Annotated in this window: 46 protein-coding genes and 1 pseudogene (2 of these 47 only partly in view); 34 read left to right on the forward strand and 13 right to left on the reverse strand. The window is 67.5% G+C overall.

Going from position 1 to position 57,671, the window contains the following annotated elements:
- Window positions 1–680 carry the 3' portion of a cardiolipin synthase B gene (locus H6717_07520; GenBank protein ID MCB9576859.1) on the forward strand. Its footprint begins 475 nt before the window's first position, so only the last 680 of its 1,155 coding nucleotides appear in the window; the start codon falls outside the window, past its left edge; it ends in the stop codon at window positions 678–680.
- 107 nt (window positions 681–787) lie between these two features.
- Window positions 788–1,933: an N-acetyltransferase gene (locus H6717_07525; protein MCB9576860.1), complete on the forward strand. Its 1,146-nt coding sequence runs from the start codon at window positions 788–790 to the stop codon at window positions 1,931–1,933.
- Here the strand turns inward: H6717_07525 and H6717_07530 are convergent.
- Together H6717_07530 and H6717_07535 are read right to left on the reverse strand one after the other, a co-directional pair.
- Complete coding sequence (locus H6717_07530) at window positions 1,914–2,582, reverse strand: hypothetical protein (GenBank protein ID MCB9576861.1); 669 nt, start codon at window positions 2,580–2,582, stop codon at window positions 1,914–1,916. The two genes, H6717_07525 and H6717_07530, sit on opposite strands and share 20 nt — an antisense overlap.
- Window positions 2,579–3,871 carry an HD domain-containing protein gene (locus H6717_07535; GenBank protein MCB9576862.1) on the reverse strand — a complete coding sequence of 431 codons (1,293 nt, stop codon included), beginning with the start codon at window positions 3,869–3,871 and terminating at the stop codon, window positions 2,579–2,581. Before H6717_07535 ends, H6717_07530 begins: the two co-directional genes overlap by 4 nt.
- Before the next feature lie 184 nt (window positions 3,872–4,055).
- Between H6717_07535 and H6717_07540 the strand changes: the two genes are divergently transcribed.
- Together H6717_07540 and H6717_07545 are read left to right on the forward strand one after the other, a co-directional pair.
- Complete coding sequence (locus H6717_07540; protein MCB9576863.1) at window positions 4,056–6,224, forward strand: hypothetical protein; 2,169 nt, start codon at window positions 4,056–4,058, stop codon at window positions 6,222–6,224.
- Window positions 6,225–7,310: 1,086 nt separating this feature from the next.
- Window positions 7,311–8,051, forward strand: a complete 741-nt coding sequence (locus tag H6717_07545; protein ID MCB9576864.1) for a hypothetical protein — start codon at window positions 7,311–7,313, stop codon at window positions 8,049–8,051.
- A gap of 40 nt (window positions 8,052–8,091) precedes the next feature.
- Here the strand turns inward: H6717_07545 and lysA are convergent, their stop codons facing one another.
- Window positions 8,092–9,342, reverse strand: coding sequence for a diaminopimelate decarboxylase (gene lysA / locus H6717_07550; protein MCB9576865.1), 1,251 nt, complete (start codon window positions 9,340–9,342; stop codon window positions 8,092–8,094).
- Between the two features lie 99 nt (window positions 9,343–9,441).
- Between lysA and pyk the strand changes: the two genes are divergently transcribed.
- The 3 genes from pyk to H6717_07565 are packed head-to-tail and all read left to right on the forward strand — an operon-like array spanning window position 9,442 to window position 13,693.
- Window positions 9,442–10,842, forward strand: coding sequence for a pyruvate kinase (pyk, locus tag H6717_07555; GenBank protein ID MCB9576866.1), 1,401 nt, complete (start codon window positions 9,442–9,444; stop codon window positions 10,840–10,842).
- Entirely contained in the window at window positions 10,839–12,680 is a 1,842-nt protein-coding gene (locus H6717_07560; protein ID MCB9576867.1) for a serine/threonine protein kinase, read from the forward strand. Before pyk ends, H6717_07560 begins: the two co-directional genes overlap by 4 nt.
- Window positions 12,681–12,718: 38 nt before the next feature.
- Window positions 12,719–13,693: a hypothetical protein gene (locus tag H6717_07565; GenBank protein MCB9576868.1), complete on the forward strand. Its 975-nt coding sequence runs from the start codon at window positions 12,719–12,721 to the stop codon at window positions 13,691–13,693.
- 35 nt (window positions 13,694–13,728) lie between these two features.
- Here H6717_07565 and H6717_07570 read toward each other — a convergent pair whose 3' ends face one another.
- Both H6717_07570 and H6717_07575 read right to left on the reverse strand, forming a co-directional pair.
- Window positions 13,729–14,601 carry a ferritin-like domain-containing protein gene (locus tag H6717_07570; GenBank protein ID MCB9576869.1) on the reverse strand — a complete coding sequence of 291 codons (873 nt, stop codon included), beginning with the start codon at window positions 14,599–14,601 and terminating at the stop codon, window positions 13,729–13,731.
- A gap of 7 nt (window positions 14,602–14,608) precedes the next feature.
- Entirely contained in the window at window positions 14,609–15,346 is a 738-nt protein-coding gene (locus H6717_07575) for a methyltransferase domain-containing protein (GenBank protein ID MCB9576870.1), read from the reverse strand.
- A gap of 160 nt (window positions 15,347–15,506) precedes the next feature.
- Between H6717_07575 and H6717_07580 the strand changes: the two genes are divergently transcribed.
- The 6 genes and pseudogenes from H6717_07580 (at window position 15,507) to H6717_07605 (ending at window position 26,587) form a co-directional block, all read left to right on the forward strand.
- The gene (locus H6717_07580; protein MCB9576871.1) at window positions 15,507–21,776 is read left to right on the forward strand and encodes a hypothetical protein; all 6,270 of its coding nucleotides are present in this window, start codon (window positions 15,507–15,509) and stop codon (window positions 21,774–21,776) included.
- 15 nt (window positions 21,777–21,791) lie between these two features.
- Window positions 21,792–22,088: a hypothetical protein gene (locus H6717_07585; GenBank protein MCB9576872.1), complete on the forward strand. Its 297-nt coding sequence runs from the start codon at window positions 21,792–21,794 to the stop codon at window positions 22,086–22,088.
- Between the two features lie 917 nt (window positions 22,089–23,005).
- Window positions 23,006–24,251, forward strand: a pseudogene (gene ltrA / locus H6717_07590) (group II intron reverse transcriptase/maturase).
- A gap of 40 nt (window positions 24,252–24,291) precedes the next feature.
- The gene (locus H6717_07595) at window positions 24,292–24,969 is read left to right on the forward strand and encodes an RHS repeat-associated core domain-containing protein (protein MCB9576873.1); all 678 of its coding nucleotides are present in this window, start codon (window positions 24,292–24,294) and stop codon (window positions 24,967–24,969) included.
- Between the two features lie 184 nt (window positions 24,970–25,153).
- Window positions 25,154–25,693, forward strand: coding sequence for a hypothetical protein (locus H6717_07600; GenBank protein MCB9576874.1), 540 nt, complete (start codon window positions 25,154–25,156; stop codon window positions 25,691–25,693).
- Between the two features lie 138 nt (window positions 25,694–25,831).
- Entirely contained in the window at window positions 25,832–26,587 is a 756-nt protein-coding gene (locus H6717_07605; GenBank protein ID MCB9576875.1) for a hypothetical protein, read from the forward strand.
- A gap of 13 nt (window positions 26,588–26,600) precedes the next feature.
- On the opposite strand, the gene H6717_07610 is transcribed toward H6717_07605, so the two are convergent.
- Window positions 26,601–27,038 carry a CoA-binding protein gene (locus H6717_07610; protein ID MCB9576876.1) on the reverse strand — a complete coding sequence of 146 codons (438 nt, stop codon included), beginning with the start codon at window positions 27,036–27,038 and terminating at the stop codon, window positions 26,601–26,603.
- Here H6717_07610 and H6717_07615 point away from each other — a divergent pair.
- The 3 genes from H6717_07615 (at window position 27,037) to H6717_07625 (ending at window position 30,346) form a co-directional block, all read left to right on the forward strand.
- A complete protein-coding gene (locus H6717_07615; protein MCB9576877.1) occupies window positions 27,037–28,209 on the forward strand; it encodes a histidine kinase in 1,173 nt (390 codons plus the stop codon). The genes H6717_07610 and H6717_07615 overlap by 2 nt on opposite strands.
- Window positions 28,210–28,241: 32 nt before the next feature.
- Window positions 28,242–28,922 carry a response regulator transcription factor gene (locus tag H6717_07620; GenBank protein ID MCB9576878.1) on the forward strand — a complete coding sequence of 227 codons (681 nt, stop codon included), beginning with the start codon at window positions 28,242–28,244 and terminating at the stop codon, window positions 28,920–28,922.
- 101 nt (window positions 28,923–29,023) lie between these two features.
- Window positions 29,024–30,346, forward strand: coding sequence for a hypothetical protein (locus tag H6717_07625; GenBank protein MCB9576879.1), 1,323 nt, complete (start codon window positions 29,024–29,026; stop codon window positions 30,344–30,346).
- A 119-nt stretch (window positions 30,347–30,465) separates the two neighbouring features.
- Here the strand turns inward: H6717_07625 and H6717_07630 are convergent, their stop codons facing one another.
- Window positions 30,466–32,364 carry an RCC1 repeat-containing protein gene (locus H6717_07630; GenBank protein MCB9576880.1) on the reverse strand — a complete coding sequence of 633 codons (1,899 nt, stop codon included), beginning with the start codon at window positions 32,362–32,364 and terminating at the stop codon, window positions 30,466–30,468.
- 989 nt (window positions 32,365–33,353) lie between these two features.
- Between H6717_07630 and H6717_07635 the strand changes: the two genes are divergently transcribed.
- The 7 genes from H6717_07635 to H6717_07665 all read left to right on the forward strand — a co-directional run bounded on the left by H6717_07635 (window position 33,354) and on the right by H6717_07665 (window position 35,762).
- Window positions 33,354–33,539: a hypothetical protein gene (locus tag H6717_07635; protein ID MCB9576881.1), complete on the forward strand. Its 186-nt coding sequence runs from the start codon at window positions 33,354–33,356 to the stop codon at window positions 33,537–33,539.
- Window positions 33,540–33,599: 60 nt separating this feature from the next.
- Complete coding sequence (locus tag H6717_07640) at window positions 33,600–33,752, forward strand: hypothetical protein (protein MCB9576882.1); 153 nt, start codon at window positions 33,600–33,602, stop codon at window positions 33,750–33,752.
- Between the two features lie 3 nt (window positions 33,753–33,755).
- Entirely contained in the window at window positions 33,756–34,070 is a 315-nt protein-coding gene (locus tag H6717_07645; GenBank protein MCB9576883.1) for a hypothetical protein, read from the forward strand.
- A 302-nt stretch (window positions 34,071–34,372) separates the two neighbouring features.
- Window positions 34,373–34,573: a hypothetical protein gene (locus tag H6717_07650; GenBank protein MCB9576884.1), complete on the forward strand. Its 201-nt coding sequence runs from the start codon at window positions 34,373–34,375 to the stop codon at window positions 34,571–34,573.
- Between the two features lie 6 nt (window positions 34,574–34,579).
- Window positions 34,580–35,248 carry a hypothetical protein gene (locus H6717_07655; GenBank protein ID MCB9576885.1) on the forward strand — a complete coding sequence of 223 codons (669 nt, stop codon included), beginning with the start codon at window positions 34,580–34,582 and terminating at the stop codon, window positions 35,246–35,248.
- Between the two features lie 40 nt (window positions 35,249–35,288).
- Complete coding sequence (locus H6717_07660; GenBank protein MCB9576886.1) at window positions 35,289–35,543, forward strand: type II toxin-antitoxin system Phd/YefM family antitoxin; 255 nt, start codon at window positions 35,289–35,291, stop codon at window positions 35,541–35,543.
- Window positions 35,544–35,612: 69 nt separating this feature from the next.
- Window positions 35,613–35,762, forward strand: coding sequence for a hypothetical protein (locus H6717_07665; GenBank protein ID MCB9576887.1), 150 nt, complete (start codon window positions 35,613–35,615; stop codon window positions 35,760–35,762).
- 201 nt (window positions 35,763–35,963) lie between these two features.
- On the opposite strand, the gene H6717_07670 is transcribed toward H6717_07665, so the two are convergent.
- Entirely contained in the window at window positions 35,964–37,295 is a 1,332-nt protein-coding gene (locus H6717_07670; GenBank protein ID MCB9576888.1) for a hypothetical protein, read from the reverse strand.
- Window positions 37,296–37,415: 120 nt separating this feature from the next.
- Between H6717_07670 and H6717_07675 the strand changes: the two genes are divergently transcribed.
- The 6 genes from H6717_07675 (at window position 37,416) to H6717_07700 (ending at window position 48,242) form a co-directional block, all read left to right on the forward strand.
- Window positions 37,416–37,883, forward strand: a complete 468-nt coding sequence (locus H6717_07675) for a hypothetical protein (protein ID MCB9576889.1) — start codon at window positions 37,416–37,418, stop codon at window positions 37,881–37,883.
- 223 nt (window positions 37,884–38,106) lie between these two features.
- Window positions 38,107–39,219 (forward strand): serine/threonine protein kinase, encoded by a 1,113-nt coding sequence (locus H6717_07680; GenBank protein MCB9576890.1) that lies wholly within the window; start codon window positions 38,107–38,109, stop codon window positions 39,217–39,219.
- Window positions 39,216–42,158, forward strand: a complete 2,943-nt coding sequence (locus H6717_07685) for a hypothetical protein (protein ID MCB9576891.1) — start codon at window positions 39,216–39,218, stop codon at window positions 42,156–42,158. Before H6717_07680 ends, H6717_07685 begins: the two co-directional genes overlap by 4 nt.
- Window positions 42,155–44,356 (forward strand): cyclic nucleotide-binding domain-containing protein, encoded by a 2,202-nt coding sequence (locus tag H6717_07690; GenBank protein ID MCB9576892.1) that lies wholly within the window; start codon window positions 42,155–42,157, stop codon window positions 44,354–44,356. The genes H6717_07685 and H6717_07690 overlap by 4 nt, the downstream gene beginning before the upstream one ends.
- On the forward strand, window positions 44,353–46,383 hold the full coding sequence (locus tag H6717_07695) for an NAD(P)-binding domain-containing protein (GenBank protein MCB9576893.1): 2,031 nt from the start codon (window positions 44,353–44,355) through the stop codon (window positions 46,381–46,383). The genes H6717_07690 and H6717_07695 overlap by 4 nt, the downstream gene beginning before the upstream one ends.
- Before the next feature lie 83 nt (window positions 46,384–46,466).
- Window positions 46,467–48,242, forward strand: a complete 1,776-nt coding sequence (locus H6717_07700; GenBank protein MCB9576894.1) for a hypothetical protein — start codon at window positions 46,467–46,469, stop codon at window positions 48,240–48,242.
- Window positions 48,243–48,291: 49 nt separating this feature from the next.
- Here H6717_07700 and H6717_07705 read toward each other — a convergent pair whose 3' ends face one another.
- Window positions 48,292–48,708, reverse strand: a complete 417-nt coding sequence (locus H6717_07705; protein ID MCB9576895.1) for a hypothetical protein — start codon at window positions 48,706–48,708, stop codon at window positions 48,292–48,294.
- A 125-nt stretch (window positions 48,709–48,833) separates the two neighbouring features.
- On the opposite strand from H6717_07705, the gene H6717_07710 reads away from it, so the two are divergent.
- Window positions 48,834–50,297, forward strand: coding sequence for a protein kinase (locus H6717_07710; protein ID MCB9576896.1), 1,464 nt, complete (start codon window positions 48,834–48,836; stop codon window positions 50,295–50,297).
- Window positions 50,298–50,299: 2 nt separating this feature from the next.
- On the opposite strand, the gene H6717_07715 is transcribed toward H6717_07710, so the two are convergent.
- A complete protein-coding gene (locus tag H6717_07715; protein MCB9576897.1) occupies window positions 50,300–50,905 on the reverse strand; it encodes a sigma-70 family RNA polymerase sigma factor in 606 nt (201 codons plus the stop codon).
- 39 nt (window positions 50,906–50,944) lie between these two features.
- Window positions 50,945–51,634, reverse strand: coding sequence for a hypothetical protein (locus H6717_07720; protein ID MCB9576898.1), 690 nt, complete (start codon window positions 51,632–51,634; stop codon window positions 50,945–50,947).
- 125 nt (window positions 51,635–51,759) lie between these two features.
- Here H6717_07720 and H6717_07725 point away from each other — a divergent pair, with 125 nt between their 5' ends.
- The gene (locus H6717_07725; GenBank protein MCB9576899.1) at window positions 51,760–53,469 is read left to right on the forward strand and encodes a hypothetical protein; all 1,710 of its coding nucleotides are present in this window, start codon (window positions 51,760–51,762) and stop codon (window positions 53,467–53,469) included.
- A 224-nt stretch (window positions 53,470–53,693) separates the two neighbouring features.
- Here H6717_07725 and H6717_07730 read toward each other — a convergent pair whose 3' ends face one another.
- Both H6717_07730 and H6717_07735 read right to left on the reverse strand, forming a co-directional pair.
- Entirely contained in the window at window positions 53,694–54,653 is a 960-nt protein-coding gene (locus H6717_07730; GenBank protein MCB9576900.1) for an FAD-dependent oxidoreductase, read from the reverse strand.
- A gap of 7 nt (window positions 54,654–54,660) precedes the next feature.
- Window positions 54,661–55,026: a thioredoxin family protein gene (locus H6717_07735; GenBank protein ID MCB9576901.1), complete on the reverse strand. Its 366-nt coding sequence runs from the start codon at window positions 55,024–55,026 to the stop codon at window positions 54,661–54,663.
- A gap of 115 nt (window positions 55,027–55,141) precedes the next feature.
- Between H6717_07735 and H6717_07740 the strand changes: the two genes are divergently transcribed.
- The 3 genes from H6717_07740 to H6717_07750 all read left to right on the forward strand — a co-directional run.
- A complete protein-coding gene (locus tag H6717_07740) occupies window positions 55,142–55,627 on the forward strand; it encodes an ATP-dependent zinc protease (GenBank protein MCB9576902.1) in 486 nt (161 codons plus the stop codon).
- Window positions 55,624–56,814 (forward strand): 30S ribosomal protein S6--L-glutamate ligase, encoded by a 1,191-nt coding sequence (gene rimK, locus H6717_07745; protein MCB9576903.1) that lies wholly within the window; start codon window positions 55,624–55,626, stop codon window positions 56,812–56,814. The genes H6717_07740 and rimK overlap by 4 nt, the downstream gene beginning before the upstream one ends.
- A 74-nt stretch (window positions 56,815–56,888) precedes the next feature.
- Window positions 56,889–57,671 carry the 5' portion of a succinylglutamate desuccinylase/aspartoacylase family protein gene (locus tag H6717_07750; GenBank protein MCB9576904.1) on the forward strand. It continues 216 nt past the right edge of the window, so only the first 783 of its 999 coding nucleotides appear in the window; the start codon lies at window positions 56,889–56,891; the stop codon falls past the right edge of the window.

Below are 57,671 nucleotides of genomic sequence, written 5' to 3' on the forward strand. Positions count from 1 at the left end.
ACGACATGGTGCGGGTGGAGGGCCCCGCCGTGGGCGGCTTCGTCGAGATCTTCCGTCGCACCTGGCGCCGCGAGGGTGGCCATCGCCTGAAGCAGCTCGCTCCCGCGCCGAAGGACGTGCCCATGGCGGGCGCCCAGAGCGTGCGGGTGCTGGGCGAAGCCTTTGCGCGTCACCGCCGGGAGATCGTCCGGGCGTACCTGTTTCACATCTACAAGGCGACGGAGCGGGTGTGGATCGCCAACAGCTACTTCGTTCCCGATGGCGTCGTGCTGCGCGCCCTGGTCCGCGCCGCGCGCCGTGGTGTGGACGTGCGCGTGCTGGTGCCTGGTCGCTCCGACGTGCTGGTGGTGCAGCTCGCCAGCCGTGCCATCTACGACAAGCTCTTGGCGGCGGGAGTGCGCCTCTTCGAGTGGCAGGGCAACGTGCTCCACTCCAAGACGGCGGTCATCGACGGCAACTGGAGCACCATCGGCACCTTCAATCTGGACTACCGCTCCTTGCGCTCGAATCTGGAGGTGAACGTCACCATCCTGGACGCCCGCTTTGGGGCGGTCATGGAGCAGTCCTACCTGAGCGATCTCGAAAACAGCATCGAGGTCGCGCCGCGTGCCAAAACCCTGGTCACGTTGCCGGGCCGGATGCTGGAGAACACCCTCTACAGATTTCGCAAGCTCCTTTAGATTGTCGGTCCGCCGCGGAAACGTCGCGTCGTGCCCGCGCCGGACCAACAAAAGAACGAGCTGGGCCTTGCAGCGGGGGAGGCAAGGCCGAAGGATCTGCCGCGACGGTGGAGCTTCGCACCCACGCATCCATTTCCGAAGTCGGCGAGGCCGAGTGGGACGCCCTGCTCCGACCGGAGGACCCGCCGTTCCTGAGCTACGCCTGGCTCCAGACCTTGGAGCAGACGGGGTGCGTGCGACCGGAGCGCGGCTGGGCGCCGCTGCTCTTGACGCTGCACCGGGAAGCGGAGCTCGTGGCGGCGGCGCCGGCCTACGTGAAGGGCAACAGCGAAGGGGAGTTCGTCTTCGATCACGGTTGGGCGCGCTTTGCGGAGGGACGGCTGCACGTCGACTATTACCCGAAGCTCATCGTGGCCGTGCCCTTCACGCCGGCCACCGGCAAGCGCCTGCTCATCCGCGAAGGCGAGGACGAAGACGAGATTGCGGCGGCGTTTGCCCAGGGGCTCCGGCAGTTGGTGGATCACTTCGAGCTGTCGGGAGCGCACGTGCTGTTTCCGCCCGAGTGGCAGGCGGAGCTACTAGAAGAGCACGGCCTCTTTTTGCGGCTCGGTGTGCAGTATCACTGGCGGAATGCGGGCTACGGATGCTTCGACGACTTCCTCGGGCGCTTCAACTCCAAGCGAAGAAACGCCATTCGACGTGAATGCAAGGAGATGGAGAAGCAGGGCACGCGGCTCGAGGTGCTGACGGGGCGGGAGCTCACGTCGGAGCTCGTGGACCACGTGTTCGAGTTCTATCGCAACACCGTGGAGCGCTTCTACTGGGGTCGGCAGTACCTGAACCGCGCGTTCTTTCACGAAATCGTGGCGCGCATGCCGGACGGCATCCACGTGGTGCTGGCGCGGGACGCGGGGTCCGGGCGGCCCATCGGCGGCGCGTTCAACCTGCTGTCCGAGACGGCACTCTACGGTCGCTACTGGGGGGCGACGGAAGAGCGGCCGTTCTTGCACTTCAACGTCTGCTACTACCGCGGCATCGAGGACGCGATCGCGCGGGGGCTGGCGCTGTTCGAGCCGGGAGCGGGGGGCGAGCACAAGCTCAGCCGCGGCTTCGATCCGGCGGCGACCTACAGCGTGCACCACCTCGCGGATTCTCGCCTGGCACTTGCCGTGAAGGACTTCACCGTGCGCGAGGCGCAGGAGATCCGACACTTCCTGGAGCAGGAAGCGAAGGTCAGTCGGCGCCTCGGGTGAGGGGCGTGGACACGAAGCCGTGCCACGTCAGCAGCAAGAGCGTCGCGGTGCGGGGGCCATCGTGGCGTGGGGACGGCTCGGTCCAGCGTGCGATGGCGCGCCCTTCCAACCACAGGCCGTTGGCGCGACCGAAGAGCGGCACGCCGAGGCCGCCGGAGAGCTCGAAGCCGCGTTCGTCTCCCAGCGCACCCACCGGCGGCGCGGCCCAGTACGCACCCAGGCCCAGGGAGATGGAGTCGATGGCGAGATCCACGAAGCCCGGGCCGTCTTCCAAGCCCTGACTCCAGCGTGGAATGAAGGCGGGACGCAGATCCACGCCGAGGGACAGCGCGCGCCTCATTCGCGGATGCTCGCCGCCCACGTCCTCGGCGTAACCGAGGGTGACGCCGGCCATGGAGAAGTAGTGCAGCGACAGGCGACCCGCGGCGCGGGTGCTGTCCCCGTCGATCTCGGCTCCGACGCCGAAGCCCACGTCGAGATCTCCCGAGAAGCGACCGTACACGCCGTCGCCGGACTCGTGCGGTGTATCGCCCACCTCTCCGGGCAAGCGCGACGTCGTGCGATGGCCGGGGTGCCAGCCCTGGGCGTGCGCCGGCGCGGCGGAGAGCGCCAGCGTCAGAGACACGAGAACCCCCAGCTGGCGGATCATTGGCCGAGCGCGCTCTCGATCGCTTCGCGCAGCTCCGGCGCGAAGATGAGGCGCACGCGTTCGAGGCGCTGACCGCGGAGACGCCCGAGCAGGTAGGACACGTCCCCCGGGGGGCGGGGCGTGCCGGTGGGGAAGATGACGGTGAGGGAGCCGTCGTGGTCGTCGAAGGGCAGGTCCGACGCGCAGTCGAGGCCGACGTACACCTCGGGATCGAGCCCCGCGTTCTTGGCGATCTCGCGGGCGCGGGACAGCGCTTCTTCCCGTGCGTCGGGATGGGTGGCGTCGCCGTACAGCTCGTAGGTCTTGAACAGCTTGCGCGTGTACAGGCGCTCGCTCAGATCCGCGAGCACCGGATCCGAGGCCGAGCGCCACGCGTCGATTGCGCTCATCAAGCCGTGATCGTCGAGGGCGAGGTAGTCCCCGAGGGGCGCGTCGTCGTCGTTGGCGAGCTCGGCTACGGCGCGTGGCACTCCCGTGACTCGCGTGCCGTCGATGATGAGCTCGCGCACGCGACCCAGCACGCGCGACAAGAGCCACTCGCTCGCCCGGCTGGCCTTGTGGAAGTACACCTGCTGGAACATGAACAGGCGCGCCAAGATGAACGATTCGATGGCCGGCAGCCCTTTGGGTCCGTCGATGGCGAGGGGCGGCGCCGCTTCCGCGCTGGCGGGGACGCCGAAGCGCAGGCTGCGCAGCAACCAGTCCAGGTCGAAGGAGCCGTAGCCCACGCCAGTGAAGTAGGCGTCCCGCAACAGGTAGTCGCAGCGGTCCACGTCGAAGGTACCGCTCACCGCGCGCGCCAAGAAACCGAGCTCGTGGCGACCGTGCACCAGATCCGCCACCCGGCTGGGCAAAGTCGCATCGAAGCGGCTGAGGACCTGATGCACTTCCGTCGAGGGATCCTCGATGATCCGCGAGGTCCAGGTCTCGTGCCGGGGCCCGTCCGGCATGGCCTCTTCGAACAGGTGCGAGAAGGGCCCGTGACCCACGTCGTGCAAGAGCGCGGCGGCCAGGGCGTCCCGCGCCCGCTCGGTGGTCACGCGCTGCCAGAACGGCAGCTCGTGGTGGATGGCGCGCATGCGTCCGATGAACCGGGTCATCACGAAGGCCGCACCAATGGCGTGGGAGAAGCGCGTGTGGTCCGCGCCCGGGTAGGCCAGGGACGTGAGGCCCAGCTGCCGGATGCGGCGCAAGCGTTGCACTTCACGTGTTTCGAGCAGCGCCGGGACGATGCTCTCTTCCTCCGACTCGAAGGAAACCAAGCCATGAACGGGATCGCGGAGGATCACGCTGCTCGTCTACCGCGCTCTCGGATTGGATGTTGCAATTTCGACCCGGGGTGGGAGGATTTCACACATTGTCCCTGCGCGCCAAATGTGACGGATCCGGGGCGAAGCCCTGGACAGACGACACAATAAGAGTTCTGCTTGGCATTCTAGCGAAGAGTACCGAAAGCACGGGGGACCGTTGACCATGGCAAGCGACACAGCAGACCAGCGCGCGCGAGGAGGACAGAAGGCGCTTCGGCTCGTGGACGTGCTGCGCGCTCTTCCGGCTCGGGAGCTCCGCTCCCTGGTCAGCCGCCTCCGGCTACGTATCGACGAGGCGAAGCGCATCGACGCGCCGTCCCAGGTCGCCCGCGCCCTGGTGGCGTTGCCCGAGGCGCGGGACCCCGGTCAACTCCCGGGCCCCACGCGAGAGCTGCTCTTTCGCATCGCCGAGGCCAAGGGCGTTCTGGTGGTGGAGGGCCTGCCTCCAGCGGTGGAGCCCCTCGTGGCCCGCGGCATCGTGTACGCACGTTCGGCCGGTGGAAACCAGATCGAGCTGCTGCTGCCCATCGCCTTCATAGTGCAGCTCCGTACCTGGGAAGGGGACGACCCTCGGGGTGCCCGGGCGCTCATCTCCGGCAGCACCGCGGAGGTGGCCACGGCCATTGCGTCCCACTACCTGGGCCGCCCGGCGACGCCGCCGCTGTCTCTCTCCTTGGAGCCGGCTTGGGAAGCGCTCCACGACCCCATTCGCCTCGACGAAGAAGTCGACTCCCTCGCGCCCATGGAGCGCAAGCTCCTTCGCGCCATCGAGAAGGTAGGCGGCGAGGTGGACACGGAAGAGCTCCTCGATCTCGAACGCGAGCCGTTGCGGCTGCGCGGCGCCACCGGGGCGACACCGTCGCGTCGCGGCGTCGGCTTCGCGCTCGAGCGCCGTGGCTTCTTGATCCCGGTGCACCCGAACCGGCACGTGATCCCGTCGGAGGTCGCCAGCATCGTTGGCGCCCAACGTCGCGCCGAGCGCGAAGCCCAGCGTCGCGAGATCCGCAGCTACGTGCTGGGAGAAGATCACGCGCCGCGCCGCGCACGCTTCAGCGACGATCCCGTGCCCCTGGTGCTGGCGATGTCGCTGGCCGTGCGCGATCCCGCCATCGAGGTGCGCGCCGGCGTGGGAACGCCGCGTTCCCTCATCAGCAAGCTGGCCACGCGATTCGGCGCGGATGCAGACGCCGTCGCTCTGCTCGCAGCGCTTTCCCGCGCCGTGGGCCTGTGGGACCCGTCGTCCGTGGGTGTGGCGTCGCCCCCCGGCTCCTACCGCGTGGGCGACCTGGGCCGCGTGCTGTTCGAGGCCTGGCGCCGCGGCGGCGCTTGGGACGAAGCGCGGCCGGACGGCGAAGTGCTGCGCATCGCGACCGAGGCGCGCGAGGCGAGCGCCGTCGGCGTGCTCCGCGAAATGGTGATCGACGCCCTCCGCGAGCTGTCCGACGGCCGTTGGGCCCCCTGGGAAGCCGTGGCCGCCTACGTCCGCGCCGACAGCCGCACTCCCGGCCTCGCGCGCTTGCTCGAGCGTTGGGCGTCCCGCGCCGGTGTGGATCCGATGAAGCCCGCCGCCGTCGCGCGTCGCGTCGCCCTGGAGACGCTGCACGTGCTCGGCGTCGTCGATCTCGGAGAGCCGGAAGAGGGCACCGACCCCACGCTGCGCATCACGCCGCGGGGGCGCGCGTTCATCGAAGGCAAGAGCGCCAGCGTGCAGCCGGACAACACCGGCTTCTTGGATACCCAGGTGCTGCGCGTCGGACCGAGCGCCCGCGTGGGCAACGTCCTTGGTGTCGCGCCTTTCGTGGAGATCGGCGCCGTTGCTGGCAGCTTGGACCTCGCCGTCACCGCTCAAGCGACGAGCTTGGCGTTGGCCGCCGGCTACGAGAGCGACGTGATCCGCGCGCGGCTCGAAGCCGTCGCATCACTCCCGGATCCCATCGAGCGCATGCTCACGCAGGCTGCGGCGGTCCTCGGTCGCGCGGAGCTGGTGCAGACGCAGGGCTTCTTGTGGGTGGAGGATCCCGAGCTCCGGGAGCTGCTCCGCACCCGCCGCCAGACCGCAGATCTGTTCATCGATCCGTCGCCGCCCTCGGGCTTGCTGGTGAACCCCGGCGTGGACGTGGAACGCCTCGCTCGCCGCTGCCGCGCCCTCGGCGTGGAGGTCGTGGTCGACGGCGAGGTGTACCGCACTCGCACCATGTCGCCCCCGCCCCGCGGGAGCGGCACTCGCAAGATCGAGTCGAGCAGCTCGCTCAGCGCCGTGCGCAGCAACAAGACCACCGGCACTCGCCGCCGTCGCTCCAGCGCCAGCATGAAAGCCGTCAAGCCTAGGTGATTCGCCGTAGGCGAATCACCTCGGGGATTTTCTACAGACTCCTCCTCTCGACAAACAAGCCGGCGCCCGGCCTCGCCGGGTTCTCCCTCGCCTCTCAATTCCAGGACGTGATCTGATCGTGCCAAGACTGCACCTCGGAGATTCGCCTGGCGGCGAATCCCTCGGGGATTTTCTACACGGCTCCAGGCCGCAACGCCCCGCGACTCCTCCTGTCGACAAACAAGCCGGCGCCCGGCCTCGCCGGGTTCTCCCTCGCCTCTCAATTCCAGGACGTGATCTGATCGTGCCAAGACTGCACCTCGGAGATTCGCCTGGCGGCGAATCCCCTCGGGGATTTTCTACACGGCTCCAGGCCGCAACGCCCCGCGACTCCTCCTGTCGGCAAACAAGCCGGCGCCCGGCCTCGCCGGGTTCTCCCTCGCCTCTCAATTCCAGGACGTGATCTGATCGTGCCAAGACTGCACCTCGGTGATTCGCCTGGCGGCGAATCCCCTCGGGGATTTTCTACACGGCTCCAGGCCGCAACGCCCCGCGACTCCTCCTCTCGACAAACAAGCCGGCGCCCGGCCTCGCCGGGTTCTCCCTCGCCTCTCAATTCCAGGACGTGATCTGATCGCCTGGCGGCAAGACGGCTCCAGGCCGCAACGCCCCGCGGTTCGACAAACAAGCCGGCGCCCGGCCTCGCCGGGTTCTCCCTCGCCTCTCCGATCCCTCGGGATTCTTCTACACGCTCCAGGCCACAAGCGACTCGTCCTGTCGACAAACAAGCCGGCGCCCGGCCTCGCCGGGTTCTCCCTCGCCTCTCAATTCCAGGACGTGATCTGATCGTGCCAAGACCGTCCATGTGGTTCCAGCGAACGGGTCCCTACCCGTTCGCGATCTGACCTGAAGCGTGGTTGGGGATCTGAGCGTGGTTCGGGAGCTGACCTGAAACGTGGTTTGGGAGCTGAGCTGAAGCGTGGTTCGCGATGTGACTTGGAGCGTGGTTGGGCGCTGAACTGAAGCGTGGTTCGCGATTGGAGGGCCGTCCCTTGCTCGGTTCCGGAGTAGGCTTGCGATCACGGGTCGATGAGAGCTCAACGCTGTATGCTGCTGCTGGGCGCGCTCTTGGGGGCGTGTGGCGCGCCGACCGCTGCACCTCGAACGGCGCCATCACCTCCGCCGCACGCGCCCCCCGTGACGCCGCCGCCTCCGGTCAGTGCGGAGCCGGAAGCGAGCGCGCCGCCCGTCGTCAGTGAGCCGGTGGCGGAGCCCGCCGCGCCGCCGGACGAGGAGTACGTCGACCTCTCCGAGTGGCTCACCGCGCGGGGCGTGTCCGAGAAGGAACGGAAGAAGCTGCCGCATGTGTACATGTCGTGTCAGCCGCAAGCCGTGGGGCCCGAGCGCGAGGAGGCGCTCTTGTGCCACGCTTGGGAGTCCGTGGAGCGAGGCAAGGGCACGTCCGTCGTGTTCCGCACACGCTTGCGGGACTCGATCTTCGGCGTGCAGAAGGGTCGCATCGTGGTGATGCTCGACGCCATCGTGGGCGTGACCATCACCGACAAGGAGGACATGGCGCAGCCGAACATCGTCGACCTCGCGCTGGAGGTCGCGCCGGACGGGCTATCCGCGGAGCTCACCGACGGCGCGCCGCCCTTGCGGAGCTGCGACGAAGCCCTCGCCGATCTGGGTGCCCGGGTGAAGACGGCGCAAGTGACGGCGTGGGACCGGTTCGATCTCGATCTGACGAAGCGCGCGTGCGCCCAGCGTGGGCACTATGTCTTCCGCGGCGGACGTTTCGTGCGCGCCGTGGCGACGCCGCCGCGCGGCGGCACCAGCGGACCGTGACGGGGCTCGCGCCGAACCAACATCCAATCGAAAACAGCGGTCAGGCGTCGAGGCGGCGCTGGACCCAGCTGCTCTGAGCGGGGCTCACGTGCAGGACTTTGCCGCCACGCACGAAGACCTCCGCGGGAAGGCCGCGGCCGTTGTACTCGCTGGCCATGGTGAAGCCGTAGGCGCCGGCGTCGCGCACTACCACGTGGCTCGGGAGCGTGGGGCCGAGGGCGTACAGGCCGAAGTCGTCCGCGCTCTCGCACACGGGACCGACGACCTGCCACTCTTCTCCGCCGGGAGCGCGCTCGAGCGGCTCGATGCGATGGCGCGCCTGGTACAGGGCGGGGCGGATGAGATCGTTCATGCCGGCGTCCACCATGCAGAAGCGCCGCGTGCCGCTGTGTTTGCCTTGCACCACGGAAGCGACGAGCACGCCAAAGGGGCCGACCAAAGCGCGACCCGGCTCCACCACCAGGGTGAGATCCGACAGACCGCGCTCGCCGAGGAGCTTCACCGCGGCGCGGGCGAAGGCAGCCGGCGGATCCACCGGCGCACCGCCGTAGTCGATGCCGTAGCCACCGCCGAAGTCCACGAAGCGGAGCGGTGCGCCCGCCGCGCGGCGCTCTTTGGCCACGCGGCACACGACCTCCGCCGACTCGAGGTACGACGCCGGCGTGCGCAGCATGCTGCCCACGTGGGTGGAGATGCCGACGAGGGAAAGATGGTCGGTGTGCTGAGCGATGGCAGAAAAGGCCGCCGGGAGGTCGTTCTGCACGATGCCGAACTTGGCTTCGTCGTGTCCGGTGGCGATGTGCGCGTGGGAATCGATCTCGACGTCCGGGTTCACCCGCACGCTCACGTTGGCCTTCGCCCCCACGGCGCGCGCCCGGGCAGCCACCCGCGCGATCTCCTCCACGCTCTCGAGCTGGATGCCGAGGATGCCGCGGGTGATGGCCAGGTCGAGCTCGTGGTCCTGCTTGGCCACGCCGCTCATCACCACGCGCTCCGGACTGATGCCCGAGGCCAGCGCGACCTGCAGCTCGGCGCCGCTCACGACATCCGCACCGCCACCGGCGGCGGCCACCGTGCGCACCACCGAGCCGGCGGTGTTCGCCTTCACGGCGTACGCCACCACGTGAGCTGCGCTTCCGAAGCCCGCTATCAGCCCGCGCGTGGCCTCGGCGATGCCATCGAGATCGTACAGGTACGCGGGCGTGCTCACCGCCGCTTGGTCCAAGAGCTTGGCGATGGGCGTGCCACCGAGCTCTGCCACCCCGCCTTGGTCGCGTGAAAATCCAGACATGCGGCTCGCTCACATAGCAGGTATTGCCGGGGGTTTGTTGGTCCGGCGCGATGGCCTCGTGCCCCGGCCGGCGCCGCTGTGGCATGCTCTGGGGGCCGTATGCCCGCCCGCCGCGCCAAGATCGTCTGCACGATCGGTCCCGCTGTGGACAGTCCGGAGCGGATCCGAGAGCTGATCCGCGCCGGGATGGATGTCGCGCGGCTGAACTTCTCGCACGGCACCCCGGCGGATCACGAGCGGGTGGCCCGCGTCATCCGCGAGGCCAGCGCCGAGCTCGGGCGGCCCATCGCCATCTTGCAGGATCTGTGCGGCCCCAAGATCCGTACCGGCAAGAACGGTCCGAAGTCGGTGGATGTAGGACAGACCGTGGCGCTGGTGGGCAGCGGGGAGGGGGACGCGGAGACGATCGCGGTCAGCTACGCGAGCCTTTCGGAGGACGTCCACGCGGGCGATCGCATCCTCTTGGGGGACGGCCACGTGGAGCTTCACGTGGACCGCGTGGAGGGAGAAAAGGTGCTGTGCCGCGTGGAGCACGGCGGCGCGCTCCGGGCCCGCATGGGCGTGAACCTGCCGAGCGGCCGCGTGCGCCTCAAGGCCATCACCGACAAGGACCGGAGCGATCTCGAGCACGGCCTTCGGCTGGGCGCGGACTACGTGGCGCTCTCCTTCGTGAAGAGCGCCGACGACGTTCACGAGCTCCGCGCGCTGTGTGAAGAGCACGGTCGACCCACGCCCATCGTGGCCAAGATCGAGACGCCCCAGGCGGTCGAGCAGATCGAGGCCATCGTCGCGGCGGCGGACGCGGTGATGGTGGCGCGCGGCGACTTGGGCGTGGAGCTGCCGCCGGAGCGGGTGCCGGTGGTGCAACGCGAGATCATCGGCGTGTGCCAGAAGCTTCGGCGCCCGGCCATCGTGGCCACGGAAATGCTGCACTCCATGGTGCACGCGCCGCGGCCCACCCGCGCGGAAGCGAGCGACGTGGCCGGCGCGGTGTTTGGCGGCACGGACGCGGTGATGCTCAGCGCCGAGTCCGCCACCGGGGAGTACCCCATCGTCGCGGTGGAGATGATGGACCGCATCATCCGTCAGGCGGAGCAGAGCGAGTTCTTCTCGCCCGAGGGCTCGCCGCCGGACGGCGCCACGCCGGAAGCCATCGCCCATGCGGCGTGTCACATCGCGGGAGAGGTGGGCGCCAAGGTGCTGGTGGCGCTCACGGAGAGCGGCGGCACGGCGCGGCTGGTGAGCAAGGCGCGGCCACCGGTGCCCGTCGTGGCGCTGTCGCCCGACGACGGAACGCTGCGGCGCCTGGCGCTGTACTGGGGCGTGACGCCCCACGCCCTCGAGGTGGTCACGGATCTCGAGGCGCTGCTCGCGCGCGTGCACGCGCTGCTCGTCTCCGAGAAGCTGGTGCAGAAGGGGGACCGCTTCGTGCTGGTGTACGGCGCGCCCATCGGCACCCGCGGCTCCACCAACGCCGTGCGGGTCGAGGTCGTCCGATGATCGTCCCGGTGGAGCAGCCTCCCGAGCTCGAGAAGTACCAGGTGCTCGAGGAAATCGGCCACGGCGGCATGGCCACCGTGTATCGCGCGAAGGATCGCCGGCTGGGGCGCGACGTCGCGGTCAAGGTCATCCACAAGCACCTGCGCGAGAGCGCGGAGGTGGCCGCGCGCTTCGTGAGCGAGGCGCGGGCCGTCGCCAAGCTCAAGCACCAGAACATCGTCGAGGTGTACGACGTCTCCGACGAAGGGGACATCGAGCGCTATCTGGTGGTTGAGCTGGTCGAGGGCACCACGCTCCGCAAGCTGCTGCTCGAGCGGGGCCACCTGCCGGCGGAGATCGCCGCGGCCATCGGCATCGAGATCGCCCAAGCGCTGGAGCACGCGCACGCCCACGGCGTGATCCATCGCGACGTGAAGCCCGAGAACGTGCTGGTGAGCCTGCGCGCGCCGGTGAGCACCCGGGAGTCTCAAGAGCGGCCCAGCGACGCGACCATCGCGCGCATCAAGATCGCGGACTTTGGCATCGCCAAGCTGCTGGACGCCCAGGGCGTCACCTCCACGGGGCAGGTGCTCGGCTCGCCGGCGCACATGGCGCCGGAGCAGATCGAGGGCGGCGAGGTGTCGCAGCGGGCGGACGTGTTCGGTCTCGGCGTGCTCTTGTACGAGGGCATGGTGGGGCGGCTGCCCTTCGACGGAAAGAACCCCGCGCAGGTGCTGCGCAAGGTGCTCGACGGCACCTTCACCCCGCCGGAGCGCGCGCGCCCCACGGTGGGCGCGGGCTTGAGCCGCATCGTGGAAAAGGCGCTGGCACGGGAAGCGGAAGATCGCTGGGAGTCCGCCGAGCTGATTGGGGATTTGCTGCGCGCCGAGCTCGCCAAGGTGGGCATGAAGGAGCCGCGCGCCGAGCTCGCCGAATACCTCGCGGATCCCACGGCCTACGAGGAGAGCTACGAAGGGCGCATCGTCGACAAGCTCGTGGCGCTGGGCAAACAGGCGCGCTCCGAGCGGGACGTGACGACGGCGGCGAGCTACTTCAATCGCGCCCTCGCCTTCCGGCCGGAGGACACCGAGCTGTTGCGCGAGGTCGCGGGACTCGCGCGCTCGGAGCGGCTCAAGCGCACGGCGCTCCGGGCCGGCATCGTGCTGGTGGGTAGCGCCGTGCTGGGCGTGGCGGCCTACGGCGTGACGCGCGCGGCGCGCACGCCGCGGCTCACGCCCACGCAGGACAAACCGCCGGAGCCGGTGCTGAAGGTCACCGCGGAGCCGACGGTCGTGAACACCGCCGCGCCGGACAAGAGCGCCGCGCCGAAGCCGAGCGCGTCCGTAGTGGAGGTGGTCAAGCCGAACAACGGGAAGATCGCCGTCGCACCGATCGGTACCGCGCCCAGCAAGGACAAGACGCGCCTGGTGCAGGTGCTCTTGAGCGGCGCGACGGGCGGCTCGGTGCTGGTCGACGGCCAACCGTACAACTGGTTCGGCCCGCCGAAGCCCATGCCCACGGGCACCCACACCTTCGAGTTCCTCCCGCCCGACGACAAGTGCTGCAAGAAGCCGCCCAAGCAAGTGCTGGACGTGAAGGAAGGCGAGACCCCATTCGTGGTGCGAGGCCAGATCGCCTACCTCGACGCCAGCCTCACGCTCATCGGCACCGGCGATCTCCGGGCGGAATGCCCGCGGCTCTTCGCCGGCGTCCTGTCCGCAGGACAGACCCGAAAAATCCCCATCAATAGCCCCAAGCGCTTGGCGGGGCAGTGCACAATCACCCCGGGCAAAGAGGGAGAGGACAACAAAGTAGTTGCCGTGACCCTCGGACCCGGCGAAACCAGGACCATTCCCTAGCCCCTGACGCGGTGCGTCTCGGGGACGGGCGTCTCCGGATGCGTTCGATTCGTTCGAGTCTGTTTGCGGTTTGTCTGGCCACCGCGCTGCTGGCACGGCCGGTCGCTGCCCAGCCCCCGCCGCCCACGGACAGCGCCGGGGAGCTGTCCGACGACAGCAAGCTCGAACGCATCGTTACGCTGTTCGAGAGCGGCAAGTACGCCGAGTGCACCACCGAGTTCAAGAAGCTCCTGATCCCGGAGCCGGATCTGGAAGATCCCGACGTGCTGGAGCGGGCGCGCACCTACTACGCCGCGTGCCTGATGGCCGTCGGCAAGAACGACGAGGCGGACCAGCAGTTCAAGACCGCCATCCGCGAGAACCCACAGATGCAGCCGCCGGATCGCCTGGTGTATCCGGCGCCGGTGGTGGAGCGCTTCATCCGTGTGCGCGACAGCATGCTGGACGAGATCAAGAAGGCGGAAGAGGACCGCATCAAGAAGGCGCGCGCCGCCGCCAAGGCGGCCGCGGAGCGCCGGGAGCGTGAGCGCCTGCGCGTGGAGGCTCTCGAGAAGCTCGCCGCACAGGAAGTGGTCATCACCAAGAACCGTCGCTGGATCGCGGCTGTGCCCTTTGGAGTGGGCCAGTTCCAGAACGACGACACGGCCCTCGGCTATCTGTTCCTGGGCACCGAGGTCGCGCTCGGGGGCACCGCCCTCGGCGCGATGCTGGTGCGGCTCTCGCTGGATGCCCGCGCCGACGACCAGCCGCCGCCCAACAACGAAGAGCTAAACGCGAACAACACGACGGCCAACAACGTGTTGAAGTTCTCCAGTTGGGGATTCGTCTCGGTGGCCGCGTTGGGCATCCTCGAGGCCCAGCTCTCCTTCGAGCCGGAGGTGCGCCACGTGGTCCAGCGGCCGCTGCCCAAGGACCTTCAGCGCCCGAAACCGGAAAAGAGCGACGTGAGCCTGAGGCCCAGCGCGCTACCCACCCCCGGTGGCCTCCAGCTCGGAGTCATCGGCCGCTTTTGACGGTCCGCCGCGGAACCACGCGGACGGACGTCGCGCTACAGCGAGGTGACGCGCACTCGGGCGCGATCCGCGGCGGCTTCGGCAGCGGCCACCGAGGTCACGGCCTCACCCGGCGAGCGACGGAGCTCCGCCAGGGAAAGGCCCAGTGCCCAGAGCAACGGCCGCGGCGGCGCGAGCCCGAGCTCCGGCTCGTTCGCGAACAAGCTGCCCAGCTCTTTGGCGTAGGCGCGGGACAGCTCCAGCGTGGAGACGCGATCGAACGCTTTCGCCTTGGGGCGGCTCGCCAGCGGCAGGGCGGCGAGGCTCGCGAACAGGAGCACGTAGAGCGCGCGCAGCCGGCGCCGCGCGGATGCTGGCCGCCGCTCGAGCACGCGCTTGAGGAAGTGCACGTTGAGCGGCACGTGGAAGGACTCGTCCCGCGTCAGGATGGTGAGCATGCGGCGCGCCGCCGGGTGCTGCACGTTGCGGAGGGCGAGGCGATACGTCGTGCTGCCGATGGTCTCGAACATCAGGTTCGTGAGCACGATCGACTCCATGCGCTTGGCGCGACCGTAGAGGCGATAGAACGTTCCCGTGACGCGGCCCATGGGGCGGATCTCGCCGCCGATGAATGCCAGAAACTCCGTCAGGAGCTCGCGGTGCCAGCCCTCCTCGTCACCGTACAGGCGCAGCACTTCCGCCAGATCTTCGTCCCACTCGCCGACCTCGCTGGCCAGCTCGTGCGCCTGCCGCAGTCCGCTCTCCTCCGCGCGGAACGCGGCGTTGAAGAAGCGCACGGCAGCCGTGCGCTCGGCGTCGCTGGCCCAGCTGATGGGCTCACCGAGCTCGAGCGTTTCTTCCGCCGCCGCGCGATCGCGGAGCTTGTCGAGCCACCAGCTCGTTGGGCGGTCCGTGGGTGAAGGGGCCACCGGTTCCTCAGGGCTTGCGGATCGCGGCGATCCAGAACCCGCCGAAGCGGGCGAGGGGCGAATCGCACAGCGCGCGCTCCGTGGCGCGCAACAGGGTCCGCGCCACGGGAAGCCGCATGAGCCGCGCCGTGGGCGTCGCAATGCGGACGCCGCGGGATGCGACGATCTCGCACCCTGCCGGCAACAGCGCCTGCACGTCCCGCGGCGAATCGAAGCGCGTGTAGACGTGCTTCTCGTGCGCGCCGGGCGCAATGCGACCGGCCGGGCCGTAGCGCTTCACCAGGCCGCGCAGGCTGTGCGGATTGTAGAACTCGGCGATCACCGTCCCGTGCGGGCGCGTCACGCGCAGCATCTCTTTCAGTGCCACGTCGATCTCCGGGATGTGCGCCAACACCTTGAAGGAGCAGGTGACGTCGAAGCTCTCGTCCTCGAAGGGCAGCGCCGTGGCGGAGCCTTCCACCACTGAAAGGCCCCGTTCCCGCGCCCGAGCCAACATTCCAGGAGAAAGGTCGATGCCCTTGGCGGACTTGGCGAAGCGCCGGATACGCTGCAGCACCAGCCCCGTCCCGCAGCCGACCTCCAGCACGTCGCGCCCGGAGCCGAAGCGCTGGACGAACTCGCTCTCGAGCTCGTCCAGGAGCTCGTGATAGCCGCCCGGGTCGTTCTCCCCGCGGTGATCTTCGTAGCCTTCACTGAAGGCGTCGTAATAGGCCCGATTGGATTCGTGGCTGCCGGATGCGTCCATGCGAAGAGCGGGAACCTGTCAACGAACGCCCGCCTCTGCAAGCTCCACCGCAATTTGTCGGGATTTTCGCGGCTGGCGCCGGGCGTGGAACGGAGGATCCGAAGAGATTTGACGGACCTGCGCGGGGCGTCGAAGTCCGCTGGCGACCGGGAGGAATCGGATGAACGCCAGGAAGAATCGGAGCGCGGGCTGGAGTCGGCGGAACGCGCGGAAGCTCGCTGCGGCGGGCCTGATGGCCACGGCCATGGTTGCCATAGGCGGCGCAGCGCCCGGATGTAGCTCGCAGTCGCCCGCGGAAGACAGCGCCAAAGTGCAGTCGAGTGCGCTGACGTTCTTTCCCGACAGTCACTGCGCGCAGGAGCTCGCCAATGGGCTCTGGAACGTTTCCTACGACCTATGCCAGCAGGAAATACAGCTGCCGACCGCAGAGCCGCTCCCCTTTCTCGAACAGGTCCGCTTTCTGTTTGAGCCCCCGACGTCGGGCCAGTTCGAGCTTCAGCCTGGCAAGTTGGACGTGAGCCAGCTCGCAGTCATAACGGGCGACATCGCCTTGACTGGCGAGCTCAAGACAGTCCAGGTCGAGGCTCAGGAGAATCAGCTGGGCGGTGTCCACGGAGACTACGGGTACACGCTGCGGGACGTCTGGTCGGGGCGATTCTTCTATGTGGTCAACGGCGGCCATCCCATTCGCATGAGGTTCACTGCGATAGACGTCGGTCCCTCCTCTGGCGCCCCCGAGTACCTGCCCGTCGAGCGTGTGGTGAACCCGGAGCCGGGCAAGTTCACGACGATACCCACCGTGGCAATGGTGCCTGCAACGCCGCCGATGATGACGCCGGTAACACCAAGTAACCCGAGCTGGGCGTACGTCGAATCGGCGATGGAGCAGGACTCTTCCGGCGAGCGATCTGCAACGGTGTTCATTCCCGCGAACACGGACTGGCTGGTCAGTGGAAACGCTCTGACGTCGGGGTCGGGCACGCTCGAGGCTGGCGTTCAAGAGTACACGGTGGGGGACGGCGAAGCGGGCGCGCAGCGCATGCCCGCCGCGCTCCCGGCTGCGAGTGCCTACACCTACGCCGCGGAGCTCGTCGCGCACCTCGACGGCTTGCCGATCGACCCGACTTTCAGCCAGCCAGTCTACGTCTACGTCGACAACTTCTTGGACTTCCCGGTCGGCGACACCGTGCCGAACGGAACCTACGACCGCGACACCGGCGCCTGGGTTCAACATCGCGAACCGGAAGGGGCTCCGCTCAACGGGATCGTCGTCCAGTTTGTCGACATCAAAGACGGGTACATGGAGGTGGACACCGGCGGCGTGGACGTCGGGCTTACTGACGACGAACGCTACCAGCTGGCACAGCGATACTCGGACCCACAGGACATTGGAAAGACGTTCTGGCGCATGCCGGTCCTCCACTTCTCGGCGTGGGACTTCAACCTGGGGTGGACGCCACCGTTGAACGCCGGGCAGCCGCCGGACCCCAGAGAAGACGATCGCGAAGGTTTGTCGCCGGACTCCTGTGTGATGAACGGCTCCACGATCGAGTGCGAGAGTAGCGTGCTCGGTGAGGAGATCCCGATCACGGGCGCGCCGTACTCGCTCGTGTACCGCAGCAGCCGAGTTCCTGGGTACAAGCCGGCGCACCGACGAACGCTGAAGATCCCGGGAGGCGGTCAGAACGTGCTTCCCGATACGGCCAAGAAGCTGGTTGCAGATCTCGAGGTCGCCGGAGTGAAGATCCACCAAGAGAAGGACAAGCCAAGCAGTGGCTGGGGCACAGATGAATCCTTTACCTTTGACTGGAACGGGCAGGACGCCTTTGGTCGCGACCTGAACGGTATCCAGAAAGCCACGGTTCACGTGGGTGCCGTCTACCAGGGCGTGTACGGGAAGACCGATGGCTTCGGCCTGCCCCCGGTGGGCCAGTACCAGACGAACGACACCCGGCAGGAGGTCACGTACTGGACCACGTGGCGCGGAGACATCGGCTTCTTGGACGCACGCGCGTTCCACAACGGTGGCTGGACCATCAGCCACCAGCACGTCTACGACAGGAACACGCAGACCATTCACTACGGTGATGGCCGCTGGCGCCGCGGGTCGGCGCTCGGTCAGATCCTCCAACACGAGTGCGAGGGCTGCAGCATCGGCTCCTACCCGTACGGGATGGACTTCGACCCCAATGGCGTCCTGTACTTCATCGATCGTACGGGCGGTGCGTCGGGCGACGGGACTCTCAAGAAGCTCGAGAACGGTGTGGTGACGAACGTCGTGTCCGTTCCCGGCGGACCGATCGACGTTCGCGTCGCGCCTAACGGCACCGTCTACGTTGCGCAGCCCGACGACGGTCTTGTCAGCAAGATGGTTGGTACGCAGTGGGAGTCCGTGACCAGTGTCCCTTTGAGCCAGCCATCGGGGATTGCCCTTGCCCCCGACGGAACCTTGTTCGTCAGCGACACGGGCCACCACCAGATCTGGCGGGTTGGCACGGACGGAAGCTCAACCCTGTTTGCGGGAAATGGTACGGCTGGCAGCTCTGGCGACGAGGGGCCGGCGATTCAAGCCCAGCTGCGTGCGCCGCTCGGAATCGATGTCGCGGACGACGGGTCCGTCTTCTTCGTCGACTTGAATGGGTTGAATGGTGTCGATGGTTCGATTCGCAGAGTCGATCCGAGTGGCATCATCCACCTGGTTGCAGGGGGAGATGGAAACACGAACGACAGCAGCGAAGGGATTGATGCGACGACGGCCAAGCTCAACGCACCTCAGAATGTGCGAATTGGCTCGGATGGGAACGCGTACTTAACCGAAGGCACGGGTACGAACGGACACGGAGGACGCGTCCGAAAGATCACCTCAATCGGCCGAATCGTTACCGTTGCCGGTGACGGGCTCTCGGCGGGCGGCGTGCAGTGCGACGACGGTCCGGCGACGACGGTCCACTTGGCTGCCGCGCAGGGTCTTGCGTTCGCTCCGGACGGTACGCTCTGGGTGTCGCAACATGGGAACAACAGCTGCGATGCCATCCGACGCATAGCGCCCGCCCTGCCCGGCGCGGCCGTTGGAACACAGCTCGTTCCCTCGGAAGATGGCAGCGAGGTCTACGCGTTCAACGAGTTCGGGCGCCACATGATGACGTACGATGCCGTTCTCGGTACGCCCAAGTTCAAGTTCGTCTACCACCCCTACGAGACGGCAGAAGGCCACTCCGAACCGCTGCTCGACGAGATTGACGATGTGCGTGGCAGCGAGGATGCACTGGGCCTTCAGACGTTCTTCGACCGAACTCCCTACGGTGAGCTCTATAGGATCCGCGCTCCGTTCTACGCGAGCGGCAATGCGACGACGGATGTAGCCATCGAAGAAGGGTGGCTGATGGTCGTCAGCGGCCCCGTGTCGCAGTACTCCCTCGCATACAAGCAGCAAGCGTTGGGCGGTCTGCTCGAGGAGTTCAACGATCCAAAGGGCGGAACGCATTCCTTCGCGTACAACGACGACGGTCGGTTGACGACGGATAGGGATCCAAGGACGCAAACGTCCGCACCGTACCGCAAACTTGCCGGTGTGCAGGAGGTGACTGGAGGAAACGTCACCGGCTCCGGCATCGAAATCACGACCGCGAACGGGCTGAAGCACAAGTTCACGGGGAGCTACCCGAGCACACTCGGGATCACGCAGCGCACGATCACGCGCCCTGACGGTACCTCCGTGCACGCGGCCATCAGTCGTGAGGCGGGCGCTCGCTTGGCCACCTATCCGGACGGCTCGTCGCGTCTGGCGCTGCTCGAGCCTGATCCGCGATTCGGCCTCGCGGCGGGGACGACCCACGAACTACTGGAGCTTCCCGGTGGAAACAAGAAGCTCGGCGTGAACGTCGACCGTGAAGTGGTGGGCGCCGTGCCCGGCAGCCCCTTCAGCTTCACGTCTCTATCCGAGACGCGCACCGTGTACCCGGATCCCGCGGATCCGAGTACGAACATCCAGTACACGTCCACGTTCCACAAGAACGAGAATCGGATCGAGGTGACATCTCCGGAGGGCCGCTCGGTCTCGCAGTACCTCGACAGCTACGGTCGCGTCTGGAAGGAGCGGCCTGGCCCAGGGACGCCGGAGGTAGCGGATGTCATCTACGGGTATGACAGCTACGGCCGCCTGACCACCGTGGATCAGGGCAGCCGCCGGGTGAAGTACGGGTACGATCCGAATACCGGGTTCCTCGAGACAATCTCGGTAGGACCGACCTCCGAGGCATGGCTGCTCCAAACCACGTTCGACCGGAACGACGATGGCTACGTCACGAAGGCGACGGACTACCAGAGCTTCAGCACGATCTTCGATCGAGATGAAATGGGGGATGCGTACAAGATCCGGACGCAAGCGGGCACTGGAGGAAGCGCCAGCTACTACGACCACAACCAGCCGTTGGATCCCGTCGGGCTTCTTCAGTCCTACACGCCCCCGCCAGTAGCGGGACAGCCCGCTGGCACGGTGGGCTACGACTACGATCTCGATCGCCGGCCAACCCTCGTGGGCTGGGCCGACGGTCGCTCGCTCTCGCCCCAGTACGATCCCACTTCCGGCAAGCTGACGGAGATCCGCGACGAGGCGAATCAGGTCCTTCGCCAGTTCGCCTACGACACGACGACGGGGAACATTACGAGCGCGACCTGCAACGGGATGACAACGGGCTTCGGCTACGACGGCTACGGGGCCATCGCGGATCGCGTCAGCACGACGTGGCCCGGCTCACCAGCGAAGGACGTGTCCCTCGAGTACGACGGCTACCTCCGCCCGAACAAGGAGAAGCTGACAGGCGGCGCGGACGTGACCTACACCCTGGATGACGACGGTCTGGTGACCGCTGCTGCCATCTCGTCCCCGGGGACCACGTTCCACCTGAGCGATCGCAGCCCGCAGAGTGGCCGACTGGAGAGCACGTGGATCGGCAACGTGACGACCGCGATCCAGTACGACCAGACCTACGCCGACGTCACCCACGTAGCCACCACCTTCACCGGCAACACGAACCGCTACAACATCACGTACGCGCCCGACGCCATCGGTCGCGTGCAGGTGAAGACGGAGCAGGTCGAGGCCAACCCGTCAACGGACGAGACCTACGACTACTGGCCCTCCGGCTGGTTGAAGTCCGTGGACGACGGAACGACCACGACGCAGTGGGACTACGACCCGCGCGGCAACCGCACGAAGGAGAACGGCGTCACCATCGCGAGCTACGACGCTCGCGATCGAATCCTGACGTACAACACCGCCAGCACTGGCTCCCTGAGTTTCCAATACGACGCCGACGGCCGGCGCAGCGTACGAAAGCTGAGCGGAACCCAGACTCACAGCTACACGTGGGATCGCTTCGGTCTGCTCACGAGTGTGACGATGGGCACCACGACCATCAACTACACCCTGGACGCCCTCGGCCGCCGCGTCACGCGCAAGAAATACGTCAGCGGCGTTCTCCAGGCCGAGGAGCGCTACCTCTACTCCGGCGACAACCGCCTCGTGGCAACGCTGAACGGCAACGGCGGTGTCACGGCGCGCTTCATCTACGCCACCGGATCGCACACGCCGGATCTGATGGTGAAGGGCGGCACGGTGTACCGCATTGTCACCGACCAGCTGGGCAGCCCCCGCGCCGTCATCAACGTCGTCAACGGCAATCAAGACGTGTACAAGCATGGCGTCTGGGGCAAGGAGACCGCAGCACCAGCGCCGTCAGCGCGCATCCCCTTCGGCTTCGCCGGGGGCCTGTACGACGCGGACACCAAGCTCGTCCACTTCGGCGCCCGCGACTACGACCCCGAGGTCGGCCGCTGGATCAGCCCCGACCCCATACGCTTCGACGGCGGCACGAATCTGTACGCCTACGCTAACGGAGATCCGGTCAACTACGTCGATCTGGACGGCAAGAATCCGCTCATCTTCATCGCGGCGGCGGGGTTCGCGGAGGGCTTCGTCATGGACGCGGCGCTCCAGCTCGCGCTCAACGGCATGAGCTTCCAGTGCGTGGATTGGAACCACGCCGCAGGAATGGGCGCCATTACCGGACTGTACAGCGTGGCCACTGCGGGGGTCGGCATGTTGGCCGGCGCAGCGGTGGGGCTGCGCGCGTTGGGAAGAGCAGACGACGTCTTTGAAATCGTGGACGGAGTTCGTCGTGCGAAAGCTGCGGAGCTCCTCGGAAAGAAGTCAATATCGGCACGCTTGGGGGGATCGATGGATGTTATAGAGATCCCTCTCGCTAACCTCCGGTCCCCCAATAAGTCGGTGATCGATGCTGCGGGGGCGACGAATGCCAAACGATTCAGTTCTGTGCTTGAGGGCGTTAGGGCAGGGAACACTCCACCGATTAGCGTGAACGCAGGTTCCCGAGGACCAAGCATCTTCGACGTGATTCTCAAATTCTAGGGAGAGCCAGCTAGAATGAGCGGCATCAAGTTTGCCCCTGATGATATTAAGTTCGCGTCCCTACGTGTTCTCTACGAGGCCGGTGTGTGGACTAGGAACCAGACTCTCGACAGTGAGGTACCGGTCGAGCAGCTAAACAGCCTTTGGGAGGCTTTGCACCCAGTTCCCGAGCTCCTGCATCAGTGGCGCGAGGATGCGGAAGCTGAATTGCACCTCTATTGGGCCAGCTACGACGAACGGTGGGAGGAACCGAAGCTTGAAGCTACCTTCAGAGCCGCCCTGGCGGCGTTCAGGTCAGGCGAACGGTGTTGAACGCGCTTCGTCGACCACACGCTTGGGTGTTCTGCCGTAACCGTCTTCACCGACGGATCTTCGGATGACGCGGGATTGCCCCGGCGCCCGGAACCACCCGAGCCCCGCGCCGCCCACAGCAACGCGGTTCCATACAGAGCGCTCCAGCGAAGCGCCGAGCGCGTCTCCTCCACCCGCGCGCAGCGGCTGCCGCAAGCGTGAAGTAGCACCGTAGCTCTTCCGCCCCGCGAGGGCGGCGGCCGCGAGCACGGGTTTGGGGGAGACCGCGGAGGCGGCGGAGCCGCCGACGCGAGTGGGGGGAGGCGCCGGGAAAGACCGGCAGAGAGAAGTAGGTGAGAGCGAAGATGAAACATCAACGAACAAGTCCTACGCCGGAACAGTTCACGACCGGCAAGGCCAGTCCTTGCGCCGGTGGAGGCGACTCCACCGGCGAAGCGTAGGAGGCCGCGCGTGCGGGCCGGGTGATGGAGCTTCGGAAGAAGTCAGGTGACGGGGCCGACACTCTCCTCCTTGTGGAAGACAATACGGAGAGGCCCGATGGAGTGAGCCCGATGGACCTCTCCGCCCGTCCGGAGTCGAAGAGCTCGGCACGTTCGCACACGCTCTCTGCACGGGAACCGGGAGACCTCGGAAGCGCCTCGTCGTCCACCATGGCGGACGGCAGGCAGCCGCGGGAAGGGAAAATCCACAAGCCGCGGTCGCAAACTCCCGAGGAGTCGGACGAGCCCATAGTACCTATGAAGTCGGCGAAGGCGCGGGTAACGCCCGTCGAGTCGATGGAGGAAAGGGGCGAGGCCAAGGGAAAGCTCGCACCACGAAACGCGCTCCGGACCCAGGGCCGGGCAGGCGCGTCCACGAACCTGGAGCGAGTCGGACGCAAGGCAACGAAGGACAAGGAGACGAAGTTCAGCAACTTGATGTGTCACCTCAAGGTGCCGCTACTGGCGCAGGCGTTTCGGCGACTGAAGAAGAATGCGGCGGCTGGGGTCGATGGGGTCACGTGGAGCGAGTACGGCCAAAACCTCGAAGCTCGCCTCGCGAACCTGCAGGACCGGATCCATCGCGGCAGCTACCATCCGCTTCCGGTGCGACGGGTGCATATCCCGAAGCCGGATGGACGGCAGAGGCCGATCGGTATACCGGCCCTGGAGGACAAGATCGTGCAACAGGCCCTGCGCATGATCCTGGAACCCATCTACGAGCGGGTGTTCTTTGGTTTCTCGTACGGCTTCCGCCTCCGGCGGTCGCCGCACGACGCCCTGGATGCGCTCGCCACGGTCATCATCAAGAAGCGAACGAACTGGGTACTCGACGCGGATATCCGCAGCTTTTTTCGACACCATCGACCATGGATGGATGAAGAAGTTCATCGAGCACCGGATTGCGGACAGGCGCCTGGTGCGGTTGCTGATGAAGTGGCTCGCGGCAGGTGTGATGGAGGAAGGCAAGCTGCACGCGACGCAGGAAGGAACGCCGCAAGGGGGCATTATCAGTCCGCTTCTGGCGAACATCTACCTGCACTACGTGCTCGACCTCTGGGTGCACGCGAGGCGGAAGCGTAGCGTGCGAGGTATTTACCTCGTGCGCTACGCTGATGACTTCGTGATGGGCTTCGAGGACGGCCGGGACGCGAAGATGATGCGCGCTGCTCTCGAGCGACGCCTGTCGACTTTCGGCCTGGAGCTGCATCCGGACAAGACGCGCATCCTGCGCTTTGGCCGCTACGCGCGCGAGCGGAGTGCGAAGCTCGGTCTGAAGGTCGAGACCTTCGACTTTCTCGGCTTCACGCACGTGGCGGGCAAGGACGGGAAGAACGGCTGGTTCCAACTGCAACGCCTCACCTCCAGAAAGAAGCGGCAGCGAACGCTGTCGGAACTCTACCAAGAGTTGCGACGGCGGCGGCACGAGGACGCGCGTGCAACGCACAAGTGGCTCTCGTCCGTGCTGCGTGGGTACTACCAATACTTTGGTGTTCCTACGAACGAGCGCGTACTGAAACGCTTTCGACGCCACGTCGGCGAAGCCTGGCTGCGGCAGCTACAGCGCCGGAGCCAGAAAGCACGCTGGTCGGTGGCGAAGAGGAAGCGCCTCGAGAAACGCTTTCCACTCCCGAAGCCCGTGATTCGACACCCTTGGCCCGAGGAGCGCTTCGCGGCCCGTTGACCCTAGGTGGGAGCCCGGTGCGGGAAACCCGCTCGCCGGGATCTGTGCGGGGGGCGGCCCGAAGAGGGCCGTCCCTACCGCAACCAACCCAACCAAGCTCGTCCACTTCGGCGCCCGCGACTACGACCCCGAGGTCGGCCGCTGGATCAGCCCCGAGCCGATCCGCTTCGACGGCGGCACGAACCTGTACGCCTACGCCAACGGAGATCCGGTCAACTACGTGGACTTGGATGGGACCTTTGCCACCTTGCCCCTCGCTATCGCCAGCGGTGCGATCGCGTTCTCGGCAAATGTGGCTGGTCAAGCGCTCACGCAGTCGGGCAACGGGCGCCCACTCCAGATCGATTACGGAAGAGCGTTCGTGGCCGGAGGGGTTGGGTTTGTTCAGGGCGCGGTCGCGCCATACCTGGTGGCCACGCGTGTTGGAGCTGGCGCGCTTGGAGCTGTCGCCGGCGTGGCGAACTATGCGCTTTCAACGCCAAGCTGCGCGTACGACCCTGATGCTGCACTGACCGCCGCCTTCTGGGGATTCGCTGGCGGCGTCTTGGGCGGACCGGGGACGTCAATCCCCAGCACGCCGCGTGGAGGGACCATCCCAAACCTTTCCCCGGTGATTTGGCCGTCTGCCTTTCGACGAGTCTCACCGAGCTTTCTGTCGGGGATTACCGCTGGAAACATTGCGGGCGGGGCGCTTGCGGGCATGCCGGATCCAGGTTGATGCTCCAACACAGCCAATGCCGGACACTCCCGCACAACTCCGCGTAGTTGGGTTCCCGAGTCGGGTGACTCGCGTCGCTCGGTTGCTGGCCTGGCCGGCCGTCGGCGTCGCCCTCTGCGGGTTCGTGTGGCTCACGAAGGTACAGGCCCGCGGGTGGACACCACGTACGAAGTTGGAGGTGGTCTTGCTTGCGCTCGCCGCGATCGTGATGACCACATACGAGATTCGGTACATGTTCGCGATCAAGGCTTGGGAGCGTCGCCTTCCAGAACTCCTGCCGGTGGTCTTGCCCAAGATGGGGTGGCAGTCGTTCCAAGAGGTTGCGGTCGTGTTCGGCCCCGGCGCGCATGACTTCGTCGTTCGAACCGCCGGGGGCGTCGTGGAAATTTTGTGCACAATCAAGAATGACATTGCCCTTTGCGCCGTAGCTGCCCCCCGGGATGTTGCGATCGGGCAGGTGTCGCCGAAGCGTTGGTTTGCTTTTCCCAGAGACGACTTGCTCTACGAAATCGAGAAGCGTGAGTCGGCGCCATTGAAGTGGCGACACGATCTCTCGACATCAGGGTACACGTTGCCTGTTGCCGTGCGCGCACCGAGCGTTGAGTTGGGAGTGGATTACGTCGCGACGCTCGCGAGAGCGCATATGCCAGAGATCTTCTTGGAAAGCGGCCGTCCCGAGATCGAACCCAGCGACGACGCCGATGCAGCAGGAAGCTCGCCGTAGATGTGAGCTGCCGACGCCCCGACAGAACCCCGGGGCTAGAAATCCAGGAGGATGGCCTGCGACAGCCTCTGTCGCAGAAAATGCGGGCGTTGCGTGGATGTCACTGGACTGGCTGCGGTGCGGCCCTACACTGCGGGCATGCAGACGGATCCGGTGGGGGTCGTCGTGTTGGACGACGATGCTGCGTTTTGCAAGGTGGTGAAGCGGGGGCTCAGCGGCTGGCGGGTGGTGACGTACTCTGACGTCCATCCGTTCTTTGAGCTGGCCGAGGCGGGCGGGCTTTCGGCGTTGGACGCGCTTCTTCTGGACTACACCCTGCCGGGCACGTCGGCGTTGGACGTGCTGGAGTGGCTGGGCGGGAAGGGCATCAGGATGCCAGTCGTGGTGGCCAGCGGAACTGTGGCGGCGCGGGAGGAGGGTCATCTCGTTTCGCGGGATGTTCCCGTGTTGCTCAAACCTGTGACGCTCAACGTGCTGAGAGAGTGGTTGCTGAAGGCGATACGGGACTTCCATCGGTCCGCACCGACGGACGCCGGCAGTAGCATCACGATCGATCTCGATCTGCTCGTTGCGCGTGCGGGCACGGATCGATCGAGTTTGACGGTGCAACACGGCCTGATCCTGGCCAAGATGCTCGAGTGCCGGCGCGCCGGGCGGATCGCGACGGACGCGGAGCTGATGGCCGCTGCGTGGCCTGATGGTGACGGCAGTGTGCGGAAGCTGGTGGTGAACGTGGACCGCATGACACGGCGCGTGCCCGTGCTGGAGGCGGTGATCGAGCGCATCCGGGACCATGGCTACCGGATCCGGCTGCCGCGCTCCGAGAGCGGGACGATGTTGAAAGTGACGGAGGGCGGGGCGACCGTGGTGCTGGCGGGATCCTCCAAGCACTGAGCGGAATGCTGGCTCAGTACTGCTTCGTCAGCTTGGCGATGAGCTTGTGGATCGAGTGATACGACGGCCCGCGGCTCACGTACATGACGGCACAAGCGCCAGTGAGCAGCGAGACGCCGCGATCCTTGGCGATTTCCAGCGCCTCTGGCGTGTCCCGGTTCATGTGGATCCACACGCGCTGGATGCCCGCGTCGGCGGCCTTCTTCACCCACTCCGCGGTCTCTTCGCGGGGGACTTCGAGCACGGCTGCCTCTACCTTGTGCGGAAGCGCGTCGAAGTCCGGGTAGGCGCGATCGCCGTCGATGGCGTCACACGAGGGATCCACGGCGAACGCCGTCTTGCCGAGCTTCTTGCTCTTGCCGTAGCTCAGCCGAGGAAAGCCCTTCTTTGCCGAGTTCCCGACGAACGCGAAGGTCTGTCCCTGCCAGAACTGCTCTCGTGCGCTGATCATGACGCGGAGACGCTACCCGCGCCGTTTCGTCCGAGTAACTGACGAGCATCAATGCTGCTTTGGCGCGAGTTTCCGCGGCGGACCAACACCCGGAGGCGGGCTAGGCGCGGCCGGGCGTCGCAAGCGCTATCGTTGGCGGGTGACCACCGTGATCGCCACCTGGCGTGCGCTTTGGACGCCCAAGCGCGGCGGAGCGCTGCTGCTCGTGTTCGTGGCGCTGGTGTCGGCGGAGTGGCTGGCGACGGGATCCGGCGTGGCCATGGCCACGGATGCGAGTCTGTTCGCGGCGTTCTGTCTGGCCGCGCCGGCCGGCTACCGCGTGCTGGTTCCGCGGGGCGGCGGCCTATCGGTGGGGCACGGGCTCTACGCGCTCCTGTGTGCCGCGCTCGTGCTGGGGTGGGCGCTCCTGGTGCGGCGTGCGCTACGGCTGAGCTGGACCTACGTGATCGACGGCTCGTCCCTCGGGATCTTGTGGGTGCTGTTCCTCGTGGGCGGCTGGGGACTGGCGCGGGACATCGAGCTCGAGAGCGGGCTCCACGCTCAGCAGCGGCGCGCGGAGCGGATGGCGGAGAGCGCGGAACGCGCGTCGCTCCTGGCGCTGCGGGCGCACCTCGATCCCCACTTCCTGTTCAACACCCTGAACGCCATCGCCGAGTGGTGTCGAGAAGATCCGGCAGTGGCGGAGGCTGCCACGCTGCGACTTGCATCCATGCTGCGCACGATGCTCGGGGGCATTCGCAGCCCGAGTTGGGATCTGGAGACGGAGATCGGCCTCGCGCGCAGCTTGTTCGAGCTGTATTCCATTCGCGATGCCGCTCGCTATCGCTTTCGGTTCGAGGTGCCGGAGCCGCTCCCGAGCGTGCAGGTGCCGCCGATGGTGTTCTTGCCCTTGTTCGAGAACGCCGTGACGCACGGCGCCGGCGCGGGCCACAGCGGCGAAGTGGTGGTGCGGCTCTCGGTGGAGTCGACGCCGGACCTGCGGCTGCACGTCGAGATCGAGAACCCGGGCCGCTTTCGCGGGCGGCGCGCCGGGGGGGAGGGGATCGCCATGGTGGAGCGGCGCTTGGCCCTCGCCTACGGCGGCGAGGCAACGCTCAGCTTCGACGCTGATGGAGATCGGACCCGGACGCGCGTGGCGCTCCCGGGTGCGCTTTCGGCGGAGGTCGCGTGAAGATCCGGGCGCTGTTCGCCGACGACGAAGCCATGGCGCGCAAGCGCATGCGGCGCCTGCTGAGCGCGATCGCCGACGTGGAAGTCGTTGCCGAGTGCACGAGCGGCGAGCAGGCCCTTTCGGAGCTCGACGAGCGGGACGTGGACGTTGCGTTCCTCGACATTCGCATGGCCGGCGCTTCCGGGCTGGAAGTGTCCGAAGCCGCCGTGGAGCTGGGCGTCGAGGTGGTGTTCACCACCGCGCATCCCGAGCACGCCGTGGTGGCCTTCGAGCAGGGCGCCGCCGACTACCTGCTGAAGCCCGTGGAGGCGGAGCGCCTTGCCGCGGCGGTCGCGCGGGTGCGGGAGCGCCTCTCCCGCGCGGCGGCGCCGCGGAGCGAGAGCCTGGACCGCGTGGCGCTCGAAGTGCGGGGCGAGCTCCGCTTGGTGGATCCGGGCGATGTCTCCCACGCCGTGCACGACGGCCAGCTCGTGACGGTGTGGGTGGGCGCCGAGAGCATTCTCACGGAGCTGTCGCTCAGCGAGCTCGAGCGCAAGCTTCCGTCCGGATCCTTCGAGCGAGTGCATCGCCGCGCGCTCGTGAACTTGCGCTTCGTCGAGCGGCTGAGCCCGATGGCGAGCGGCGGCTACCGGGCGACGCTCCGGGGTGGGCACGAGGTTCCCGTGTCGCGACAGGCGGCCCGCGCGCTCCGACGGCGCCTCGGCATCCGCTGACGCGACCGTTCACCACCGGGTTCGGACCGCTCACGGGCGGCCTGAGACCGTTCGCGCCATCTGCCCGCGCCGAGGTCGCCGTGGGGCCCCAAGCTGGGCGCATGAAGGCTGCAATAGTCGAGGTTTTGGCTCACTGCGTTCTGGTTGCTCTCGCTGTGTATTTCTTCTTCCTGCCGGGCCTGTCCGTGGTTCGAGATCTGAACGACCCGGCCTTGGGGCATCCGGGCGTTCCGAAGCGGGCCGTCGAGCTTCATCGCTCCCTCACGCCGCGCGTGGAGAGCTGGGCCCGCACCAGAGTCGCCTCGGGCCGCGCCCGCTCGGTGCCGTTGCATGACGTCGCCGCCACGGAGTGGCCGCTGTTCACCGCGGTGTTCTACCTGATGGCGACGGAGCAACTGCAGGAGCAGACGTCGACGCGACCGATGACGTACGCCTCGGGCGCGGTGCACGCGGCGCGCGATCTATTGATTGATCCGGGCCACCACACCTGGGTGAAGGAGCACTGGGGCGAAGACTACCTGCACCACCAGAACTTCTTCTTCCGTTCGTTGCTCATCGGCGGGCTCACCAGCTACGAGGCGTTGACCCACGACGGCTCGTCGCTCCCCATGCTACGCGATCAGGTCGAGACCCTCAGCGCGTCTCTCGACCGGACCCGGCTCGGTCTCATGAACGACTACCCGGGTGAGTGCTACCCCATCGACGTGCTCGCCGGCATCGGGCTCATCCGCCGGGCCGACGCCGTGCTCGGAACCGATCACTGCGCGTTCGTAGAGCGCTCGCTGCGCGCCTTCCAAGGACCCAGGACCGACGACATCGGACTCGTGCCTTTCCGGGTCGACTTGCCAGAGGCCACGGAGGTGCAGCCCGGTCGCGGCATCGGCATGGCGTGGTCGCTGCAGTTCGCCCCCGACCTGTGGCCGGAGCAGTCGCGACAGTGGTACGCGACCTTCGAGCGTCATTTCTGGCAAGACCGAGGCTGGGCCGCGGGGTTTCGCGAGTTCCGTCCCGGAACCTGGCCGGAATGGACCTTCGAGATCGACGCCGGGCCGGTGGCGGATGGCTTCGGGACGTCGGCCAACGCCTTCGCGATCGCTGCTGCGCGTCGCAACGGTCGCTTCGATCACGCCTACACGCTCAGCTCGGAGCTCGTGGCCACCGCTTGGCCATTGCCGAGCGGCGGTTTGCTCTCGGTGCAAGCCGTGTCCCAGGCGACCGACGCGCCCTACCTGGGCGAGTCTGCGATCCTGTACTTCCTCACGGTGCCTCCCGCGAAGGGCGTTCCCATCGTGACCGGCGGTCACCGCCCCGGGCTGGTGTGGCTCACGTTGGCGATCTACTTCGGGATCCCGCTCGGCGCGGCGTTCATGGCCGCCAAGCGGATCGCGGCGTTGGTGCGAGCGCGGCGGCGAACCGCTCAATGAGCCGCGCGCATCGACCGGCGACCACGGACGCGGCGGTCATCGCTACGGGTCCCGCACACCTCGCTCGCTCGGGGCACGATGGCAAGGATGTCGATCGCGTGTGCCTTCTTCTGACGGCCTCACTCCTTGGGCGGCCAGATGATTGCTCTTGGTTGGTAGCTGAAGGCTTGATCGTCGCTGAGTTCGCCGTAGGCCCCGGCGCCCCAGCACACGACGGCGCCGGTCTTTCGGCGCGCGCACGAGTACGTCTTTCCCGTCGCCACGCCTACCGCATCGGTGATGCCTTTCACTTCGATGGGAGTGGCGCTTTGCGTGGGCGTTTCGACGCTCAGCTGACCCCAGTAGTTCGAGCCCCAGCACACCACCGACCCCGACTTGCGTACGGCACACGTGTGGCCTTGCCCCGCACTCAGCGCCACGACGTCGACAAGGCCCGCAACGGGTGACGAAAACGTAACGTAAGTCGTCTCGCTGCCGAGCTGGCCTTGGTAGTTGCTACCCCAGCACGCGACAGTGCCGTCGGTGCGGGTGGCGCAAGTGTGCGCGGCTCCTGCGCTCACCATCACCGCGTCGCTTACTCCAGACACTTCGGCCGCGACGCCGGCAGGCACGGGGTAGCTTCCGAGCTTGAAGTCACTACTGGAGCCCCAACAGGCGACTTTGCCGCTCTTTCGCACGACGCAGCTGTGGAAATCGCTCACGCTGAGGTCGATGGCATCGGTGACGTCGACCACGGCTGTTGGCGTCAATGCTGGGTTCGGCGCCGCCGAGTTGCCAATCTCTCCGAAGTAGTTGGCGCCCCAACAGGCAACGGCGCCCCCGGAACGAAGCGCACAGGTGAAGCCGTGCCCTGCGCCGATGGCGATTGCGTCGTCAATGCCTGCAACGACGACGGGTGTGAGGCTCCCGATTTGGGTTCCGTCGCCGAGCTGGCCGCTCATATTGTCCCCCCAACATGCGATTTGGCCGGTGGAACGCGCGGCGCACGAATGCCCGTCGCCCGCTGTCACCGCGAGCGCGTCCGTAACAGCCGGCACGGCGGTGGGCGCTGCCGCGCTGGTGCTCGTGCCGTCGCCCAGTTGGCCATAGAAATTGAAGCCCCAGCATGCGACTCCACCGCCGGCACTAGCGGCGCATGCGTGCTGAATGCCTCCGGACAGAGAGGTGACGCTCGAGAGGTTCGTCGCGGTCACCGGAGCCAAACTGGAGTCACTGGTCCCCAGTCCGAGAGCGCCCCAGGAATTGATGCCCCAACACGCCACCGAACCCGTGCTGTGAAGGGCGCATTCGGCAAGGCCAATGGAGAGATCGGTCGCGTCGGCGATGTCGGTCAATTGAATGGGGGTCTTGCTGGTGACATTGGGCGCGTACACTCCCCAACACCAGAGTTCACCCCCCTGGCGCAGCGCACACGAAGTTGCCGGGCCAGCGCGGACGCTGACGACGTTCGTCAGGTCGGCGACGGGAACGGGCTTGTCAGACGCCTCGAGCGTTGCGTTGCCGAGTTGGCCGACTTGGTTGCGTCCCCAGCACATGACTTCGCCCGTCTTGCGGAGCGCGCACGCGTGGTCATCGCCCGCCTGTAGCGCGATGGCGTCCTGGATCCCTGGGACCTGTACGGGAAGACTCGACGTGTAGGCGGACGAACCAGCGCCAAGCTGTCCCCAATTGTTGTAACCCCAACACGTGATTCCCCCTGTCTGTCGGACGGCACACGTGAACTTGTCTCCTGCACTGACGCTCGTAGCGTCAACCAACCCGTCGACCACGACGGGCGATAAGGACTCTTTGAGCTCGCCGTCAGCTATGGAACCCCAGCAAACGACGCTACCGTCCTTGCGAACTGCGCACGTGTGGTCGTGACCCGCGCTGACCCCAACTGCGTTCTTTAGACCGACCGCAGACGGTGGCGCGGACAATTGGGAGCCGACACCGTTGCCCACCTGGCCGTTGCTGTTCGCACCCCAGCAAACAACGTCACCGTCCTGAAGCCGTGCGCACGCATGCCAGTCGCCCACAGAGACTGCGGTTGCGCCACCAATCCCCGGTACGTTCGTCGCAACGGGAATGAAAGTGGGTGTCGCCACACCGAGCTGTCCCAGCTGATTGCCCCCCCCAGCACGCAACGTGCCCGTCTTGACGCAAGGCGCAGGTGAAGCCCCATTGACTGCTCACGGCCGTGATGACGTCCGGGTCCACGCAGTTGCCTGACTTCACCCATGAGCCGACCTCACAGTGGAGTGTCTGCTTCCCACTGGCATTGAGTCCGCAGGGCTCGCTTTGTACGGTGCCCTCCGCGGAGCCCGCGTCTGCGTTGTTGCCGCCGGAGCTCGTTCCTCCGGCTGCTGCCCCGGCCGTGCCGCCGACTGAAGTCACGCCGCCACCGGCCCCTGTCGCGGCCGAACCGCCTGAACCCTCTGAGGCGAAGGGCGCATCGGCGCTGATGTTTCCACCGCAACGAACGCATACAATGGCGAGCAGGGCCACCACGGAGCGCCGAATGCGATCCATGATGAAGTGTGAGCCCGTACCCCACGCCGCGTCAAAGGGTTGGGCGGGTCAGCGGACGCGCCGTGCGGTCGGGCGTTCCGTCGGATTCTCGTCGCGAGCAAAGCTCCGGGCACAAGCGTCCAAGAATTCCGGTTGAGACTCTTGGGACGCAGCACTAGCCTGAGGCCATGCGCTATCTGGCGTTGTTCCCTCTCCTCGCTCTGCCAGTTCTCGCCGCGTGTGGGCCCAGCGAGCAAAAGCTGCGAACCCGTGCTGCGTACGATTTCAACTGTCCCGGTCCGCAACTGCAGCTCGTCAAGCTAGACCAGCGAACGCGGGGCGTGCAGGGTTGCGGACAGCGGGCGACATACGTCTGGGTGTGCAGCGGCAACGATTGCACCTGGGTGTTGAACTCCGACTCCAGGCCTCAGGGTCGATAGTCGCCGCTCGCGCTTCGCCGCCTTCGGGGCAGCCCAGCAAGTCCCGCGCGCCTCGGTTTCCGTCCAAAGAGAAGCTCGTGCGGCAGTTCGAGAAGGACATCGACGCGGTGTCGAAGCGGTTGCCGGAAGGAGCCGAAAAGGTGCTCGGCGGTAACGTGAAGCTCCAGAACGTTTCCCGCCGCGTCTTGGACGTCCACCTCCCAGTCGCCGCGTTCGCATCCGCGGTACGTCGCGCTTCAGCCATTCGTGAGGCCCATCGCTGAAGCGCGACAGTATGCTGCGACACGTCGCCCACCAATCCATCTGAATATCTCGTTCTTCAAATGAACACGTATCTCAGCAAGGTTTGGAAGTGGAACGATCGTCTGGTCGTGTTCCCGGCCGTCGGCACGATGCAAGAGGCCGTGCTCCTGAACCAGCCAATCCCGGTGCCGGGAGGCTACCGTCGACTTGCCAGCGCGATTCGAAGGGCGTGAAAGGTGTCCAAGGAGGCGACGGACGTTTCCCCGCTGATCGAGTCCTTCGATCAACACGAGGTCTGGCAGGTGCTCGGGATCAAGGACCGAGCCACGTTCGTTCGCGAGGCCGTAGCCTGCTCCCACGACCGCTACGAGGGTTGGGACGATCCCCGCATCGAGCTTGGCGCCTGGGTTGGGGTCCCTCGCCAGCGCTGCCACTGGGGCGTACAGGAGATGGAGCTCGGCATCGACACGCCGACCAAGGACGTCATCGCCGCCATTCGCGAAATGCTGGAGCTGGCCGAGAGCCTGCGCGGCAAGCACAAGGGCTTTTGACCGCCGCTCGCGTCGCGGTAGCCTCCGCCCATGGGCGTGGAGATGGCGCTGTACGTGTTTCCGGAGCGGCTAGACTATCGGCCCAGTGCGGACGCGCTCGGCCATTTCGTGGAGGCCCTCCAGCGCGATCACTGGGTAGGGAGCGAAGGAACCGTCGCCAAGACCCGCGGGCGAACGCGGCCCTTGGCGCGGGACCTTGCCGCGCTCGAGGGCATGGACGCGCGCATCGCGTGGGAAATGAGCGATGCCCGCTTCGTCTTCGTGCCGGCCATCGAGGCCGATGGAGAGACCCAGCCGTCCTGGTGCCGGTGGAGACCATCGAGAGCATCTGGGGACCGCCTCAGGCGCAGCGCATCCCACCCGCGGTCTTCCGCTTCGCCCTGGTGCTCGATGCGGGCAAGTGTTTCTCCCGTCTCGCGCAGGTGGAGCCGGAACCGGAGCTCTTGAAGCTGTGCGAAACGAGCTTTGGACAGCGCTTTCGGGTCATTGACGGCGTGGGGTGAAGCAAGATGAAAAATGAGATCGTGGTGGTGCTCGCCGTTTCCCTCGCCGCGTGCGGAAGCGAACCCCCGCCGCCCGCGAAGCCGCCAGCGCCGCCGGCAGCGCCCACCCACCGCGCCGCGCCGCCGGTAGCAGCCGTGGAGACCGTCCCGGCCACGCCGGCGCCGTCGTGGAATGGAGCTCACATTGGCGACACCGTGCGGCGCTTCCTCGACGCGGGGCTCGAGGCGTCGCTGTGCGATACGGATCCCATCCAACATGGCGAGCGGCGGATCTGGTTCTTTGCGCCGTGTCGCTCCGCGGCGGCGCTGCCGGGCGGCGGCGTGCTGACGCTGCTGTCCACTCCCGAGCGCGAGCCGGAACAAGCCAAGGTGGACGGCATGGTGTGGGCGGTGGCCGAGCCGTCCGGGCTCGAGTTTCCGGCCCACCTGGGCGACGACCAGCGCAGCGTGGAGCGCGCCCTCGGTCCGGGCCGGCGCCTGTTCGACTTCCAAGACGTGGTGCACGAGGGCGGCAACGTCGTCGCTTACCAATACGGCAGCGACGTGTACGTCGTGATGCGCGCTGGAAAGGCGTTCGCCTTCATCGTCGGCCGCATGGGCAGCGACCGCGAGCAGGAAGAGTGGCGCGGCGTCATCGCCAACCTGCTCCGCATCGAGCGGAAGTACGCGAAATAGCGACGCATGGCGTCCTGTCTCGAATCGGCTAGACTGGCAGATGAAACGGACATGGGCGCTGCAAGACGCGAAGAACCGATTCAGTGAGCTGGTTTCAAAGGCGCTCGAGGCCGGGCCGCAGGTGATCACTCGCCGCGGTCAGGTGACCGCCGTGCTGGTGTCATTCGACGAGTGGACGCGGTTGTCCCGTCGTCGCGGACGTTTGATCGACGTCCTCAGGAAGGCACCCCGCGTCTCGCCCAGTGGTCTCGCCGTAGATCGCGTGAAGGATCTGGGACGCGACGTCGAGATCTGAGCGCGATGGCGTATCTGCTCGATACCTGCGCGCTCTCCGAATTCACCAAGCCGAAGCCTTCGGCACGGTGTGGACGCGTGGTTCGCGGCGCTGCCGGTCGGCATGGATTTCGTCAGCGTGCTGTCCCTGGGTGAGCTGGAGAAGGGCACGAAGCGACGGCGCTCGAGTGGGGACGCATCTCCGCGCGTGCGGCGCGCGCTGGCAGCCCGATCCCCGTGATCGGCGCGCTGCTGGGCGCGATGGCGATCGACGATCGTGACGCGGAACACGTCGGACATCGCATGGGACTGACCGCTACTTCGGAATCACGTCCGGCAGATTGACGCCGCCGGCCCTCCCGTAGCTGGACGCGACGGGGATCGCGCCGCACCAACAAAGGAAGACTCCGAGGGCAGGGGACTTTCGAGCTCCGTCGCGGAATCAGCTTCCGAGCAGCTCCGGGTGCACCACCGGGAGGATGCGGGCGTAGGCGAGGCGCGTGGGGGTGACGTTCTGCGCGCGGGCTTCCGCGAGGAGCTCGGCGTTCTTGGCGCCGCACACGTGGGCGATGGCGGCGTGGACGCGCTGCATGCTCGCCGACGCCCGGTGCAGGTACTCTTCGTGGCCGGCGATGACGCCGCCGCCGGTGATGGTCCAGTCCGGCTGCGTGAGGATGCCGCGCGCCGCGATGCGCTCGGCGAGCTCTATCTCTTCGTCCACGCTGCTCGCGGCGAGCTGGTTGTTCGCCGAGCCGTAGACGAGCTTGCAGTCGAGCTTCGCGATCGTCTCCGGGGTCAGCACGGCGCCCAGGGCGCAGGGGGCGAGCAGGTCCGTGGGCGCCGTCAAGATGCGCTCCGGGTCCATGATTTCGATGCTCGGTACCCGCGCGCGGGCCGCTGCGACGCGCTCCGGATCGGGATCCGCACCCAGCACCGTCATGCCCTCCGCGGCGAGCTTCTCCGCGAGCTCGAGGCCCACGGCGCCGAGGCCCTGCACGCTCGCGCGCTTGCCGTTCAGGTTCGAGCTGCCGGAGAGGTGCGCCCAGGCCACGCGGATGGCGGCGAACACGCCCAGCGCAGTGGGCGTGTTCGTGCTGCCCAGGGGCGCCGCCGGGCCACACAAGATGTGACGCGTGAAACGCGCCGCGAGGCGGTCGATGAGCTCCGGCGCGAATCCCACGTCCGGTCCCGTGATCAGATTCCCGCGATCGATGCACCAGGCGATGAAGCCCAGGCGACGGTCGTCGTGCACGTCGATGGAAGCGGCTTGCACCGTCGTCTTGCTGCCGCCGTAGGGCAGCTCCGCCATGGCGCACTTGTAGCTCATGGCTCGCGACAGATTCAGTCCGTCTTGCATCACCTCCGGACCCGGGGTCTTCGGATCGTGACGGCGAATGCCGCCGGCGCGAATGCCGTGCAGCCCGCTCTGGATGCCGAGCGTGGACGAGTGCACGTAGTGCGTGAGGCGAACGCCCAGGGGCGCGTGCACCTGAGCGAGCACCATCTCGTGGTGCCCCGCGCGCATGCCCGTGAGCAGCGCGTCCAGTGCGGCGCCGGCCCCGTGCTTGGCGAGCGCCGCGACGCTCTCGGCGTGGCCGAGCACCCGCGGCCGGCGGCTCGTCACGTGGTCGATGGCCAGCGTGCGCCCATAGGCGGCAAAATCCGTGTCGTCGTCGAAATCCCGGCTCGCCGTCACGGCGAGCTTGCCGCCCGTCTGTCGCAGCACGCGAAGCGTCGTCAGATCTTCCGCCGCCAGGGCATCCCCGAGGTCCATGGCGCGGAGGGTATCAGCCGTTTTCCGCGCCTGGGACTGACAGGACGCAGGGATGTTGGTCCGCCGCGGAAACGTCCATCAGCGTGAGATCTGCGCCCGCTCGGGGCATACTGCGTCCCGGTGACGGCGCGCTTGATCGAGCCGGAAGCGGCAACCCTGGGAGTCGAAGGCGCGCTCGCGCGTCTCGGCGCGGAGCTCGACGCTTCGGCACAGGGGGCGTTCTCGGAGGTGTCCCACCACGTGGAGCTCGCGATCCGCACGGCGTTGCACCAGCGCAACGCCGTCACGGGCGAGCCGCTGCACGCCGCGACCTTCGGCAGTGTGCCCGTGTGGCCGGAGGGGCCAATGTTCGAGGGCTTCGCGAGCCAACGGTCGCGGGCGGCCGGTCTCGGGTCGCCGCGAGCGCGCGCGTTCGCCGCGCTGCTCGATGCGCTCGAGCTGTTCCAGCGCGCGCTGATCTTCGCCGCCGATTGTCAGGAGTACGTGGACGCCAACCAGACGAGCGCCACCTACCTGCGCGCTGCTGGGCATCTCGACAACGCGGCGGCGAGCATCACGGGGTCGGAACGCGAGCTATTGGGGGTGTAGGAGAATGTAAGTGCGTCGCTGCGCGACGGGGTTCGCGGCGGACCGACATTCCCTCAAAACTCGGCTATTTCGAGGCGTTTCTCAGAAAATGCGTCCCATTTTCGGGTCTCGTGGCCACCACCAGGAGTGAAAGCTCGCCAGTGGGCGGGCGTTGTTCCCCGTGATGGCACTACCCTCGACAGCACAAGCACCTTTCAGCGGTTCGAACGTAGAAGGCCATCAGATGGAGCGCATCGGCGAGTACCTCGTGCGGCGGTTGGTCGGCGAGGGCGGAATGGGCAAGGTCTATGAGGCGGAGGAGCGCCTCAGCAAGCGGCGGGTGGCGCTCAAGGTGCTGCGGCCGGAGCTGGCCCGCTCGGAGGATGGCCGGCGCTTGTTCCTGAACGAGATGCAGATCCTGGCGCACCTCGATCACCCCGGCGTGGTGCGCTGTCTGGCGTGTACCGAGAGCGACGGCCAGCTGGTGATGGCCCTCGAGTTCTTGGAAGGCCGCACGCTCAGGGACTACTTGAACGAGCACGGCAGCCTGGGTTGGGAAGACGCGGTGGGCATCGCGGTGCAGATCGCCTCTGCGTTGGCGGCGGCGCACCGGCAGGATCCGCCCATCGTGCACCGCGATCTCAAGCCCGAGAACGTGATGATCCTCTCGGACGGCACCGTGAAGGTGATGGACTTCGGCATCGCCAAGGTGCTGCAAGAGCTGAGCAAGACCACGACCCACAGCGTGGGCACGTTGCAGTACATGAGCCCGGAGCAGATCGACGCGACGGGTATCGACGCGCGCTCGGATCTGTACTGCCTGGGCCTGGTGCTGTACGAAATGCTCGCCGGCAAGGCGCCCTTCGAGAGCGCTTCCCCGCGAGAGCTCTTGAACCTGCAGTGCACGGCGGAGCCGCCGCCGCTGCCGGAAGAAGTGCGCGCGTCGCTGCCCCGGGGCATCGAGCGGCTCTTGCTCGAGATGCTGGAGAAGGCTCCGGACGATCGCCCCGGCTCAGCGGCGGACGTGCTGCACGATCTGGAGCCCTTTGCCCCTGCGGCGCCGGCGCCGCCGCGCAGCGGTCCGGCGAAGAAGAAGACGGAGCCCATGCCCGCGGCGGAAAAGCCGGAGCCGAAGCCCGCGGAGCCGAAGCCCGCGGAGCCGAAGCCCCGAGCGGACACCATCGCGCTGGTGGAAAAGGCGAGCGCGCCGCGGGAGGTGAGCGCGCGCACGGGGATCCTCGTGGTGCTGGCGCTGTCCATCGTGGCCGGCATCGTGGCCTACGTCGTACGTGCGCAGAGCTCGGCTGACGTCACTCCGCCCGAGGCGCCCACCGCCACGGCCGGAGCCACCCGGTGAGACGCGCCAGCCCCGACGCGGCGGGCTTCGCCCCGGGGCGCGCTCTCTCGGACGTGGGGCGGGCGCGGCGCTTCGAGCTCGCGAGCAGCGGCGAGCTGTTTCGTATGAGCGCGGAAGACGAGCGCGTGGCGCTGCGCTTGATCGCGCTCGGTGGCCACGGCATCGGCGGCTTCACCACCGCCGGCGAGGACGACGACGGCATCTGGCTGGTGCGCTCACCGGCGGAGCCCACCCTCGCGGCGTTCTTCCGCGGGCGCGCGCTGCCTTGGAAGGACGCCCTCAGTCTCGCGCGCTCGTTGGCGTTCGCCTTGTCCCACGCGGAGAGCGAGAGCTTGTTTCCGGGACCGCTCTCGCCCTCCGCGGTGAGCGTGCGGGAGGGGAACCTGACGGTGGAGCTGCGTGCCGAGCCGCTGGTGCGCTCGCTCCTGGGTGCGCCGCTGGAAGACGGCGGCTCGGGCAGCGCGTCGCCGCGCTGGATCGCCCCGGCGCAGGCCGCCGGTGCGCCCTGGGACAACGCTGCCAACCGCTACGTGCTGGGCTTGATCCTGTACCGCATGTTGAGCGGCGAGCACGCCTTCAGCGGTCGCGGCTTGCGCCTGGGTCTCGAAGAGCAAGCGCGCCAGGCGCCGCCGCCCTTCGAGGAAGCCATCGCGCGGGCTCTGCCGCCGGGGCTGCAGAGCTTCTGTCTGCGCTTGCTCGATCCGGAAGCGAAGCCACCCCTCTCGGGCGAGATCCACGCGCGGCTGGGAGAGTGGATCGACGCCGAGCCCGAAGAGCGTCGCAGCATTCCGCGCATGAAGCGCTCGGATCCCGCGCCGGCTCCGGAGAAGCCTGCTCCGGCTCGCGTGGCGAAGGCTGAGCGCACGTGGCTTCACGGGTTTCTTTCGACGGGTGTGCCGCCGCTCGCGGGGGTCGGGCTCGCGGCGGTGGTGCTGCTGTCTTTCGGCAGTCAGACGCCCAAGCCCGAGCGCCACCTCACGCGCCCTGCGCTCGACCCGCGCGAGGTGCTGGCCAAGGATTGCGCGAGCTGCCATCCGCGGCAGGCGGGGGAGTGGCACCGCTCCGTGATGGCGCACTCGGTGAAGAGCCCGATGTTCCAGGCCCTCGAGATCCTGATCGAGGAGCAGGTGGGGCGCGATCGCGATTGCCCTGAAGGAGCCGGTATCTTGCGCAAGGCGGACGCACGCACGGCCTGTCGCGATCGTCGGACTGGCATTGCCGTGACCGGGAGCGGGGGCGAGCACTGGTGCGTGAACTGCCACGCCCCCAGCGAAAACCTCGATAGTGCCATGCCGGCTTGGGACGGTCGCAGCACGCAGAGCTCCGCGCGCCGACCGCTGCGCGATCTGCTCGGCGAGCAGGCCATGGAAGGCATCAGCTGCGGCTTCTGCCACCAGGTGCACGGCCCCGTCACGCCCGAGAGCAGGTATCAGGGGAACCCGTTCTGGGTCAGCACCCAAACCGGGCAGCGCTTCCTCGCGCGTCCGGAAGATCGCCGCGGGCTGTTTGGCATCGCCAACAGCGGTTACCTGCTCGACCCGACGGAGCTCATCGGCGACACCAGCGCGGGCGGAGTGCACGCGCGCCCCAGCGACTCGGCACGGAAGCACTTGCAGAGCAGCCAGTTCTGCGGCGCGTGTCACGACGTGCGGCTGTTCGGCAGCGACGTGATCGGTGCGCGCCAGCGGGGCGAGCACTTCAAGCGCTTGCGCAACGCCTACAGCGAGTGGGCCGACTGGGCCGAGGGCGAACGGCGCGCCGGACGCGAGCCGGCGAGCTGCCAGGACTGCCACATGTCCACTTTTCCAGGGGTTTGTTTGCCCGGCGCGGGTTCCGCCCCGGACGGCGCTTGCGCGCCGGGCACGCACTTCGAGGCGCGGCCCCCCGGCAGCCGGGCGTCGGGTCGCATCGCCACGGCGTCCGCCACCGTCACGCCGCTTTCCAGCCACTACTTTTCCGGCGTGGATCTGCCGCTCGCCGAGGAGTTTCCGGATGCGCTGATCGACGAGCCCACGACCGACGTCGCGGGCATTCCCCTCGGCGCGCGCCAGCGCCGCGACCTGCTCCTCGCGGCGAGCGTGAAGCTCGAGCTCGGCCAGCCCTCGCATCGCGGGCGCTCCCTCGAGGTCCCCGTCACGGTGGAGAACGTGGGTGCCGGCCATCGCGTGCCCGCCGGCTTCAGCCAAGAGCGGGAGCTGTGGGTCCACCTCACGGTCACGGATGCGAGCGGCCGCGTCGTCTATGAAGTGGGCCGCGTGGATCGCGACGACGAAGATCTGCGCGACAAGCGCTTCCTGCGCGTGACCACGGACGATCGCTTCAGCGATGGCCTGGGGCAGCCGCAGGGGCTGTTCGGCGCGGACGTGGCGGACGGGCCCGACGCGCCGCGCTGGGATCCGAACCCGGCGCTGGGCGGAAGGCAGTTCCGCGGCCGCGGTCTCGTCAACTTCCAGAACGGCTTTCTGCGCTGCGTGGTGTGCATCGGCAGCATCGACTCCTTGGGCCGCTGTCAGCCCGCTCCCGGACAAGATCGCGCCCGGGCCGATCGCTTCGCCGACGGCGCCTATGACATCGATACCGGAGAGTGCCGCAGCAACTTGAGTGGGATGAACGCGCTGTTCGAGACCTATTTTCCCGTGGGCGCCCTGGATTCTTCCCGCGGCGTGCTGAAAGGTCCGGACGCCATCATCGACACGCGTTCCCTCGCTCCGGGGGAGCCCGTGACCTACACCTACGCGCTGTCCGCCGCGGGGCCCGTCACGGTGGAGGCGGAGCTCTTGTTCCGCGCCTTCCCGCCGTACTTGTTGCGCGCGTTCATCGACTACGAGAAGAACCAGGCGCGGGCGGGCAAGCGGCCGAGCGGGCCGCTCATCACCGAACGCGCCCTCGAGCGCCTGGAGGTCGTGAAGCTCGCGCGGGCGAGCGTGAGGGTTCCGTGAGCGAGTGGCCCGACGCGGTGTTCGACGCGCCGCTGCTCCGCGGCGTGGACGCCCGTGGGCGTCGCGAGATCGCCGCCGCGGGCCGGCTGCTCTCGGCCGCGGAGGGTGAGCGGATCTACGGCCCGGGAGAGCACGGCGACGCGTTCTTCGTCGTGCTCTCCGGCGAGGTGGAGCTGTCCGCCGTGCGGCGCGGCGACGAGGACGTCTCCACCCTGCGCGTCGCTCGGCGCGGCGACAGCTTCGGCGAAGAAGCGGCGTTGCCCGGCGCCACGCGGGCCGCCACTGCCCGCGCGCGGCAGGGGGCGGAGCTCGCGGAGGTGCCCGTCCCCGTCTTTGCCCGGGTGCTCGGCCGCGGCGCGACCGGCGGGGAGCTCGCGGCGCGGCAAGAGCGAGCGCTGCGGCGCGCCGCCTCGCGGGATCTGCTCCGTACGCTCTCGCTCTCGCGCGATCTCGACGAGGACGACCTCGATCTGTTGCTCGATGCCGTCGAGTGGAAGCGCTTCGAGCGCGGAGAGCGTCTGTACGGCGCGGGCGACCGCGCGGACGCCTGCTTCCTGGTCGTCGACGGCTTGGTGCAGCTGCAGCTCGAGGACGACGGCCGCGTCCACGTCTCCGGCTACGTGAGCCGCGGAGATTTCTTCGGCGACGAAGACGCCCTCGGCCCGGGCAAGCGGAGCGAGAGCGCCGTCGCCCTGGGCGACGGTCATTGTCTGCGTGTTCCGAAGGGCGCCCTAGGTACCCTCTCGGATCGGAACCCGGGGCTGCTCCCTCGCCTTCGTCGCCTCACGGCGGATCGCGAGGCCCTGCAGCTCTCGGTGGTGGGCGGCGCGGTGAAGAACGCCACCCAGCACGTCTTCAAAGATCTGTACCGCATGCAGATGGCGCGCTCGCTCTTGGCCATCGATCAGGACACCTGCGTGCGCTGCGGCCATTGCGCCTGGGCTTGTGCGGACGTCCACGGCGTTTCGCGCCTGGTGCGTCGCGGAGACAAGATCGTCGCGCGGGTGGAGACCGAGGTCACGGCGCAGAGCTTGCTCTTGCCCAGCTCCTGCCAGCACTGCGAAAACCCCGTGTGCATGATCGACTGCCCCACGGGCGCCATCGGTCGTGATCCCCGCGGCGAAGTGTTCATCCGCGACGACCTGTGCACCGGCTGCGGCGCCTGCGCCAAGGCTTGCCCCTGGGAAAACATCTCCATGGCGCCGCGGCCCGGCAGCGAGGTGCCGCTGGCGGTCAAATGCGACCTGTGCCGCAAGTACGAGGAGCCCGCCTGCGTGAGCGCGTGCCCCACGGAGTCCATCCTGCGGCTGGATCCGCGGCGAGACTTCGCCGAGGTGCGGAAGCTCCTGGGCGGCACTGCGCGCGCCACCACGAGGACGGCGGCGCTGCCGCTGATCCCCGTTGCCGGCGGCATCGCCGCCGTCATTGCCGCCGTGGGGCTCTCCATTCCCGGACTGCGGCTGGGCGCGGGCATCTTCGCCGGCGTCGGCTGTCTCGCCCTCGGCGCTTACGCGCTGCCCAAGCGGCTGGTGAAGCGCCGCATGAAGCCGCGCTCCCGCCGCTCGGGCGGCGACGCCGCGCTGCCACGCTCCAAGACGAAGCAGTGGCTGTCGCTGCACGTGGCCCTTGGGCTGTTGACGATGGCGCTGGTGGTCGCCCACGCTGGAAGCCGTTTTTCCGCGACCCCGGCCGGGGCGCTGCATTTGGTCTTCTGGCTGGTGGCGCTGCTCGGCGTGTTCGGCGCCGTTGCGTACCGCGTGTTGCCCTCCCGCCTCGGACGGCTGGAGCGCGCCGGAGCACTGCCGGAGGACTTCCGCGCCGAGCGGGAGCGCTTGCTGGATCGCTTTCACCGCGCCCTCACCGGCAAGAGCGAGCTGGTGAAGACCCTCGCGGAACGCGTGCTCTCACCTTACGCCCGGAGCGGCAGCGGCCCCATCGTGTTGCTTTCGTCCGGGCGCTCGCTGTCACAGGAACAGCGCGCGCTGCGTGCTCGCGTCGAGGCCATGCTGCAAGGACGCGGCCAGGAGAAGCTCGACGGGCTCGACGATCTGATCCGCATCGTGGTGGAGCTCCGGGCGCTGCCCCTGCGGCGGGCGCTGACGGCGAGCCTCCGGGTGTGGCTCCCGCTGCACATCATCGCCAGCGCGGTGCTTCTGGTGCTGCTGCTGCTCCACGTGCTCGCCATGGTGCGGCTGTGAAGAAGCCGGTGTTGAGCGTCCCCGGCGCGGAGCCTGCGGCGCGGCGCCGCACGGCGCCGAAGCACGCGGAGACGAGCGACGTGCGGCGCTTCCGTGGCGTGCTGCCGGCCAGCGTGCTCGCGGCGGTGGCCGTGGTGGTGGCGCTGATCGCCACGGACGGCTTGGCGGCGTTACGCGCGCCAGGTCCGCAGTCGCGCCCGCATCAGAAGGCGAAGCTCACCTGCGACGCCTGCCACCGCGATGGCAAGCCCGCCGCTACGGCGTGCCCGCGCTGTCACGGGGGCCACGCGTCGAGGCGTTCCGCGCATCAAGATCTGCGCCGCGCCGGCGAGATGACCTGCGCCACCTGTCACCGCATCCACCGCGCCGACGAGGGCGTGTCTTTCGCGGAGAACGGCAGCGTTTGGCGTTACGGCAGCGGCTGGCAGCGGCAGATCGAGCTTTCCACTTTGTTCCGTCCACGCAACGCCGTCAGCGTCGCGCTGGTCCCCGCGCGCGCTTGCGCCGGCTGTCACGATCTGAAAAGCCCCCGCGATCCCATCGCCCAGTGCTTGCTCCCCGGGCAGGAGTCCCTGGGTCTCGATCGGCCGACGGTGTGCTTCGACGAGCACCGCGACATCACTACCATCGCCGGGGCCGGCGCCAAGGTCGCGCCCGGCGCCACCACCGAGCGCGACGCCGCCTGGGAAGCCGCACGCGAAGCCGCCGCGGTGGTGCCCACCGGTGGCTTTGGTCGCGGCGGTCTGTCGCGCCCCCTGTGGTGGCTGGGCATCGGCCTCGCGGTGGGCCTTTCGGTGCTCGGCGTCGAGCGCGGGCGTCAGCTCCTTCGCGATCGCAAGAAGAAGGACGCCACGCCGGAGGTGCGCGCCAGCGCCGTGGTGCGCCTGCCGCAGATCGACGAAAGCACGTGTCTCGGCTGCTACGCGTGCGTGGACGCCTGTCCCTACGACGTGATCGAGGTGCGGCGCTTCGTCGCCGTCGTCGCGCGCCCCGACGATTGCTGCGGACTCACGCTGTGCGAGCAGCGCTGCCCGAACGGTTCCCTCGTGGTGCGCGACGGCGAGCCCATCGAGGATCGCCCCCGCGTCGGCGCCGCCCTCGAATCCGCCGACGTGCCCGGCCTCTACCTGGCCGGAGATCTCACCGGGCTGCCGCTGATCAAGAACGCCATCAATCAGGGCGCCGAGGCCATGCGCGGCATCGCCGAGAGCCTCGGTCGCGCGAGCGGGGAAGGGTACGACGTGATCGTGGTCGGCACCGGTCCCGCCGGCATCAGCGCGCTGCTCGAAGCCAAGCAAAAGGGGCTCCGCGCGCTGGGTCTGGATCAAGGCAGCGTGGCGTCCAGCATCAAGAGCTTCCCCCGCGGCAAGCTGGTGTTCGATCAGCCTCTCGACATCCCGCTCACCGGCGAGCTGTGGCTGGAGCAGAGCAGCAAGGAGGAGCTGCTCGCCAAGTGGCTCCGCATCGTGCGCAAAGAGAAGCTCGAGATCGTCGAGCACACCCGCGTGGTCGGCGTCGAGCGCGCGAGCGAAGGTCGCTTCGTCGTCCGCACCGAAGGCGGCGGCACGCACAAAGCCCGCCGCGTGCTCCTTGCCGTCGGGCGCCGTGGCACGCCGCGCACCCTCTCCGCCGAGATCAGCGAAGCCGCCGAGAGCACCGTGTTCTACAGCCTCGCCGACGCCCGCAGCTTCGCCGGTCAGCACGTGCTGGTGGTGGGCCTCGGAGATTCCGCCATGGAAGCCGCCATCGCCCTCGCGGCCCAACCGAGCGCTCGCGTCACCATCGCGTACCGCGGCTCCGGCTTTCGCCGCGGCAAGGCCAAGAACATCGCGGAGGTGCGCCGCCTGGTGGAGGCCGGGCGCATCGAGCTCGTGCTCGACGCCGAGGTCCGCCGCATCGAACCCCGGCGTGTCAGCCTCCGCACGAAATCCGGCGACCGCACCGTGGACGCGGACGCCGTCATCGCGCTCATCGGCGCCATCCCACCGTGGGATCTGCTCGAGCGCTGCGGTGTCTCCCGCCGTTGAAGCTCCTTGATTTTGTTGGCCCGGCGCGACCCCCGTCGCGCCCCGGGGAGCATTGGCGCGTCTCGAGCGTAGCTTCCAATGCCATGAAAGCTCTTACTTCAGTCCTGGTTTCGTCCTTGGTGCTCGGCTCGCTGGCGATCAGCGCGTGCGGCGGCTCGTCGTCGGGCAATGCCTCGCCCGACGGTGGCAGCGGGGCCACCGGCGGCGGTGGCGGAAGCGGGGCCACCGGCGGCGGTGGCGGAAGCGGGGCCACCGGCGGAAGCGGGGGTAGCGGCGGTTTCGTGGGGACGGTCGACAAGATCGACTTGCTGTTCATGGTCGACAACTCCATCTCCATGAGCGACAAGCAGGCGCTCCTGGCGGAGGCGGTTCCCTCTCTCATTCAGCGCTTGGTCACGCCGCGTTGCCTCGACTCTGGCGGTCAGCCCACGGGGCAGAACGCGCCGTGCCCCTCTGGGTCGGAACCGGAGCTCAAGGCGGTCGAAGACATGCACATCGGCGTCGTGACGTCCAGCCTGGGGGGCCACGGCGGCGACGTGTGCGCCAGCGGCGCCCAAGGGCAAGACGATCACGGACGCCTGTTGCCCAGCGTTCGCTCCGGACTGCCCTCATTCAAGGACCTTGGGTTCCTGAGCTGGGACCCAACCAACAAGGAGGGCGGCACGACGGACGCGAATCAGCTCACCACCGACTTCACCGCGCAGGTGAAGGCTGCGGGCGAGCTCGGCTGCGGATACGAAGCGTCGCTCGAGTCCTGGTACCGCTTTTTGATCGATCCGGAGCCGCCGGAGGACGTCGTGCAGAACAATGGACTGAGCACGCCGACCGGCGTCGACCAGACCATCCTCGCACAGCGCGCGGCGTTCCTGCGCCCGGACTCGCTGGTCGCCATCGTGATGCTCACGGACGAAAACGACTGCTCCATTCGGGACGACGAGCAGGGCTGGCTGGTGTCGACTTCCGGCAGCAACATTCCGCGCGCCACCAGCGCCTGCCAGACGAACCCCGACGATCCGTGCTGCTTCAACTGCGGGCAGAGCGCTCCCTCGGGATGTGCGCCCACGGAAACCGATCCCGAGTGCCAGAAGGGCCCCTACGACAAGACCACCGAGGACACGCCGAACCTCCGCTGTTGGGAGCAGAAGCGCCGCTTCGGCGTCGACTGGCTGTACCCGACCCAACGCTACGTGGATGGCCTGACCAAGACGCAGATCGAGTCGCGGTCTGGGCAAAGCGTTCCCAACCCACTGTTCGCCGGCGGTCGCGATCCGTATCTGGTGACGCTGGTCGGCATCGTCGGCGTTCCCTGGCAGCTGATCGCGACGGACGAGAGCCAGAGCGATCCGAATCTCCTCGAGTACAAGACCGCCAGTCAGATCGACTGGGCCAAGATCACGCATACGGGTATCCAACCCCCGTCGGATCCCCACATGGTGGAGTCACCCACGCCGCGCGCAGGCTTGCCGGGTCCGAGCTCGGCCCCAGGCGCCGATCCGATCAATGGTCACGAATGGCTGCCGCACCTCGACGACTTGAACTTCGCCTGTATCTTCCCGTTGCCCACTCCGCGCGATTGCGCGGGCGCGACGGGTGGGTGCGACTGCAAGCAGGGCGGTGATCCCGGGTACAACCAGAACAACCCGCTGTGTCAGGCGCCGAACGGCAGCTACGGCAGCCTGCAGTACTCCGCCAAGGCCTACCCGGGTTTGCGTCAGCTGGAGGTTCTACGTGACCTCGGCGACCGCGGCGTCGCGGCCTCCATCTGTGCCAAGGCCGTCGACAACCCGGCGAACCCGATCTTCGGCTACAACCCGGCGATGGACGCGCTGGTGCTTCAGCTCCGGCATGTGTTGAAGTAGCCGCGACGTCCGTCCGCGACGGGTATCGCGCCGCACCAACATCCAATCTTCAACCCTGCTCCACCACGTACAGCGAGCAACCGGCGTGGGGACCCCAGGGGTGCAGCGGCCCCCCCGGCGGGTGGTAGTGCTGCTCGATGCGGCCCACGTAGTGCTTGCCGTCGATCTCGAACTCGACCTCGTAGCCGAAGGGCTTCTTGTAGTTCTCGTTGATGATGGTGCGGGCCATCTTCACGACGGGCACGGTCATCTCGCTGCCCTTGATGCGGCGGAGGACGCGCTCCGGGGCAGCGGCGGCCGGCTTCGCAGTCTCGGTCTGGGCTTCCGGCTTCGCGACCACGGCCACCGTGGGGACCGAGAGGCGCGCGACGGCGGGAACGGCGCTCGGTAGGGTGGCCGCGGGGGTGCAGCTCAGGGTGGCGGTCAGGGTCGCGATCAGGGCGAAGGCTTTGGCGAAGCGGCTCATATCCGGGCAGTTCCGGCCGGCGCCGAATCGATCACGACGACTCGAAAAAAAATGAGGCGACCGTTGTGGGAGCCGAAATCCCGAGGTATTTCGCGGCCTCGCGCATGCCTGGCGACCCCTCTGTCGTGGCTCACGCCCAAACCAACGACGCCGGCGACGACGTCGAGCGGGACCGGGTGCGGGCGCGGGTCAAGCAGGGGCTCTTCGGCGGCCCGCCGGATCCGGTGCGGCTCGACCAGTTCGAGATCCTGGGACGCCTCGGGGCGGGCGCCATGGGCGTGGTGTACGAGGCTCGGGACCGCGAGCTCGACCGTGTGGTGGCGCTGAAGCTACTGCACCCGCGAGAGCGGCAGACGCCGGGGTCGCTCCTGGAAGAGGCGCGCAGCATGGCGCGGCTCAAGCATCCGAACGTGCTCACGGTGCATCAGGTGGGCAGTCACGGCGAGCAGGTGTACGTCGCGATGGAGCGCGCGCGCTGCACGCTGCGCGAGTGGCTCGAGCAAGAGAGGCCGCCGCGGGAGCGCGTTCTCGACGTGCTGGCGGCGACCGGACGCGGGCTCGCGGCGCTGCACCGGCAAGGGCTCGTGCATCGCGACTTCAAGCCCGACAACGTGCTGATGGACGACGAAGGGCAGCCGCGGATCACGGACTTCGGCCTCGCGCTCCGGGTGGATTCCGATGTGCTTGCGGGCCGCGCGGGCACGCCCGCGTACATGGCACCGGAGCAGCTCCGCGGCGACGAAGTCGACGCGCGCTCGGATCAGTTCGCCTTCGGCGTGACGGCCATCGAAGCGCTCACGGGCAAGCGCCCTTTCGATGGCGACACCCTCGACGACCTTCTCGGGGCCATCCTGCGGCGCGCCAGCATCCCCGGTCAGGTGCCGAAGCCCATCGCAGAAGTGCTGCTGCGGGCGGTGGAGCCCGAGGCGAGCGCGCGGTTTTCGTCGATGGATGCGCTCTTGGAGCGACTCCAGATCGCTCGCGCCGAACGCAGCTTCAAGCTGTGGTGGCTCGCGGCGGGGGCTGCGGCGCTATTGGTGGTGGCGGTCGCGATGGCGACGCGGGGCGAGGAACCGACCGCGCCGCCGACGTCCACGCCGTCGGCGCTGACCACGGCGTCGAGCGCGCCCGCACCCATCGTGGACGTCACCCGGCTGTGCGTTGATTCCGTGAAAGCGTCGTCGGCAGGGGACGCGCACCCGGCGGGGCACGCGTTCGACGGCGTGCCCTCGACGGCCTGGTGCGAGAGCGCAGCGGGCGACGGCGCAGGGGAATGGATTGAGGCCAAGCTCCGGCCCGACACCTGGGTGTCGGAAGTAGAGCTCGGCGGCGGATGGCCGACGACGACGAGCGGCGGCGCAGATCTATGGGCCATCAACGCCACGGTGCGCACGATGCGCGTCTCCTGGGACGGCGGCGAGCGGGTCGTGCATTTCGATCGCAGTACGGATCGAGGCAAGACCAAGCGAGTGGCCATCGGCGCGAAGACGAGCCGTGTTCGCATCACGGCGCTGGAGGTCGACCGCGGTCGCTTCCGCGACCTGTGCCTGCAAGGTGTCGTGATCCGCGGCCGCTGCGGTGGAAGTTAACGTTAGAGGGCGTCGCGCAGCCCCGCCGCCCAGTTCTCCAGGTTGGCCATCGTGGTTTCGAGCTCCCGGGGCGACCGCGAAAGCTCCACCATCTTGGCGTCCAGCGCTTCCTTCGCACGCCGCAAGCGGCTGCGCACGGTTCCCTCGGCGATGCCGAGCACCCGCGCAATCTCCGGACCCGACATCTGCTCCCAATAGTGGAGCTCGAGGGCGATCTGCAGCTCCAACGGGATCGCCCGCAGGGCCTCGAGCAGCAAGCGATCGCCGATGCGCTGATCCACCAGCCGGCTGGGCGTAGCGCCGAAGTCCGCCAGCGAGGTGACCCCGAAGTCGGCGCCCGGCTTGCGATCCCGATAGTGCTTGTACAGCTGCTTGCGCGCCACGGAGAACAGGTACGTCCGAAAGCTCGACTCGCCGCGAAAGGAGTCGCGGCTCTCCACGATGGACAGGAACACCGTCTGCACCAGATCCGCCGGATCCCGCGCCGTCTTGTTGCGCAGAAAGCGAAACACACTGTCGAAGTGTCGCTCGAAGAGCTCGTTTCCGGCGGCGGCGTCTCCGCCGCGCCAGGCGTCGAGCAGCTCGTAGTCCTCGCGCCCCTCGGTCATCGCCCGAGTTCAGCACGAGATCTGCGTGTCGCTCAATCGTCAGTTGCAGGCCTTGACCGGGACGCAGCGCTTCCTCACGAGCCGCCCGCTGATGGCGATGTAGCTCGTCTGCTTCGGAACCTTGGTCTTGGTCACGAAGGTGCGGGGCATCTTGAAGGTCTTCATGTCCTTGCCGAACGTGAAGTCGCTGAAGGGAACGGGGCTCGGCCCGATGTGGACCTGGCTCGTGCCCTCTTTGGGCGCGCCGAACTTGCCGCAAAGATCGCCGGTGCACTTCACGGTGCCATCCACGCGGTAGCCCCGGACGGGGCTGCTCCAGCTGACCACATTGCCGGCGAGGCTGCCGTTGGCGGACACCCCGCATTTGTCGGGAGACGAGCGCGTCTTGGTGTCGTTCTCCACCACCGTCTTCCAGAACAGCGTCCGTGTCTTCACGGTGAAGTGATCCCTCATGCGGTAGTCGAGCATCTTCACCGCGCCGCCAGGCTTGCCGCTCTTGTCCTCGAAGCGGAGCACGACGCGGCCGGGGCCAATGTTGACGACGCCATCACCCTGACCGAGCGGTGTGTCGGTGAGCTCCAGGTTGGCGTCCAGGGTGTACTCGAGGTCCCAGGTGCAGGGGCCGCCGAGGGGTACGGGCTGTTCGGGGGGCGCGGCGAAGCTCCGTGCACTGACGCCCGCCGCCAGCAGGAGCAGGGTAACCGCCGCGATGCGTGCGCTGCGGCTCATGCCCGCATTTGAAGCATCGTCCGTGCCGTTCGTTTTTGCCGACGCAACGCCTCCGGAGCGCGCAATCCCTGCACCGGAGCAGATGTAATGCGGATTACATGGGGGCGGCTGCGTATGTAGCGGGCATGAACGCAACGCGCGCATCCCTGTTCGTCCTTGGCTTGGCTCTCGGCTCGTTCACGCTCGCTGGCTGTGGCGACTCGTCTTCCGGCAATCCTCCGTCGGACGGGGGCGTTGGCGGCAGTGGAGGCGGCTCGGGGGGGAGCGGCGGTGGCTTCGGCGGCAAGCTCGACAAGCTCGACCTCTTGCTCATGGTCGATAACTCGCCAGCCATGGGGGACAAGCAGCAGCTTCTTGCGGACGCAGTGCCGAGCTTGGTCCAGCGCCTGGTGACGCCGCGCTGCTTGAACGACGGCGACTTGCCGACGGGCGATTCCTTTCCCTGCCCGGCCGGGGCGCACCCGGAGATTTCTCCGATTCAGGACATTCACATCGGCGTGGTGACCTCCAGCCTGGGAGGCCACGGCGGGAATGCGTGCGAAAACGGTTTGGAGGGGCAGAATGATCACGCGCACCTGCTGCCCACGGTTCGGTCCGCCGCGCTGTCCTCCTTCCAGAACCTCGGCTTCTTGAGCTGGGATCCCGAAGGGAAGGGGGGCACCGCGGTTCCGAACGAGCTCATCGGAAGCCTCGCCGCTCACGTGAAGGCGGTCGGGGAGAGCGGCTGTGGCTACGAGGCGCCACTCGAGTCCTGGTATCGGTTTCTGATCGATCCGGAGCCGCCGGAGAGCATCAAGCAGAGCGGCGGCTTGAGCACGAGCACGGGCGTGGATCAGACCGTCCTCGCCCAGCGCGCCGCGTTCTTGCGACCAGACTCAGCGGTCGCCATCGTGATGCTGACGGACGAGAACGACTGCTCGATTCGAGATGACGGCCAGGCGTGGCTGGTCTCCACGTTCGGCTCCGACATCCCCCGAGCGACCTCGCAGTGCGCCGTCGATCCCGATGACTCCTGTTGCCGGAGCTGCGGCCAGGCCGACCCCGCCGGCTGTCCATCGTCAAAGTCCGATCCGGAGTGCATGAAGGGCAACTACGACCAGGCCACGGAAGACACGCCGAATCTCCGCTGCTGGGAGCAGAAGCGCCGCTTTGGAGTCGACTGGCTGTACCCCACCCAGCGTTACGTCGACGCCCTGACCTCTTCCTCCGTCATGTCGCGCTCAGACATGAAGGTCCCGAATCCTTTGCTCGCGAGCGGCCGGAGTAGCTACCAAGTCTTCCTCATTGGCATCGTGGGCGTGCCGTGGCAGCTCGTTTCCACGGACGAAAGCCAGACCGACCCGAGCGTGCTCGAGTACGAGTCCGCGAACCAGATCGACTGGGCCAAGATCACCAAGAGCGGCAATCAGCCGCCGACGGATCCTCACATGGTCGAGTCGCCGACTCCGCGTGCGGGACTCCCAGGGCCGAGCTCGCTCCCGGGCGCCGACCCCATCAACGGTCACGAATGGTCGTCCACTTCCGATCTGAACTACGCGTGCATCTTCCCGCTGCCCGCCCCGCGGGATTGCTCCGGGGCAACGGGGGTCTGCGAGTGCAAGCCCGGTCAAACCGAAAGCCCGCTATGCCAAGCGCCGGACGGGAGCTACGGCACCACGCAGTACTTCGCCAAGGCGTATCCGAGCCTCCGGCAGTTGGACGTGCTGCGACAGCTCGGGGATCAGGCCGTCGTCGCGTCGGTGTGCCCGAAGAACATCGACGACGCGAGCAGTCCGACCTTTGGCTACAGGCCCGCGGTGGACGCCCTGGTCCGGCGCCTTCGCGACGTGTTCTGACAGCGCGCGCTTCCCCGTAGCTTTCGCCGTGGGGACGCGCTCGGCGCAAAGAACGAGAGTGCGTCCCATCGCTTCCTTCGACCCGTTTCCGCGCCCGCGCTTGGGTGGGTACGGAGGACGCGACGAAGAGTGCTCTGCGAAAACGCGGGCCGCGAAGGGATTCGCGCCGGACCAACAAGAAAATGTAGAACAGCCGTAGGGTTTGCTGGTCCGGCGCGATGACCTCAGTGCACGGTGTCGGCGCCTTCCGTCGGGCTGCGGCCGTCGGAACGGAGGTACTCCGTCGCAGCCAACGCGGCGATGGTTCCATCCGCGACCGCCGTGGTGATCTGACGGTAGCGCTTGTGTCGCGAGTCCCCCGCTGCGAACACTCCCGGCACGTTCGTCTTCATTTCCTCGTTGGTGAGGATCTCCCCACGCTCGTTGAGCGCGATCTGTCCGCGGAACATCTCCGTGTTGGGCACGTAGCCGATGAACACGAAACATCCCGTGGCTGGGATCTCGCGCTCCTCGCCCGTGCTCTTGTCCCGTACGCGCACCTTCTCCAGGTTCGGGCTGCCCACGAACTCGCGCACCTCCTGGTTGAGCACGAAGCGGATCTTGGGGTTTCGCTTGGCTTCCTCCACGGCGAAGGGGTGCGCCTGGAAGTGATCGAATTCGTGCACCACGGTCACGGTTTCCGCGTAGCGGGTCAGGGCGATGGCCTCCTCGATGGCGGAGTTGCCGCCACCAATGGCCACCACGTGCTGACCCGTGAAGAAGTCGCCGTCGCAGGTGGCGCAGTAGGAAATGCCGTGGCCCTTGAGCCGTGACTCGGAGTCGAGTCCGAGCGTGCGGGGCACGCCGCCGCTGGCGATGATCACGGCCTTGGCGGTGAAGGTGCCCTCGTCTTCGATCTCCACGACCTTCTCGGGTCCGGACAGATCGATGCGGGTCACGTCGGAGTTGGACAAGAGCTCGCAGCCGAACTCCTCGGCTTGAGCCTTCATCGTCATCGCGATCTCTCGCCCCGAGGCCGTCAAGTGCCCCGGGTAGTTGGCCACGGCGTAGGTCAGGTTCATCTGCCCGCCGAGGGAGCCGCTGTCGACGATGAGAGTCCTCAGCCGGGCGCGGCCCAGGTAGATCCCGGCCGTCAGCCCGGCGGGTCCTCCGCCGAGCACGATCACGTCGAAGTGCTGGGCCATGGCGTGGCTACGGATGGGCGGCGGCGGTGGGGACCGCAAACTCCCGATTCAGGATCTCCGTCACCTGCTGCTTGCTCTGGATGCTGGAGGTGGCCGCGGCGACCTTCCCGTTCTTGAAGTACACGGTGAAGGGCAAGCCGTTGAAGGTGCGGCACTCCGGCAGATTGCGGATGACGTGGGCAACGGAGGCGTCGAACTCCATGTCGCGGAACTGAACGTGCGGATACTTGGACTCCAGCTTTTCCATCACGTCGTAGACGGGGATGCACATGGGGCCCATGCGGCCGCAGCAGATCATCACGTTCTCGTTCTTGGCCAGCAGCTCCTGGAAGGCAGCTTCGGTCTCGATGTGGGTCAGATGGGTGTTCAGCATGGCTCTCCTCGCCGGCTAAAGGGCGGATGCTCGGTAGAGCCAGCCGCGGACCAAAGGGGTTCGCCCCTGCAGGATAAAGGAACGGAGCCGTCCGGGTTCGGCTATGGTCGGAAGGGTGTCGGACGAGCGTGACGCACCGGTGACGATTGGCTGGGCCGAGCTGGTCGACATTCCCGAGTGGAATATCAGCCGCATGCGCGCGAAGATGGACACCGGCGCGCGGTCCAGCGCGCTGCATGTCGAGAACATCCAGGAGTTACCCCACGACCGCGTGCGTTTCGACGTGCGCCTACACCGCAAGAAGGTGGATCGCCGCGTCACGGTCGAAGCGCCCATCAAGCGTCGCGGCCGCGTGCGTCCCTCGAGCGGCGTGCCTCAGGCACGCATCTTCGTGTCGGCCAAGGTGAAGATCGGCCCCGTGGAGCGGGAGATAGAGCTTTCCTTGGTGAGCCGCGAGAAAATGATCTTTCGCATGTTGATCGGTCGGTCCGCCTTGGCGCACCATTTCCTGGTCGACGTGAGCAAGCGCTACGTCCTTTCCAAGCCGCGCCGAAAGAAAGCCAAGAAGAAGAAGCGCCCGAAGGGGGCAGCGGAAACATGAAGATCGGGATCTTGTCGCGCAGCCCGCGGGCCTACAGCACCCGACGGCTGAGGGAGGCCTGCGCTCGCCGCGGGCATGCCGTGAAGGTGCTGAACACCCTCAGGTTCAGCATGGGCATCGAGCAGGGGCAGCCGGAGTTGTTCTTCCGCAACCGGCGCCTGTCCCGTTACGACGCCGTGATCCCACGCATCGGGGCGTCCATCACGATGTACGGCACCGCGGTGGTGCGGCAGTTCGAGCAGATGGGCGTGTTCACGCTCAACTCCTCGAACGCCATCAGCGTCTCGCGGGACAAGCTGCGCTCCACGCAGATATTGAGCCGGCACAACATAGGCATTCCGACCACCGCGTTCGTGCGTGACCGCACCAGCGTGTTGCCCGCCATCACCCACGTGGGCGGCGCGCCGGTGATCATCAAGTTGCTCGAGGGTACCCAGGGCATCGGCGTGATCTTGGCGGACAACACCAAGATCGCCGAGGCCATCATCGAGACCCTACAAAGCGCCAAGCAGAACGTGCTCATCCAGAAGTTCGTCAAGGAGAGCAAGGGCCGCGACATGCGGGCGTTCGTGGTCGGGGATCGCGTGGTGGCGGCCATGCGGCGCATCGCCGTGGGCGAGGAGTTTCGGAGCAACGTGCACCGCGGCGGACGCGCCGAGCCGGCGAACATCGACCCAGCCTACGAGCGCATCGCGATCCACGCTGCGCAGATCATGGGGCTCCGCGTCGCCGGTGTCGACATGCTGGAGACGGAAGACGGTCCCAACATCTTGGAGGTGAACTCGTCGCCGGGGCTCGAGGGAATAGAGACCACGACGGGTATCGACGTGGCCGATGCCATCGTGGAGCACCTCGAAGAACAGGTGCTGTTCCCGGATCTGGATTTGCGTCAGCGCCTCACGCTCAAGAGCGGCTATGGCGTCGCGGAGTTCTCCGTGGGGGCGGACTCCGAGCTCGCGGGCAAGCTGCTGCGGGATTCCGGTCTCCGGGAGCGGGACGTGCAGGTGCTCAGTATCACCCGAGGGAGCATCATCATCCCGAACCCGCGTGGGGATCGCGAGGTCTTGCCGGGGGACGTGCTCTTGTGCTTTGGAAAACACATCACTCTGAAGGGCTTCATCCCCCCCGCGGAGCGCCGCCCGAGGCGAAAGAAGAAGAAGTCCCAGAGGGAAGGGAGCGCGAGCTGAGCCGAAGCGACACGCCGTTCGTCATTGGGGGAACCCGAATTCGGCGAGGCGAGACCCAGGACATCGCGCTCCAAGTGAGCGAGACCACGCTGGGACTTCCGGTGAGCGTACCGGTTCGCGTGATCCGAGCGCGCCGCCGCGGCCCCGTGGTGTTCGTGACGGGCGCGGTGCACGGGGACGAGCTCAACGGAACGGGCATCATCCGCGAGCTGATGTTCTCCCGGGACCTGACCTTGGTGCGGGGAACGCTGGTGCTGGTTCCGGTGGTGAACGTGTTCGGCTTCGAGCGGCACGTACGCTACCTGCCGGATCGGCGCGACCTGAACCGGAGCTTTCCGGGAGACCCGGGCGGTAGTCTGGCGTTCCGCCTGGCCAACGCAGTCTATCGCGAGGTCATTGCCCAGGCGGACTACGGCATCGATCTGCACACCGCGACCATCGGGCGTACCAACTTTCCGCACGTGCGCGCGGACCTGTCCATCGCAGGGATGGAGGAATATGCGTCTTGGTTCGGTTCCGAGGTGATCCTCGATCGCCGCGGGGACGAGCGCTCTTTGCGCCACGTGGCCTGCAGCCAAGGGGTAAAGACCATCAACCTGGAGGCTGGCGAGGCGCTCAAGATCGAGAGCGGAACCGTGGCGCTCGGAGTGCGAGGCGTGCGCAACGTGCTGTGCCACCTGGGCATGGTGGAGGGCGAAGCGAGCTTCCCGAGCTACCAAACCACGGTGCAGCGCAGCGTCTGGGTGCGAGCCCAGTCCGGCGGGCTGCTGCGTTTCCACGTGCGCCCCGGGGACTTGGTGGAGCAGGGCACCCCCCTGGCGACTTGCGATGCGTTCTTTCGCGAGGAGAGTCCCACG

Source organism: Polyangiaceae bacterium (assembly GCA_020633235.1).
In the GTDB taxonomy this organism is placed as follows: domain Bacteria; phylum Myxococcota_A; class Polyangia; order Polyangiales; family Polyangiaceae; genus JACKEA01.

What these genes read in the sequence shown, in the direction of transcription:
- H6717_07715 (MCB9576897.1), bottom strand. Translation starts at nt 50,905, where the DNA reads ATGACCGAGGGGCGCGAGGACTACGAGCTGCTCGACGCCTGGCGCGGC.
- rimK (MCB9576903.1), top strand. Translation starts at nt 55,624, where the DNA reads ATGAAGATCGGGATCTTGTCGCGCAGCCCGCGGGCCTACAGCACCCGA.
- H6717_07670 (MCB9576888.1), bottom strand. Translation starts at nt 37,295, where the DNA reads ATGGACCTCGGGGATGCCCTGGCGGCGGAAGATCTGACGACGCTTCGC.
- H6717_07655 (MCB9576885.1), top strand. Translation starts at nt 34,580, where the DNA reads ATGAAAAATGAGATCGTGGTGGTGCTCGCCGTTTCCCTCGCCGCGTGC.
- H6717_07700 (MCB9576894.1), top strand. Translation starts at nt 46,467, where the DNA reads ATGAAAGCTCTTACTTCAGTCCTGGTTTCGTCCTTGGTGCTCGGCTCG.
- lysA (MCB9576865.1), bottom strand. Translation starts at nt 9,342, where the DNA reads ATGTCTGGATTTTCACGCGACCAAGGCGGGGTGGCAGAGCTCGGTGGC.
- H6717_07530 (MCB9576861.1), bottom strand. Translation starts at nt 2,582, where the DNA reads ATGATCCGCCAGCTGGGGGTTCTCGTGTCTCTGACGCTGGCGCTCTCC.
- H6717_07615 (MCB9576877.1), top strand. Translation starts at nt 27,037, where the DNA reads ATGACGCGGAGACGCTACCCGCGCCGTTTCGTCCGAGTAACTGACGAG.
- H6717_07725 (MCB9576899.1), top strand. Translation starts at nt 51,760, where the DNA reads ATGAACGCAACGCGCGCATCCCTGTTCGTCCTTGGCTTGGCTCTCGGC.
- H6717_07720 (MCB9576898.1), bottom strand. Translation starts at nt 51,634, where the DNA reads ATGAGCCGCAGCGCACGCATCGCGGCGGTTACCCTGCTCCTGCTGGCG.
- H6717_07540 (MCB9576863.1), top strand. Translation starts at nt 4,056, where the DNA reads ATGGCAAGCGACACAGCAGACCAGCGCGCGCGAGGAGGACAGAAGGCG.
- H6717_07640 (MCB9576882.1), top strand. Translation starts at nt 33,600, where the DNA reads ATGAACACGTATCTCAGCAAGGTTTGGAAGTGGAACGATCGTCTGGTC.
- H6717_07705 (MCB9576895.1), bottom strand. Translation starts at nt 48,708, where the DNA reads ATGAGCCGCTTCGCCAAAGCCTTCGCCCTGATCGCGACCCTGACCGCC.
- H6717_07620 (MCB9576878.1), top strand. Translation starts at nt 28,242, where the DNA reads ATGGCGCGCAAGCGCATGCGGCGCCTGCTGAGCGCGATCGCCGACGTG.
- H6717_07565 (MCB9576868.1), top strand. Translation starts at nt 12,719, where the DNA reads ATGCGTTCGATTCGTTCGAGTCTGTTTGCGGTTTGTCTGGCCACCGCG.
- H6717_07660 (MCB9576886.1), top strand. Translation starts at nt 35,289, where the DNA reads ATGAAACGGACATGGGCGCTGCAAGACGCGAAGAACCGATTCAGTGAG.
- H6717_07680 (MCB9576890.1), top strand. Translation starts at nt 38,107, where the DNA reads ATGGAGCGCATCGGCGAGTACCTCGTGCGGCGGTTGGTCGGCGAGGGC.
- H6717_07730 (MCB9576900.1), bottom strand. Translation starts at nt 54,653, where the DNA reads ATGGCCCAGCACTTCGACGTGATCGTGCTCGGCGGAGGACCCGCCGGG.
- H6717_07610 (MCB9576876.1), bottom strand. Translation starts at nt 27,038, where the DNA reads ATGATCAGCGCACGAGAGCAGTTCTGGCAGGGACAGACCTTCGCGTTC.
- H6717_07580 (MCB9576871.1), top strand. Translation starts at nt 15,507, where the DNA reads ATGAACGCCAGGAAGAATCGGAGCGCGGGCTGGAGTCGGCGGAACGCG.
- H6717_07625 (MCB9576879.1), top strand. Translation starts at nt 29,024, where the DNA reads ATGAAGGCTGCAATAGTCGAGGTTTTGGCTCACTGCGTTCTGGTTGCT.
- H6717_07560 (MCB9576867.1), top strand. Translation starts at nt 10,839, where the DNA reads ATGATCGTCCCGGTGGAGCAGCCTCCCGAGCTCGAGAAGTACCAGGTG.
- H6717_07575 (MCB9576870.1), bottom strand. Translation starts at nt 15,346, where the DNA reads ATGGACGCATCCGGCAGCCACGAATCCAATCGGGCCTATTACGACGCC.
- H6717_07585 (MCB9576872.1), top strand. Translation starts at nt 21,792, where the DNA reads ATGAGCGGCATCAAGTTTGCCCCTGATGATATTAAGTTCGCGTCCCTA.
- H6717_07545 (MCB9576864.1), top strand. Translation starts at nt 7,311, where the DNA reads ATGCTGCTGCTGGGCGCGCTCTTGGGGGCGTGTGGCGCGCCGACCGCT.
- H6717_07605 (MCB9576875.1), top strand. Translation starts at nt 25,832, where the DNA reads ATGCAGACGGATCCGGTGGGGGTCGTCGTGTTGGACGACGATGCTGCG.
- pyk (MCB9576866.1), top strand. Translation starts at nt 9,442, where the DNA reads ATGCCCGCCCGCCGCGCCAAGATCGTCTGCACGATCGGTCCCGCTGTG.
- H6717_07735 (MCB9576901.1), bottom strand. Translation starts at nt 55,026, where the DNA reads ATGCTGAACACCCATCTGACCCACATCGAGACCGAAGCTGCCTTCCAG.